Origin of the sequence: Nocardioides sp. GCM10030259 (assembly GCF_042666375.1) — a bacterium.
Taxonomy (GTDB): Bacteria; Actinomycetota; Actinomycetes; order Propionibacteriales; family Nocardioidaceae; genus Nocardioides.
The window spans coordinates 742,640-798,525 of the sequence record NZ_JBHTDF010000025.1; the positions used below are offsets into that span (position 1 = coordinate 742,640).

Sequence of the window (55,886 nt, forward strand, 5' to 3'; positions counted from 1 at the left end):
CACGGCGGCCGGCAACTCCGGCAGGGACCTGATGGTCGCGTCGTTCCAGGGCACGCTCGACGGCGGCTCCGGCAAGGACGTGCTGCGCGGCGAGGTCGACCTCGCCACCAACGCGATCCCGGTCGGCGCCTTCGCGTTCTCCGGCGGCGAGGGCAAGGACCGGATCCGGCTGCCCTTCCCGGACGCTCCGGCCGGTGTGGCCGTCGCCGCCTGCGGCGCGCTGCCGACCTGCACGAGCACTGCCGACGGCGGTCCCGGCACCGACGTCCTCGACCTGCGCGCCGTCCACGGCACGACGAAGGCCAACCTCGCCGGGGCCGGGAAGGTCTCCTACCGGTTCGGCCAGTCGACGGCAGCGGACTTCGAGCGGGTGCAGGGCTCCAAGGGCAAGGACCGCATCCGCGGCAACGCCGCGGCCAACCGGCTCGACGGCAACGGCGGCAAGGACCGGCTGTGGGGCCGCGCCGGCCGTGACGTGCTGATCGGCGGCAAGGACCGCGACCGGCTCGTCGGCGGGCCGGGACGCGACATCACCAACGGTGGGCCCGGCCGCGACGCGTGCCGTGGCGGGTTGCGGCGCGCCTGCTGACGCGGGTCAGCCCCCGGGGAAGATCTGCACGGTGCCGGTCGCGACCAGGGCCAGCAGCACGAGCACCAGGATGCCGAGGACGGCGTAGACCCACTCCTTGCTCTCCCGGGTCTCGTCCGACTCGGGCGCGTCGTACCGGTGGCCGTCCTCGCGGGCGAGGCGCTCCTCGTCTTCGTCGGTCATGCGGGGTCCCCGACAAGTTGTGCGCGGAGCGAGCGCAGCGAGTGGAGCGTGCAACTTGGTGGGGTGCTCATGCCCGGTCCAACGAGGCAGGACCCGGAACGTCCCGTCAGGGTCGCGTCACAGGGACTTGACGGCGCTGAGGAGCTTGCCGAGCGAGTCCTTCGCGTCGCCGAAGAGCAGCGTGGTCTTCGGGTCGAAGAGCAGCTCGTTCTCGATGCCGGCGAAGCCCGGGCGCATCGACCGCTTCATGAAGACGATCTGCTTCGCCTCGTCGGCGTTGAGGATCGGCATGCCGTAGATCGGCGCGCCGGGCGTGGTCTTCGCGGCGGGGTTGACGACGTCGTTGGCGCCGACCACGAGCACGACGTCGGTGTGCTTGAACTCGCCGTTGATGTGGTCCATCTCGATGAGCTGCTCGTAGGGCACCTGCGCCTCGGCCAGCAGCACGTTCATGTGCCCGGGCATCCGGCCCGCGACGGGGTGGATCGCGTAGTCGACGTGGGTGCCGCGCTCGCCGAGCACGTCGACCAGCTCGCGCAGCGTGTGCTGGGCCTGGGCGACGGCGAGGCCGTAGCCGGGGACGATGATCACGCGGTCGGCGTACCCGAGCAGGATCGCGACGTCCTCGGGCCCCGCGGACCTCACCGGCCGGTCGGAGGCCTCGCCGGCGCCGAGCGTCGAGCCGCCCTTGAGCGCGCCGAAGAGGATGTTGGAGACCGAGCGGCCCATCGCGCGCGCCATCAGCAGGGTCAGGTAGGTACCGGAGGCCCCGACCAGGGTGCCGGCGACCAGCAGCACGACGTTCGAGAGCACGTAGCCGCCCGCCGCCACGGTGAGGCCGGTGAACGCGTTGAGCAGCGAGATCACGATCGGTACGTCGGCGCCGCCCACCGGCAGCACCAGCAGCACGCCGACCAGCAGGCCGAGCAGCGCCAGGAGGACGCCGATCGTCACGGCCGGGCCGGTGACGGTGATGACGCCGAGCACGATCGAGGCGATGCCCGCCGCGCCGAAGACGATCGGGAGGCCGGGGAAGACCACCGGTCGCGAGGTCATCAGCTCCTGCAGCTTGGCGAAGGTGATGATCGAGCCGGAGAACGACACGGACCCGACGAGGATCGTGAAGGCCGTCGCGGCGAACGTGAACCACCCGATCGATCCCGGGGAGGCGTCCTCGTGGGGCACCATCTCCTGGAGCTCGAGGAGCGCCACCAACGCGGCGGCGCCGCCGCCGACGCCGTTGAAGAGCGCCACCATCTGCGGCATCTGCGTCATCTGGACCTTGCGGGCCCCGACGACGCCGCCGGCCGTGCCGACCGCGATCGCCGCGATCATCAGCGGCACGTGGTCCATGTCGAGGTAGATGAACGGCACGATCACCGCGACCACGGCGGCGGCCGCACCGATCAGGTTGCCCACCCGCGCGGTCTTCGGACCGGAGAGGCCCTTGAGCGCGAGGATGAAGCAGACCGCACAGGCGAGGTAGACCAGCTGCACCCAGGTCGGCATCAGGCGGCCTCTCCCTTGCTCTCGACCGGGGCGGGCTTCTTCCTGCGCGTGAACATCTGCAGCATCCGGTCGGTCACCACGAACCCGCCGACCATGTTGACCGCCGCGAGCACGATCGCGATCAGCCCGACGACGAGCGCGCCGTTGTTGTCGGTCGTGCCGGTCACCAGCACCGCGCCGAGCAGGATGATGCCGTGGATGGCGTTGGCGCCGGACATCAGCGGGGTGTGCAGCGTCGAGGAGACCTTCGAGATCACCTCGATGCCGACGAACACGCTGAGCACGAAGATCGTCAGCCAGACGACTGCCTCGTCCATGGTCACTCCCCTTCCAGCGCGATGCGCGTCGGCTCATGGCGGATCGCACTGTCGTGCGTGACGCACGACCCCGCGACGATCTCGTCGTCGAAGTCGGGCGCGAACCTGCCGCCCTCGCCCGACTCCCCCGCACCGGAGGCGGTCATCAGCTGCACGATGTTGACGATGTTCTGGGCGTAGAGCTTCGAGGCCGGACCGGGCATCTGCGAGGGCACGTTGCTGCCGCCCCAGACCTGCGCGTTGCCGATGCGCACGACCTCACCCGGCTCCGACCCCTCGACGTTGCCGCCGCTCTCGGCGGCCAGGTCGACCACGACCGAGCCGGGCTTCATCTGCTCGACCATCGCCGCGGTCACCAGCAGCGGCGCCGCGCGCCCGGGCACCGCGGCGGTGGTGATCAGCGCGTCAGCGGCCGCGACGTACGGCGTGAGCCGCTCCATCTGCAGCGCCGCGCGCTCCTCGGTCATCTCGCGGGCGTACCCGCCCGCCCCGTCGAGCGTGTCGAGCTCGAGGTCGATCGCCTGCGCGCCCATCGACCGGATCTCCTCCGCCGCGGCCGCCCGGACGTCGTACGCCCTGACGACCGCGCCGAGCCGCTTGGCCGTCGCGATCGCCTGGAGCCCGGCGACGCCCGCGCCGAGCACCACGACCTCGGCGGGCGGGACGGTGCCGGCGGCCGTCATGTTCAGGGGGAAGAAGCGGCGCAGCATCCCGGCCGCGACGATCGCGCAGCGGTAGCCGGCCACCAGCGCCTGCGACGAGAGCGCGTCCATCGACTGCGCCCGCGAGATGCGCGGCACCAGCTCCAACGCGAACGACGTCACCCCGGCGTCACGCAGCGCCCTCACGACGTCCGGCTCCTGGCCGGTCGGCAGGAACGAGATCGTCGCGGTGCCGCCGTCGAGCCGCCGGACCTGGTCGATGCGCAGCGGCTGCACCGACACGACCACGTCGGCCCGGTCGATGGCGCTGCCCTCGATCGTGGCGCCGGCCTCGACGTACTCGTCGTCGGGGATCAGCGCACGCAGGCCGGCGTCGGGCTCGACGGCGACGTCGTAGCCCAGTCCGGTCAGCTTGCCGACCAGCTCCGGGACCATCGCGACGCGGGTCTCGCCCTCACGGGTCTCTCTCGCCACAGCGATCTTCACGCGTGGCAACCTAGGGCAGATCGGCCACGCCGAACAGGGCCCTGTGAGGCGTCACACCCCGGGCGCGAGGTCGAACTCGCCGATCTCCTCGTAACGCGGACGCCCGCGCGGCCCCTCTCCGAGGTACGACGCGACGAGGGTGATCCGGTCGGCGGTCCAGCGCGGTCCGGCGTACCCGTCGAGCAGCCGCACCCAGTCGCTGACCTCGCTCGGGTGGCCGATCCGGGCGACGGTCAGGTGCGGCCTGAAGCGCTGCCCGTCGACGTCGATCCCGGCCCGGCCGGCGGCCGCCCGGCAGCCGGTGGCGAGCCGGTCGAGCTCGGTGCGGCCGGTGTCGTCGAGGTCGAGGCCGGCCCACAGCACGCGCGCGCGGCCGGCGTTCGGGAAGGCGCCGCCACCGGCGATCGCGGTCTCGAACGACGTACGCCGGGCCGCCGCGCGCGCCAGCCGCTCGGCCAGGTCGTCGAGGCGGCGCTCCTCGACGGCGGCCAGGAAGGCCAGCGTGACGTGGAGCTGCTCGCTGCCGGCCCACCGGAAGGGCGCGGCCGCGCGTCGGGGCTCGAGGAACTCCTCGAGGTCGTCGACCGCCTCGGTGGGCGGCACGAGGGCCGCGAACATCCGCAGCGCGCCGGACGTCATCCGACCTGAGTACCGAGCGCGGACCCGATGCAGTAGGTGACGGTCATCGCGAACAACCCGCCCGCTACGGTGCGGGCCACGGCTCGACTCGGCCGGGCGTAGCCGAGGCGGGCGCTCACCACGCCGGTCAGCGCCAACGCGAGGATCACGGCGACGACCGTCGGCCACAGCCGGACCTCGTCCGACCCCAGGGTCATCGTCAGGAGCGGGAGCAGCGCCCCGATCGTGAAGGCCAGCATCGACGCCCACGCGGCGTGCCACGGGCTCGTGATGTCGTGGGGATCGATCCCGAGCTCGGCCTCGGCGTGCGCGCCGAGCGCGTCCTTCCTCGTCAGCGCCTCGGCGACCTCCCGGGCGAGCTCCTCGTCGAGGCCCTTCTCGACGTAGATCCCGGTGAGCTCCTCGAGCTCCTCCTCGGGCATGTCGCGCAGCTCCTGGCGCTCCTTGGCGAGCAGCGCCAGCTCGGAGTCGCGCTGCGTGCTCACCGAGACGTACTCGCCCGCGCCCATGCTCATCGCGCCCGCGGCCATCCCGGCGACGCCGGCGATCACGACCGCGCTGCGGTCGCTCGTCGCACCGACCGCTCCGATGAGGATGCCGGCCGTCGAGACGATGCCGTCGTTGGCGCCGAGCACGGCGGCGCGCAGCCAGTTGAGGCGGTTGTTGAGGCCGTCCACGCGGTGCGGCTCGTCCGGGTGGGTGCCGGCGGGGAGGTCGCCGTCGCTCAGCGCGGTCATGCCTCGATCCTTCGCCTGTGCGCCGACGCTCGCAAGCAAGGATTGCCTGCGCTCACCGGTCGGCGGCGTCCACCCGGTGCGGCATCAGCGCGCCGACGGCGAGCAGCGCAACGGCGACGACCGCGGACGCGACGAAGACCTGGTGGATCGCCGGGTCGAGGACGTCCGCGGTCAGGCTCGAGACGTCGGGTACGCCGCGGCCCAGCCGGCTCGCGACCTCGTGGTTGACGATCGCGCCGAACACCGCGACACCGAGCGCACTGCCCACCGAGCGCGCGAACATCGTCGAGCCGGTCGCGACGCCGCGGTGCTCCCACGTGACGGAGCTCTGCGCCGCGATGACGGACGGGCTCGCGAACAGCCCGAAGCCGAGCCCCATCACGAAGCACGGCAGCGCGAGCATCACGATCGGGCTGTCCGGGCCGATCAGCAGGAGCAGCGCGGCGCCGACCGCACCGATGGCGCCGCCGATCAGCATCGTCCACCGGAAGCCGACGGTCAGGTAGAGGCGGCCGGAGTTCGACGCCGCGATCGGCCAGCCCAGCGTCATCGCCGCGACGGCGAACCCCGCCGCGACCGCGCCGTACCCCAGCACGCTCTGCGCGTAGAGCGGGATGTACGACGTGAGTCCCATCATCAGCACGCCGACGACCAGCGACGCCGCCATCGCCGCGACCACCACGCGGTGGCGGAAGAGCCAGAGCGGCAGCACCGGCTCGGCGGCCCGGCGCTCGACGAGCACGAACGCGCCGAGCAGCACGGCGGCGCCGGAGAAGAGCGCGATGCTGACCGTCGAGGTCCAGGCCCAGCGCACGCCGCCCTCGAGCAGCGCGAGCAGGAGCAGCACGCCGCCCGCGGTGAGCAGCACGGAGCCGGCGCGGTCGATGCGGTGGGAACGGCGCTCCACCTGCTCGTGGAAGTTGCGCCAGATCATCGCCATGGCCAGCAGCCCGAGCGGGAGGTTGATGAGGAAGATCCACCGCCACGAGGCGTAGTCGGCGAAGACGCCGCCGAGCGTCGGGCCGACGACCGACGACGCGGCCCACACGCTCGCGACGTACCCCTGGACCTTGGCGCGCTCGGCGAGCGTGTAGATGTCCCCGACGATCGTCATGCACATCGGCTGCACGGCCCCGGCGCCCAGGCCCTGGACGGCACGGGCCGCGATCAGCGCGCCCATGCCCCACGCCACGCCGCACAGCAGCGAGCCCAGCAGGAAGAGCCCGATCCCGACGAGCATCACCGGCTTGCGGCCGTACTGGTCCGCGAGCTTCGCGTAGACCGGGACGGTGACCGCCTGCGCCAGCAGGTAGACCGAGAACAGCCACGGGAACTGCGTGAAGCCGCCGAGGTCCTCCACGATCGCGGGCACCGCGGTCGCGAGGATCGTCGAGTCGATCGCCACCAGGCCGATGCTCAGCATCACCGCGAGCAGGACGGGACCACGCTCGCTGCGCAGCCCGACGCTGGCGCGGGAGACCTCGGGCATCGTCACGTAGAGACCCAACCACGTGGCGCCGCCCTTGTTCCCCGGGGTTTCATCGGGTGCGATGAGTGGGTACCTCGGACTCGTTGAGCCGCGGTGGACCAGGGAAGGACACAACGACGTGGAGACCTGGCCCGGGCAGGCGTACCCCTTGGGCGCGACGTTCGACGGGAGCGGCACGAACTTCGCGCTGTTCAGCGAGGTGGCCGAGCGCGTCGAGCTGTGCCTGTTCGACGCCGACGGCACCGAGACCCGTGTCGAGCTGACCGAGGTCGACGCCTTCGTCTGGCACTGCTACCTGCCGACGGTGCAGCCCGGGCAGCGGTACGGCTACCGCGTGCACGGCCCCTGGGACCCCGCCGAGGGCCTGCGCTGCAACCCCCACAAGCTCCTGCTCGACCCCTACGCCAAGGCCACGGCCCGCGAGATCGACTGGGACCAGTCCCTCTTCTCCTACGACTTCGGCGACGCCGAGGACAGCGACGACCGCAACGACGAGGACTCCGCGCCGCACATGACGCACGGCGTGGTCATCAACCCGTTCTTCGACTGGGAGGGCGACCGCCGGCTCGACTACCCGTACAACGAGACCGTCATCTACGAGGCGCACGTCAAGGGGCTGACGCAGCTGCACCCCGACGTACCCGAGGACCTGCGGGGCACGTACGCCGGCGTGGCCCACCCGGCGGTCACCGAGCACCTCACCAAGCTCGGCGTCACCGCGATCGAGCTGATGCCGGTGCACCAGTTCATCCAGGACAGCACGCTGCTCGACCAGGGGCTCCGCAACTACTGGGGCTACAACACCCTCGCCTTCCTCGCCCCCCACGCCGATTACTCCTCGGCGGCGCGCGACGAGCAGGGCCTGGGCCAGCAGGTCCAGGAGTTCAAGTCGATGGTCAAGGAGCTGCACGCCGCCGGCATCGAGGTCATCCTCGACGTGGTCTACAACCACACCGCGGAGGGCAACCACCTCGGCCCCACGCTGAGCTTCCGGGGCATCGACAACGCGGCGTACTACCGGCTGGTCGAGGACGACAAGCGCTACTACATGGACTACACGGGGACCGGCAACACCCTCAACGTCCGGCACCCGCACTCGCTCCAGCTGCTCATGGACTCGCTGCGCTACTGGGTCACCGAGATGCACGTCGACGGCTTCCGCTTCGACCTCGCGTCGGCCCTGGCCCGCGAGTTCTACGACGTCGACCGGCTCTCGACGTTCTTCGAGCTCGTGCAGCAGGACCCGGTCGTCAGCCAGGTCAAGCTGATCGCGGAGCCGTGGGACATCGGGCCTGGTGGCTACCAGGTCGGTGGCTTCCCGCCGCAGTGGACGGAGTGGAACGGCAAGTACCGCGACACCGTCCGCGACTTCTGGCGCGGCGAGCCGTCGCTGGGCGAGTTCGCCTCCCGCCTCGCGGGCTCCTCCGACCTCTACGAGCACTCCGGCCGGCGGCCGGTCGCCTCGATCAACTTCGTCACCGCCCACGACGGCTTCCCGATGCGCGACCTCGTGTCGTACGACGAGAAGCACAACGACGCCAACGGCGAGGACAACAACGACGGCGAGAGCCACAACCGCTCGTGGAACCACGGCGTGGAGGGCCCCACCGACGACCCCGACATCCTGGCCGCGCGGGCGCGCTCGCAGCGCAACTTCCTGGCCACCCTGCTCCTGAGCCAGGGCGTCCCGATGATCCTGCACGGCGACGAGCTCGGCCGCACCCAGCAGGGCAACAACAACACCTACGCCCAGGACAACGAGCTGTCGTGGGTGCACTGGGACGACGCGGACCGTCCCCTCGTCGAGTTCACCGCGGCCGTGGCGCGGCTGCGACGCGACCACCCGACGTTCCGCCGCAAGCGCTTCTTCACGGGTGGCACCGTCCGGGTGCCGGCGGGCGGCGACGGCGACCGGCTCAACGACATCGTCTGGCTGCACCTCGGCGGCCGGCCGATGGAGGACGACGACTGGTCCGACGGGGCGCAGGCGCTGGGCATGTACCTCAACGGCCACGGCATCTCCGGCGTCGACGACCGCGGACAGCAGATCGTCGACGACCACTTCCTGCTCTACTTCAACGCCGACGGCGAGGCGACGGTGACGCTGCCGCCCGACGAGTACGCCGACGCCTGGGACGTCGTGATCGACACCGGCGGGTCGGCCGACGAGGACGGCACGTTCGAGGCGGGTGCCACGTTCACGATCCCGCACCGCAGCATGGTGGTGCTGCGCGAGCACCGCGAGCCGGAGGTCGAGCCCGACCTGTCGGTCGCGGCGTCGGTCGCGCAGGCGCAGAGGGGCTGAGTGCCATGGCGGACCCGGCCTCGACACACCGGTCGCGACCTCGTCCCTCGGTCGCGCGGTTCGCTCGACCACCATCAGCGGGTCCGCTGTCGCGTCCCCGCTCGACGTACCGCCTCCAGATCACTCCCGACTTCGACCTGTTCGAGGCCGCCCGCCGGCTGCCGTACCTGCACGACCTCGGCGCCGACTGGGTCTACCTCTCGCCGATCCTGGCGTCCGAGCCCGGCAGCCAGCACGGGTACGACGTGGTCGCGTTCGACCACGTCGACCCACAGCGCGGCGGCGCCGAGGGCCTCGCGGCGCTATCGACCGAGGCGCGGCGACTGGGCATGGGGGTGCTCGTCGACATCGTGCCCAACCACGTCGGCGTCGCGACGCCGGCCGAGGACCCGTGGTGGTGGGACGTGCTGCGGCTGGGCCGCGGGTCCGACCGCGCGACGGCGTTCGACGTCGACTGGGCGGCGGGGGACGGCAAGATCCTGATCCCGGTCGTCGGCGACGGCGACGAGGCGGCGATCGAGGTGCGGGACGGTCACCTCCGCTACCACGACCACCGGTTCCCCCTCGCGCCCGGCACCACGACGCACGACGAGCAGCACTACCGCCTCGTCAACTGGCACGAGGCCGACGACAACCTCAACTACCGGCGCTTCTTCGCGGTCAACACGCTCGCCGCCGTACGCGTCGAGGATCCGGAGGTCTTCGCCGAGACGCACGTCGAGATCCGGCGGTGGTTCGAGGAGGGGCTCGTCGACGGGCTCCGCGTCGACCACCCCGACGGCCTCCGCGACCCGAGGCGCTACCTCGAGGACCTCGCCGCCCTCACCGGGGACGCCTACGTGCTCGTCGAGAAGATCCTCGAGCCCGGCGAGGCGCTGCCGATCTCCTGGGCCACCTCCGGGACGACGGGGTACGACGCGCTCGGGCTCGTCGACCGCGTCCTCACCGACCCGGCGGGAGAAGCGCCGCTGGACGCGCTGGAGACCCGGCTGCGGGGGGCGCCCGTGGACTGGGAGCGGATGGTCCACGACAACAAGCGCGCCGTCGCCGACGGCATCCTGCACTCCGAGGTCCGGCGCATCGCCCGCGAGGTGCTCTACCTGACCGACGACGCGACCGTGGAGTCCGTCGAGGACGCGATCGCCGAGCTGCTCGCGTGCTTCCCGGTCTACCGCTCCTACCTGCCCGAGGGACGCGAGCACCTCGACGAGGCGTTCACCTGCGCCCGTGCGTGGCGACCCGACCTCGCCACGACGTACGCCGTCCTCGAGCCGCTCCTCTCCGACGAGTGGACCCAACCCGCCCGGCGGTTCCAGCAGACGTCGGGGATGGTCATGGCGAAGGGCGTCGAGGACTGCTCGTTCTACCGCTGGTCGCGGCTCACCTCGCTCAACGAGGTCGGCGGCGACCCGTCGTCGTTCGCGATCGACGTCGAGGACTTCCACCGCGCGATGACGGTCCGGCAGCGGGACTGGCCGCACGCCATGACGACGCTGTCGACCCACGACACCAAGCGCGGCGAGGACGTGCGCTCCCGCATCACGGTGCTCGCCGAGCTGCCCGACGTCTGGTCGGCCGCGCTCGAGGAGCTGCTCCGGCTGGCGCCGGTGCCGGACCCGGGCTTCGGGGCGCTGCTCTGGCAGGCGGTCATCGGCGCGTGGCCGGCCTCCGCCGGCCGCCTGCACGGGTACGCCGAGAAGGCGATGCGCGAGGCCGGCGACCGCACGACCTGGACCGAGCCCGACGAGGCCTACGAGTCGGCCGTGCACGCAGCCGTCGACGCCGTCTTCACCTCGCCGGAGGTCCAGCGGGTGCTGACCGAGCTCTCCACCCACCTCGACGAGCCCGGCCGGTCCAACTCGCTGGCCGCGAAGCTCGTCGCGCTCACCATGCCCGGGGCGCCCGACGTCTACCAGGGCAGCGAGCTGTGGGAGACCTCGCTCGTCGACCCCGACAACCGGCGACCGGTCGACTTCGACCACCGCGCGGCCGTGCTCGCCGGCGCGGCCGACGACGACGCCGTCACCAAGCTGCACGTCACCTGCTCGGCCCTCACCCTGCGCCGCGAGCGGCCCGGGCTGTTCACGTCGTACGCCCCGGTGTCTGCCTCCGGCTCCGCGGCGCGGCACGTGCTCGCCTTCGACCGCGGCGGCGCGGTCACCGTCGCGACCCGGCTGCCGGTCGGCCTCGGCCTGGCCGGTGGCTGGGGAGACACGACGCTCGACCTGCCCGCCGGCCGGTGGCACGACGTGCTGACCGGCGCCGGCACCGACGGTCGCCTGGTCGGGCTGCTCGCCACCCACCCCGTCGCACTCCTCGTCCGGGAGGACTGACATGCCCCGTGGACCCTTCGACGTCTGGGCGCCGCACGCCGAGCGGCTCCGCCTGTCGGTGGGCGATGAGACCGTCGAGATGGTGAAGGGCGCCGGCGACTGGTGGGCGCCGGCCACGCAGACCCCCGACATCCGGGAAGGAGGGGTCGACTACGGATACCTGATCGACGACTCGGACACGCCGCGACCCGACCCGCGCTCGCGGCGTCAGCCGGCGGGCGTCCACCAGCGCTCGCGAACCCACGACCCGCGCGCGTTCGCGTGGACCGACAGCGCGTGGACCGGCCGGCAGCTCGCCGGCTCGGTGGTCTACGAGCTGCACATCGGGACCTTCACCCCCGAGGGCACCTTCGACGCCGCGCTCGGCAGGCTCGACCACCTGCTCGGGATCGGCGTCGACCTGGTCGAGGTGATGCCGGTCAACGCGTTCAACGGCACCCACAACTGGGGGTACGACGGCGTCGGCTGGTTCGCCGTGCACGAGGGGTACGGCGGCCCGGACGGCTACCAGCGGTTCGTCGACGGCTGCCACGGCGCGGGACTCGGCGTGGTCCAGGACGTCGTCCACAACCACCTGGGGCCGTCGGGCAACTACCTGCCGGAGTTCGGGCCGTATCTCAAGGAGGGCACAAACACCTGGGGCGACCTGGTCAACCTCGACGGCGAGGGGTCCGCCGAGGTGCGGCGCTACATCCTCGACAACGTGCGGATGTGGTTCGAGGACTACCACGTCGACGGCCTGCGGCTCGACGCGGTGCACGCGCTCAGCGACTCCTCGGCGGCGCACCTGCTCGAGGAGATGGCGATCGAGGTCGCGGCTCTCTCCGCCCACCAGCGGCGCCCCCTCACGCTGATCGCGGAGTCCGACCTCAACGACCCGCTGCTGATCAGGCCGCGGGAGGCCGGCGGCTACGGCCTGGACGCCCAGTGGAGCGACGACTTCCACCACGCCGTCCACGTCGCGATCACCCGTGAGACGGCCGGCTACTACGCCGACTTCGAGCCGCTGTCGGCGCTGGTGAAGGTCTGCGAGCGCGGGTTCTTCCACGACGGCACGTTCTCGTCGTTCCGCGGCCGCGCCCACGGCCACGCGATCGACACGGCGACGACGCCGACCTGGCGGCTGGTGGTGTGCAGCCAGAACCACGACCAGATCGGCAACCGCGCCCGGGGCGACCGGGTGACCGAGGTGCTCGACGACGACCAGCTGGGCTGCGCGGCGATGCTGACGCTCCTGGGCCCGTTCACGCCGATGCTCTTCATGGGCGAGGAGTGGGCGGCGTCGACGCCGTTCCAGTTCTTCACCTCGCACCCCGAGCCGGAGCTGGGGCGCGCCACGGCGGAGGGCCGGATCGCGGAGTTCGAGCGGATGGGCTGGGACCCCGCGGTGGTCCCGGACCCGCAGGACCCGGCGACGTTCGAGCGGTCGAAGCTGGACTGGGCAGAGCCCGGCCACGGGCGCCACGCCCGCCTGCTCGAGCTCTACCGACGGCTGGGCAGGCTGCGCCGGGAGCTCCCCGACGCCACCGACCCGTCCTTCGGATCGGTGGCGTGCGCCGCCGACGTGGAGCGGCGGCTGTTCACGATGTGGCGCGGGGACCTGCTGGTCGCGCTCAACCTCGGCGACCGTCCGGTCGACCTGGACGCGCACGGCGAGCTGCTCGTCGAGACCGGTGGCGGCGCGGAGCTGGTGGGCGGGAGGCTGCGCCTCCCGCCCCACGTCGGCGCGGTGGTCAGCCCACGGAGTTGAGGTCGATCGACTCGCCCTTGCCGGGCTCCTCGACGGTGACCTCCTCGTCGAACTCGCCGAAGGTCACCGAGCCGGGCTCGTCGCCGTCGGTCTGCTCGACCTTGACGAGGTAGTGCGGGTCGTCGACCAGCACGTAGCCGGTGGACGCGCCGTCCTCGCCCGTGCCCTCGACCGCCAGCACCTCCTGGCCGTCGATCTCCTCGGAGCCGGTGTTCTCGTACTCCGTGTCGTCGTCGTCGTCGATCAGCTCGCCGAGCAGCTCGTCGAGGTCGCACAGCTCGGCGAAGCCGTCCTCGCTGGCCGGCACGACGACCCACTTGTCGCCGACCACGGCCATGACCTGTTCGGCGCTGTCGCCGGCGAAGGACTTCCAGAAGGCCTCGTCGGGCTTCATCCAGACCGACCCGCCGGTCCCGAGCAGCTCGGTGGTGCCCCCACCGAAGCCGATGGTGCCGGTGCAGTCGGCGTCGGTGTTGAGCTGCATGTCGAGCTCGATCTCCTGGCCGTCGGTCGTGACGGACCCGGAGACGCGCACCGCCTTCAGGCCCTCCATGTCCTTCTTGGCCTGCGCGACGATCTCGTCTGCCGACTGCCCCTCGAAGTCCTCGCCACCGCCGCCCCCGTCGTCCCCGCCGCAACCCGTCAGCGCTGCTGCCGTGAGTGCGAGTGCCGCCAGTCCCGTGCCCGCCTTCTTCGTCATGGCGGGCACCCTTCCCCCGCGCTCACCGGTCCACACCCGCGACGGATCACCTCACACCGGCGACCTCGGGCGCAGGCTCCGGCGACGCCGCCGTCTCGCGGTAGCCGTGCCGCTCCCACCAGCGCGCGAGCGGACCCGGTGCGTACCAGTTCCAGCGGCCGAGGAGCTTCATCGTGGCGGGTACCAGGACGGCGCGCACGATGGTCGCGTCGATCAGCAGCGCCACCAGCATGCCGATGCCGAGCATCTTCATGAAGACGATCCCGGACAGGCCGAACGCACCGATCACGACCGCCAGCAGCAGCGCGGCACTGGTGATGATCCGGCCGGTCTTCTGGACGCCGGCGACCACCGCCGCGTCGTTGCGACGGCCCGGATCCGGCTCGGTGAGCCGCGTGGCGTCCCACTGCTCGCGGATGCGCGAGAGCAGGAAGACCTCGTAGTCCATCGACAGGCCGAAGAGGATCGCGAGCATCAGGATCGGCATCGTCGCGTCGAGGTAGCCCGGCGCGACGAAGCCCAGCCGGTCGGCCAGGTGTCCGTCGGAGAAGATCCAGGTGACGACGCCGAAGGAGGCGGTGATCGACACCAGGTTCATCACGACCGCCTTGACCGGCAGCACCACCGACCCGAAGGCCAGGAACAGCAGGGCCAGCATCACGACGACGACGATCAGCCCCATCCAGGGCAGGTGCGAGCCGACCGACGAGATCAGGTCGACGGTGTCGGCGGTGTTGCCGCCCACGAGCACCGTGCCCGACTGCGGCTCGATCTCGCGCAGCGTCTGCACGATGTCCTGCGACCGCTCGGACTGGCCGTTGCTCTCCCACGTCGCCCGCAGCAGCGTGGTGTCACCGGACTCGTCGACCGGCGTGACGTCGACGATGCCGTCGGTCTGCTCGACGTCGTCCACGTACGCCGCGACGTCCCGCTCGGTCGTGCCCTCCAGCAGCAGGTTCGCGGTCGAGGTCTCGGCCCCGAACTCCTCGTTGAGCAGCACCTGCGACTGGTGGGCGGGCGCGTCCTCGGGCAGCACCCGGTGGTCGACGCTGCCCCAGCGGGCGCCGAGGAAGGGCGACGCGATCACCAGCAGCGCGGCCACGGTCACGACGATCACGAGGACCGGACGCCGCATGACAGCGCCGGCCAGCCGGGCCCAGCGGCCGTGCTCGTCGGCACCGGCGACCGCCCGGTGGCGGCGCCAGGGCATCCGGCCGGCGTCGATCCGGCGCCCGAGCAGGCGCAGCGTGGCGGGCAGGATCGTCAGCGCGGCGATCATGGCGACCAGGACGGCCGCGATGCCGCCGTACCCCATGCTCTTCAGGAACGCCTGCGGGAAGATCAGCAGGCTCGCCAGCGCCGCCGCGACGGTCAGGCCGGAGAACATCACGGTGCGACCGGCGGTCGCCATGGTCCGTCGGATCGCGATCGCCGAGGCGTCGGGGTGGTCGGCCGGCAGCAGCGCGAGCTCCTCGCGGAACCGGCTGACGACGAAGAGCGCGTAGTCGATGGCGAGGCCGATGCCGAGCAGCGAGATCACGTTGACCGCGAAGACCGACACCTCGGTGACCGTCGTCAGCAGGCGTACGACGGCGAGGGCGCCGACCATGGCGACCACGCCGACCATCGCGGGCATGGTCGCGGCGACGAGGCTGCCGAAGATCAGCAGCGCCAGCAGGATCACGAGGGGCATCGAGATGAGCTCGGCCCGCTCGAGGTCCTCGGAGGTGATCTCGTTGACGTCGTCGTACACCGCGAACGGGCCGGCGAGGTGGGTGTCCACGCCCTCGGCGTCGAGCGTCGGCTCGACCTCGTCGTAGTTGGTGAGGTAGTCGTCCTGGCTCTCGCCCGCGAGCGAGATCAGCACCTGCGCGGCGTGCCCGTCCTCGGAGACGAGCCCGGCGTCGGGCGCGGACCAGTACGGCACGACCTGGGCCGTGGTCCCGCTCGGCAGGCCGCCGACCACGTCCTCGACCGCCGCGCGGAACTCCGGGTCGTCGGCGGTGAGGTCGTCGCTGGAGTAGATCGCGATGACGTCGACCGATCGGTTGCCGAACGTGTCGCGCTCGGCGTCCAGCTCACGCCAGGACTCCGAGCTCCGATCGTCGAAGCCGCCCTGGCTCAGGGAGTCGAAGACCCCGCTCCCGTACGCCCCGGCGCCCAGCGTGACCAGCACGCCCACGAGCAGGACCAGCACCGCTCGGCGGGCCACGAACCCACCCCATCGATCGATCATCGCCGTCTCCCTCGTCTCCGCCACGGCCCGTTCAGTGAACGCCAATCAGGAAAGTGAACGGTGTAAACCGTAAACGGTGTAAACTGCCGCCGTCAACCGCCCGGTGCGAGGATCTGCGCTTCGGGATCCGGCCGGGCGGGAAGGGAGAAGACATGGGGACGCTGCAGCAGCCGACGCGACGCGAGCGGCAACGCGAGGCGACGTACGACGAGATCGTCCGCGCGTCACGCGCGCTACTCGCCGAGGGCGCCGAGCTCTCGCTGCGGGCGGTCGCGGCGCGGATGGGCGTCACCGCGCCGGCGCTCTACCGCTACGTCTCCAGCTACCAGGAACTCGTCGACCTGGTCGCGTTCGAGGTCGACAAGGCGGCGACCGAGACCTTCCGCGCGGCGGCCGACGAGCTGCCGGAGGACGACTACGCCGGGCGGCTGCTCGCGTCCACGACGAGGTTCCGCCAATGGGCGCTCGCGAGCCCCCGGGAGTTCGGGATCGTGTTCGCCAACCCCGTCGCCGACGCGGCCTGCGTACGCCGCGAGCTGGTGACGCTCTCGTCGTCGGGTCACCTGCTCACCGGCCAGATCCGCGCGCTGTGGGAGCACGTCGGCTTCCCGATCCCGGCCGTCGACGAGCTGCCGCCGGCGGTGCGCGAGAGCGTGCTCGACCCCGTGATCCCGGCCAAGACCGAGGGCCTCGGACCCGAGGACCGCGGCCTGATCTGGGTCTACATGCAGGGCTGGACGCAGCTGTACGGCGTCGTCGCCCTCGAGGTGTTCGGCCACATGGACCCGCGCGTCATCGAGTCCGGCGAGATGTTCATCGACACCCTCCGCCACTTCGCCCCGCGCCTCGGCATCACCGACGACTGGCCCCGGCTCGAGGCGATGGTGCGGGACCGCTTGGGCACTCCCTGACGATCTCGGGGTGTCCGGACGCGTTCGACCCCGAAGACGTCAGGGACTATCCGAGCAGCTCGCCGACCCACTCCGGCACGAGGAGCGACGCCGGACCGTGCCGCGCCTCGTCGAAGAGGTCGGTGCCGGCGCTCGGCTCCAGGTTGAGCTCGAGGGTGCGGGCACCGGCCGCGGCGGCGTACTGCACGAAGCCGGCGGCGGGGTATACGGCGCCGGAGGTGCCGATCGAGACGAAGAGGTCGGCCCCGTCGAGGGCGCCGACGATGCGGTCCATCTCGTAGGGGATCTCGCCGAACCACACGACGTCCGGGCGCAGCGCGGCCGCCCCGCAGCTCGGGCACGGCGGGCCCGGGGCGAGGTCGTCGGACCAGTCGGCGCGGCCGTCGCACGCCAGGCACCATGCGGACCGCAGCCGCCCGTGCATGTGCAGCACCCTCGCCGAGCCGGCCCGCTCGTGGAGGTCGTCGATGTTCTGGGTGACGACGAGCAGGTCGTCGCCGACCTCCTCCTCCAGCCGCGCGAGCGCCCGGTGCGCCGGGTTGGGGTCGACGCCGGCGAGGAAGGCGCGGCGGGCGTCGTAGAAGCGGTGCACGACGTCCGGCTGGAGGTCGAACGCCTCGGGCGTCGCGACCTCCTCGACCCGGTGGCCCTCCCAGAGGCCGTCCGCGTCGCGGAAGGTCGGCACCCCGCTCTCGGCCGAGACCCCGGCGCCGGTGAGCACGACGACGCGCATCAGCGCTGCTCCGCGTAGACGGTGACGGCGTACCCCGCGCCCGGCTCGAACGCGTCCCCGCCCCAGGTGCCGTGGCGCGCCGCGACCTCGAGTCCGTGCGCGGCGAAGGCCGCGTCGACGTCCGCGAGGTCGGTGGGCGGGCAGTCGCCCGGGAGGTGCGCCGCGTCGAGGCCGTGGCCGCAGACGACCACGCCGGCCGGCGCCAGGTGGGCGGCGAGGCGTTCGCACGCGTCGACCAGCGTGCCCGGTTCGAGCAGCGGAATCGTGTTGCCGGCCACCAGGACCAGGTCGAACGTCTCGCCCAGGTCGAACGTCGCGAGGTCGCCCAGCCGCCAGTCCAGCTCCGGAGCCTCGGCCCGCGCGACCTCGATCATCGACTCGTCCACGTCGACACCGACGACGTCGTAGCCCAGCTCCGCGAGGCGTACGGCGACCCGGCCCGTGCCACAGCCAGCGTCGAGCACCCGCGCGGGCGCCGGCACCAGGGCGGCGACGAACGTCGCCTCACCGTGCACGTCCTCCCCGCGCTCGCGCAGGGCGCGGAAGCGCTCGGCGTACTTGGCCGCGTAGTCGTCACCCGCCGTATCCCGGGCGATCCGCTCCCAGCGCGTGGTCACGACGCCTTCCTGCCCCGGGTCGCCAGGGACTTGAACTCGTCCATGAAGACGCGGTGGATCCGGTCGCTGTCGAGCGCGCCGCCGACCGTCCGCAGCTCCCCGCGCGCGAGCCGCTCGCAGACCCGCAGCCAGGCGTGGCCCATGGCGAAGGTGAAGGTGCCGGCGACGCCGGCATTAATCGTGCCCGCGACCGCGGTGCCGGCGCCGGGCACGAACTTGATCAGGTTGCCGACCAGCGAGCGGCCGGCCGTGGTCGCAGCGGCCGTGGCCGCGATCGAGGCGGCGGTGGAGCGCTCGATGGAGATCCCGTAGGTGACGGCGATCGAGGCCATCATCGTCAGCTGGAGGGGGACGAGGATGGCGGCGTCGGAGAAGGGGATCGGGGAGGCCCCGGCGGTGGTCGCCGCCCCGGTCGCCACCTTGATCGCAGCCTCCGCGCGCTCTCGCTTGCGGTCGAAGTCAATGCGCTGAGCCGCCGTGATCGCGTGGGCCACGCCCGAGGGCGCGCCGCGAAAGGTGGCATCGAGGAGCTCCTGCAGGCCGTACGCCGTCTGCCCGGTGAACTCGTCGTCCCGGGCCATCGTGTAGTGGATCAGCCCGTCCTGGATCGGCAGGTCGAGCGCGGCGATGCTGGCCGCCAGCGCCTCGGCGTCGGGGTGCACCCGGGAGCCTCCTCCGGGTCCGACGCTGCGCGGGACCTGGGTGAGCACCAGGATCACCGGCAGCCCGAGCTCGTGCAGCGCCCGGATGAAGTCGCCCTCGGTCGCCTCGAAGCGCCTGTCGCCGGCCCGCACGCAGTACCAGGCGACGTGGACCTGCTCCGCCAGCGGCTTGCGCCGCATGCCGTGCAGGTAGTCCCGCAGCTCATTGATCAGCTGGGCGTTGTCACGGCCGACCTCGACACCGCGGGTGTCGAGCACACCGAGCGTGCCGCTCCGGTGCAGGTAGAGGTGCTCGGCGCGCGTGACCGGCTCACCGATCCCGGTGGCCGCGATCTCCTCGCCGAAGATCGCGTTGACCAGCGTCGACTTCCCGACGCCCGTCTTGCCGAAGATCGCGAGGTTGAAGCGGCCGATCTCCTCGGCCTCGTCCTTCCACGCCTTCCCGAAGGCCTGGCCGAACCACTCGTCAGCGGGCTTCGCCATGGGACAAGCGTCTCAGAGTCGCCAACCCCCGGGCCGTACGACGCTGCCGTCAGACGCGGCCCGTCAGGCCAGGGAGAGGAACAGCTTCTCCATCTTCTTGGTGTCGACGCCGTCGGGACCGCCCTCGGCGAGGCACTGGTGCAGCCCCGTCGCGACCAGCGCGTAGCCGCCCCGGCTGATCGCCTTGCTGACGGCGGCGAGCTGCGTCAGCGCGTCCTCGCACTCCGCCCCCTCCTCGAGCATCCGGATCACCGAGGCGAGGTGTCCGTTGGCTCTCTTGAGGCGCGTGATGATCGCCTTGGTCTCGTCGGGCTCGAGCCGCATCGGAAGTCCTTCCCTTCACCGTCCTGTCGCCGCGATTCTACATCCCCCCTAGGGGTTGTGTTACGGTCGGCGACATATCCCCCCAGGGGGTTGTCGGACACCATCGTCGTCACAGGGAGATTCGATGACCGACCACACGTCGCCGCACGGCAAGGCGGTGCTGCGCGAGCTCGGCCCGCTGCACCGGAACCTCCGGCACGCCATCCCCGAGGTCTACCAGGGCTTCGGCGAGCTCTCGTCCGCCGCGTTCGCCGACGGCGCGCTGGATCGCCGGACCAAGGAGCTCATCGCGTTCGCCATCGGCGTCGTCGAGGGCTGCGACGGGTGCATCGCCTCCCACGGCCAGGCGGCGGCGCGCGCGGGCGCCACCCGGCAGGAGGCGGCCGAGGCCATCGGCGTCACGTTCCTCATGCACGGCGGTCCCGCCACCATCCACGGTGCGCGCGCCTACGAGGCATTCTGCGAGTTCGCCGACTCCCTCGAAGCCGACGACATCCCCGCCTGACCGCTCGTCCCACCGGAAGGACCCGACATGTGTCGCCCCGTTCGCTGCAAGACCTGCAGCAAGACCACCTGGGCCGGCTGCGGCCAGCACGTCGCCGACGTCAAGGCCGCCGTACCCGCTGCCGACTGGTGCCCCGGTCACGCCCCCGCCGAGCGCACCGGAGGCCTCCTCAAGCGACTCCTCGGGCGCTGACCCGCGCGGCCGCGGGCCGTCGACCGTATTGTCAGGGGCGTGACGCTGCACCAGGGCTCGCGAGCGCCCTGGTTCCCGCTGGTCGTCATCGTCCTCGCGCAGCTCCAGATGAACATGAACATCAGCGTGCTGCCCGTGTCTCTCGGCCCGATCTCGGAGGACCTCGACGCCCCGGCGACGGCACCGGCGACGGCCCTGCTGCTCTACTCCCTCTTCGTCGCCGGGTTCGTCATGGTGGGCGCGAAGGTCGGCAAGATCGTCGGCGAGCGGCTGGTGTTCCAGGTGGCCGTCGTCGTGCACGGGGCCTCGATGGCCCTGATGGCGGTCGCCACCGACACGGCCACCATGAACACCGCCCAGGTGATCGCCGGGCTCGCCGCCGCCGCGGGCGTGCCGAGCTTCGTCGTGCTGATCGCGGCGAACTACCCGGGCCGCCAGCAGGCGACGGCGCTCGGCGTGCTGGCAGGCATCCCCGCGGTCGCGAGCGCCGTCACGTTCGTCCTCGCCGGGTTCCTCGCCACGGTCCTGAGCTGGCGCTACTCCTTCGGGCTCCTCGTCGTCGTGTCGGTCGTCGTCCTCGCGCTGAGCTTCCGGCTGAGGCCGATCCCGCGCCAGGCCGGCGTCCGGGTCGACCTGGTCGGCGTGGCCCTCTCGGTGCCCGCGATCGCGCTCATCCTGCTCGGCTTCAACAACCTCCAGACCTGGGGGCCGTTGGTGGCCGAGGACGGCGCGCCGTTCTCAGTGCTGCGCCTGTCACCGGCGCCGTTGCTGATCGTCGCGGGAGTCGTGCTGGGCCAGGGGTTCCTCGTGTGGTCGCACCGCCGCGAGGCGGCGGGCCGGCAGCCGCTGCTGGCGACGGAGGTGCTGGACAGCCGCGAGGAGCGGAGCGCCGTCGTCGCGTTCCTGGTCGCCGGCAGCCTGAGCCTCGCCGTCAGCTTCCTCATCCCGCTCTACATCCAGATCGCCCAGGGCCGCACTCCCCTGGCCTCGGCGGTCGCGATCCTCCCGTACGCCGTCGCCGTGGCGGTCGCCGGCGTGCTGTCGGTGCGCCTCTACGACCGCCTGCCGCCCCGCGCCCTCGGTGTCGGCTCGTTCGTCCTGATCGCCCTCGGCCTGGTCGTGGTCGCGTTCAACGTCGGCCGCGACTGGAGCACCGTCCCCGTCATCGCCGGGCTCCTCCTCGTCGGCGTCGGCGAGGGTACGCTCCTCACGCTGCTGTTCAACGTCCTGGTGTCCGCGTCACCGAAGTCGCTCGCCGGCGACGTCGGCGCCCTGCGCGGCGTGGTCAACAACGTCTCCAACGCCCTGGGCGCGGCGTGCGCCAGCGTGCTGGCCGTCGGCCTGCTGGGCGTGTTCCTCGCCTCGGCGTACGCCGAGTCCGACCTGCCGCCCGAGGTCGAGGCGCGCGCGGTCACCGGCGACTTCGTCACCGACGACCGGGTCCGCGGCATGCTCGACGAGACCTCGGCGACCCCGGACCAGGTGGACGAGGCGGTCGCGATCAACGGGGACGCCGGCGTCCGCGCGCTGAGGTCGGCGTTCCTGGTCGTCGGCGCGGTCGCGCTCCTGGCGATCTTCCCGGCCACGAGGCTGCCGCGCTACGTCCCCGACGAGCTCTCGGCGGAGGACATCCTCAGCGACGGAACGGCTTCAGGATCTCGCGGACCTGGTCCGCCGCCCCCCAGTCGTGGTCGAACTGAGCGATGACCGCCAGGTGCTGGCGGAGCTGGATCAGCGGCATCCGCGAGCGCCAGTCGTCGTCCAGGCCGGTCAGCTCGGCGTACAGGTCGAAGAACCGCTTCGCCTCGGGCGGCGGCGAGGTGCACCACAGGTGGGCGAGGTCGACCTCGGCCCACGTGTAGGAGACCGCCGGGTCGATCAACGCGGGACGGCCGTCGTCGGTGGCGAGAACGTTCTGCACCCACAGGTCGCCGTGGGTCAGGCACGCGGGCCGGGGCGGCAGCAGGTCGGGCATCCGCTCACAGAGGTGCTCCAGCGCGCGCCGGTCCCGCTCGTCCAGGGCGGCCCGGACGCGGCGCTCCGGCACCCACCGCAGCAGGCGGCGCCGGGCGAAGAACTCGTGGCCGTCGGCCGTCCACGTGTTGTCCTGCCGGCGGCCGCCGAGCCAGTTGTCGCGGTGCCAGCCGAACCGGTCGTGGACGGTCGTGGTGTGCAGGCGCGCGAGCGCGTGGGCGAGCCGTTCCCAGAAGGCTTCGCCGGCCGGCCGTGGCGCGAGGACGGACAGGGCCAGCACGTCCCGCGTCACCAGCACGACGTCGGGCGTCACCATCCGACCGCGCTCGCGGAGGACCTCGAGTCCCTCCGCCTCCGCCGCGAACAGGTCGTCCGCCGGCACGTCGGCGAAGGACTTCACGAAGACCGTGGTCCCGTCCCCGCGCGTGGCGAGCCCGGCGAGCGCCGCCATCCCGCCCTCGACCGCCTCGACCGTGGTGACGTCACGCAGTCCCGCGGCGTGCAGGCGGTCACGCAGCAGGGTGGTGGCGGGCACTCAGAAGTACCAGGGGAACGGCGACCAGTCCGGCTCGCGCTTCTCGAGGAACTGGTCGCGACCCTCCTGCGCCTCGTCGGTCATGTACGCGAGGCGGGTGGTCTCGCCGGCGAACAGCTGCTGGCCGACCAGGCCGTCGTCGATGAGGTTGAAGGAGTACTTCAGCATCCGCTGCGCCGTCGGCGACTTGCCGTTGACGAGCCGGCCCCACTCCAGGGCGACCTTCTCGAGCTCGGCGTGCGGGACGGCGCGGTTGACGGTGCCCATGCGGACGCCGTCCTCGGCGGAGTACTCCTGGCCGAGGAAGAAGATCTCGCGGGCGTACTTCTGGCCGACCTGGCGGGCGAGGTACGCCGAGCCGAAGCCGCCGTCGAAGGAGCCGACGTCGGCGTCGGTCTGCTTGAACCGCGCCTCCTCGAGGCTCGCGAGCGTCAGGTCGCAGACCACGTGCAGGCTGTGGCCGCCGCCGGCGGTCCAGCCCGGTACGACGCAGAGCACGACCTTCGGCATGAAGCGGATCAGCCGCTGCACCTCGAGGATGTGCAGCCGCGCCAGCTTCGCCTTGTCGACGCTGTCGGAGGTCTCGCCCTCGGCGTACTGGTAGCCCGCGCGGCCACGGATGCGCTGGTCGCCGCCGGTGCAGAACGCCCACTTGCCGTGCTTCGCGCTCGGGCCGTTGCCGGTGAGGATCACGCAGCCGACGTCGCTCGTCGTACGCGCGTGCTCGAGCACCCGGAGCAGCTCGTCGACCGTGTGCGGCCGGAACGCGTTCAGCACGTCGGGGCGGTCGAACGCGACCCGCACGGTGCCGTGTGCCTTCGCCCGGTGGTAGGTCAGGTCGGTCAGGTCCTCGAAGCCGGGCACGACGTCCCAGTCGTCGGCGTCGAAGATCTCCGACACACCCTCGATTGCGCTCATGGGACGAGAGGCTATCGCCGGGGAATGCGGGCGCTGCCCGTGGGCATTGGGCAGGTATGGCACTGGAAGGCGAGTACGAGCCCAGCCCCGCGAAGTGGGTCCGCGACCAGGTGGAGAAGTTCGAGGCCACCAACGGCCAGGAGGCCAACATCCTGAGGGGCAAGCCGGAGTGGCCGATCGTGGTGATCACCTCGAAGGGCGCGAAGTCCGGCAAGCTCCGCAAGAACCCCGTGATGCGTGTCGAGCGGGACGGCGTCTACGCCGCGGTCGCCTCGAAGGGCGGCGCTCCGGAGCACCCGACCTGGTACCACAACTTCCTCTCCCACCCCGAGGTCGAGCTCCAGGACAAGGGCGAGAAGCACGTCTACCGCGTCCGCGTCGCCGAGGGCTCCGAGCGGGCCGAGTGGTGGGAGCGCGCGGTCGCGCAGTACGCGCCGTACGCCGAGTACCAGGAGAAGACCGACCGCGAGATCCCGGTCTTCCTGCTCGAACGGGCCTGAAAGCCAGCACAATGCGCCTGTGACCACCGACACAGGCCCCTCTGGGCCAGCGCTGCGCAGATCCGCGCTGGCCGAGCCGCTCCAGAGCCCGCCCGCGCGGTGGGTGGCGTTCCTGACGCTGGCGAGCATCGGGTTGTGGGCCGGCTTCTTCGGCCCGATCCAGGTGCTGCTCGCGCAGCAGGCCGAGGCCATCGACGAGGAGAGCAAGAAGCAGATCCTCTCGATCGTGCTCGGGCTGGGCGCGGCGACGTCGGTGGTCTGCAACCCGGTCTTCGGCGCGTTCTCGGACCGGACCCGGTTGCGGATGGGCCGGCGGCTGCCGTGGGTGATCGGCGGCGCGGCCGGTGGCGCGCTGTCGCTGCTGGTGCTGAGCGTCGCCGACAGCGTCGTGGTGATGGCGCTCGGCTGGTGCGGCGTGCAGGCCACCCTCAACGCGATGCTCGCGGCCGTCACCGCCACCGTGCCCGACCAGGTCCCGGTCGACCGGCGCGGCACGATCGGCGGCATCCTCGCGATCGCCCAGACCGTCGGCGTCATCGGCGGCACCGGCATCGCGGCGGTGACCGGCAGCATCGCGGCGGGCTACACCGCGACCGCCGTCGTACTCGTCGTGCTCACGATCCCGTGGTGTCTCGACTCCCGTGACATCCCGCTCGCGCCCGACGAGCACCCGCCGCCCTTCCGGTGGGGCGTGTTCCTTCGCGGTTTCTGGGTGTCACCGCGTGCCTACCCGGACTTCGCGTGGGCGTGGATCACGCGCTTCCTGGTCAACCTCTGCAACGCGCTCGGGCTGCTCTACCTCCTCTACTACATGCAGGACGTGCTCGGCTTCGCCAAGGAGGACGCCGACGACCGCGTCTTCCTGCTGACCGCGATCTACGGCGTGATCGTGATGGCCACGGCGGTCGGCTTCGGCATGTGGAGCGATCGCAGCGGCAAGCGGAAGGTCTTCGTGATCTGGTCGGGCGTCGTCGCGGGCAGCGCGACGCTGATGCTCGCGGTCGTCCAGTCGTGGCCGGCCGCCGTCGTCGCGGCCGTGCTGATGGGCGTCGGCTACGGCATCTACGTCTCGGTCGACTTCGCGCTGATCACCCAGGTGCTGCCGGGCGCCGAGGACCGCGCCAAGGACCTGGGCGTCATCAACATCGCCAACGCGCTGCCCCAGGTCTTCGCCCCCGGCATCGCCGCGCTGATCCTCATCCTCGTCGAGTCGCTCGGCGGCGTCACCGAGACCAACGGCGACGGCTTCTCGGTGGGCTACTGCGTGCTCTACCTGAGCGCCTTCGCGGCGGCCGTGCTCGGCTCGGTGTTCGTCACGCGGATCCGGTCGGTGCCCTGACGGTCGGGTAGTCCCTGACGGGTCAGTGGGCGTGGGCCTTCGCGGCGGCGCGGGCGATCGACATCGCGAGGCCGACGAGGTGGCCGAGGCGGGCGATCTCGGAGTCGAGGAAGGCGGGGCCGCCGCGGCGGCCGATCACCACGATCTCGGTCTTGTTCAGGCGGGCCGCGCAGGCGATGGCGTTGTCGTCGCCCGTCTCGATCGGCGCCGCCCGGTCGATGGGCACCCAGCCGAGGTCGCTGGGAGCGGCCTCGGTCGTGTAGACGATCCCGTCGACCTTGCTCACCCGGAGCGCCCAGTCCACGCGGAACGTCACCGGCAGCAGGTCGATCAGCCGGTCGAGCGCGACCTCGGGATCGGCGGTGAGCTCCTCGACGGCCTCGAGGTCGAGGAACAGGTTGCCGCCGGCGCCGTACCGGCTGATCCAGACGACGCGTACGCCGTCGAGGGCGTTGCACGCCGACACGATCGAGTCGGGCATCCCGCCCGGCGCGGTCTCGAGCAGCACGTCGTCGACGGCCACGCCGTCGTGGCGCTTCTCCACGATCTCGATCGCCTCGATGTCACCGCCGGCCTCACCGATGGCCGCCGCGAGTCGCCCGAGCGAACCCGGCACGTCGGGCAGCTCCACACGCAGCAGGAAGGGCATCGCACACTCCAATCTGCCCCTGACCATAGACCCGATCGATTGCGCAGGTGTTTCGCCCTGATCAGTCCGCGGAAGCCGCCAGGCGGAGCCGCAGGCCCGTGGCACGCTGTGCGCGCGTGGCGACGGCCGCGCGTACGGCGGCCTCGGAGCCGACCACGCGCACGTGCTGCCGAGCGCGGGTGACCGCCGTGTAGAACAGCTCGAGGGTGAGCAGGCGGGAGCCCTCCTCCGGCAGCAGCACCGTCACCCGGTCGGCCTGGCTGCCCTGGCTCTTGTGGATGGTCATCGCGTGCATGGTCTCGACCGCGTCGAGGCGGCCGGGCGCGAACTCCTTGAGCCGCTCCGACCCGGCCACGAACGCGCGCCGTCGCGCTCCCTGCCGCACCACCACGCCGGTCTCGCCGTTGTAGACGTCGAGCGCGTAGTCGTTGCTGGTCACCAGCAGGGGGCGGCCGACGTACCACTCGCCGTAGACGTCCACGTCGGGGTCCTCGCCGAGCCAGCGCTCGACGCGCTGGTTCCACCGGCGTACGCCGTAGGGCCCCTCGCGGTGGGCGCAGAGCAGCCGGTAGCGGTCGAGCTCCTCGATGGCCCGCTCCGGGGCCTCGGCGGTCGCCGCCTCCCACACCGCCCGCGCCGCGGCCAGCGACTCGGGCCGCAGCGCCGCCTCGACCTCGGCCTCGTCGGAGGTGTCCACCCACGAGACCTGCTCCGAGGGCCGGCGGAGCACGTCGAGCGCGAGGTCGGCGTCGCCGGCGCGCAGCGCCTCGGCGAGCGACTTGATGTCCTCCTCGGAGCGGAAGTTGGTGCTCAGCGCCGAGACCGGCGAGTCCGCGCGATCCTCGAAGCCGGCGACCAGGTCGCTGAGCACCGCGCCGGCGCCGACCGAGGTGAGCTGGCGCGGGTCGCCGACCAGCACCAGCCGGCAGTCGGGCCGCAGGGCCTCGAGCAGCCGGCCCATCATCGTCAGCTCGACCATCGAGGACTCGTCGACGACGACCACGTCGTACTTGAGCCGGTTGCCGCGGTCGTGGCGGAAGCGGGTCGCGTTGTCGGGCCGCCAGCCGAGCAGCCGGTGCAGCGTCAGCCCGTCGAGGCGGCCGACGAGCCCGGGCGCCTCGGGCCACGACTTGGCCACGACCGCGAGCTCGGAGGCGACGGCCTCCTGGAGTCGGGTCGCCGCCTTGCCGGTGGGTGCGGCCAGCGCGATCGCGAGGCCGCCGTCCGCCTGGTCGGCGAGCAGCGCGAGCAGCCGCGCGACCGTGGTCGTCTTGCCGGTGCCGGGGCCTCCGGTGAGGATCGCCGTACGACGGCGCACAGCCGCCACGACGGCGTCCCGCTGCTCGTCGCTGAAGTGCTCGCCGCGCACCTTCGTGAGCGCGGCCTCGAGCCGCGCCTCGTCGACCGCGGGTGCGGCGAGCGCGAGGCGCGCCTCGAGGTCGTCGCAGACCTGCGTCTCGAGCCGGTGGTATCGGTCGAGGTAGAGCAGGCCGAGCTCCCAGTGGAGCGCGCCCGCGGCGACCAGCGCCGACGCCTCGATGGCACGCGCCCACTCGTCGCGGTCAGGCCAGGCGAGCTCGGGCGCCGTGTCGGCGACCGTGGCGAGGTCGAGGCAGACCGAGCCGCGGCGCACCGCCCGCACCGCGAGCGCCGCCGCCAGCAGCACGCGCTCGTCGTCCTCGCCCCCGAGCACCCCGAGCCGGGTCGCGACGTGGACGTCGGAGGCGGTGAGCACCCCGGCCGCGTTGTACGTCGCGAGCAGCCCGCCGGCCCCGGTCGCGATCCGCCAGTCGTGCTCGACCGGCTCGAACAGCTCCGTCATCGTGCCCCGCCGTCCAGGAGGTCGGACAGTTCCTCGACCAGCGCGACGGGGGGACGCCACGCGAACACCCCGCAGGGCGCCCCGTCGACGAGCGGCGTCTCGGGTCCGCACATGCCGCGCAGGTAGAGGTAGAGCACGCCGCCGAGGTGCTGCTCCGGGTCGTAGCCGGGCTGCCGCCAGCGCAGGAAGCGGTGCAGCACCGCGGCGTAGAGCAGCGCCTGGAGCGGGTAGTCGGAGTGGCCCATCGCCTCGTCGAGCGCCTCGGGCCGATAGCTGTGGGCGGTCAACGGCTCGTCGACCGGGCCGAGCCAGTTGGTCTTGTAGTCGACGACCAGGTACGTCGGGCCGGGGAGTCGCAGCACGACGTCGACCGACCCGGTGAGGTAGCCGCGCAGGGTCTGCTCCCCGAGCGGACCGGCGAGCTGCTCGGCGTACGCCCGCACCGGGTCGCCCGCGGGCAGGTGCCGCTCCAGCACCGGCGCGAGGTCGCCGAGGAGGCCGTCGCCCAGCGGGAGCTCGAACTCCATCTCGCGCAGCCGGTCGGCCAGCGGGACCTGCCGCAACGTCGTGCCTGCCAGCGGACCGAGCGGGGAGTCGCAGACGGCGACCAGCGCGTCCGCCAGCTCCTCGCGGTCGAGCTCCACGGGCCACCAGCCGAGCTGCTCGTCGATGTGGCCGAGCAGCTCCGCGCGCAGGTCGGCCGCGTCGGGGTCCGTGTGCTCGAGCACCGCGTGGACCAGCGACCCGAACGTCGCGCCCACCGGCAGCCCAGCCATCGGCGACGGCACGTCACCGACGACCGGCGTCGGCGCGACGACGAGCGCGGGTGGTTCCTGAGGAGGTCGTTCTGCGACCGTCTCGAAGGGCTCGAGCGCTTCGTCGTCCTTGCCGGTCACCTCGGGCTCGCTGACGACCGCGCCGGCCGGGCCGGTGGCGACCTCGAGCCTGCTCAGCGAGGAGTACGACGCGCGCCGCCACTCGGTGTCGACCTCACGAGTGAACGACCGCGCCACGAGCGGCGGCGGCTCATCGGCGGGCGGGTCATCTCCCGGGTCCTGGTGCACGGCCGGCTCGGGGGACGGACCGCCCCGGTCGCGCCACTCGGCGAACAGCGGGACCACCGCGTCGTCGTCGGGCACCGGCGGGGCGTCGGGCACCTCCGCGGCGTCGGCGGCGCGCATCAACATCCGGTGGAGCGGGGACGCGACCGCGTTCTTGGTCGGCGCCCACCACGCGACGACCTGCGACTTGGCGCGGGTGATCGCGACATACAGGAGCCGCAGCCACTCCCCGGCCTCCTCGTCGGCCCACCGTCGGCAGTGGTCGCCCCAGTCGGCGCCGGCCCCGCCGACGTCGAGGCAGCGGTGGCCGTCGTCGTCGTGGAAGAGCGGCCGGGTCGGCTTGGGGACGAACCGGTCGGCGAGGGCGGGGAGGTAGACGACGGGGTACTCGAGGCCTTTGCTGGCGTGGATGGTCACGAGCTGCACGGCGGCGGCGTCGGAGTCCAGGCGCCGGGTGCGCTCGATGCCGCGGCCGGCGCGGCCCTCGGTGACCTGCTCGCGCAGCCAGGTGAGCAGGGAGACCAGCCCGTGGCGCTCGGTGAGCGTGACCTCGTGGAGCGCCTCGCCGATGTGGCGCAGGTCGGTCAGGCGACGGTCGCCGCCGACCTCGGCGAGCACGCGCGCCGGCAGGCCCGCGACGTTGGCCGCCTCGAGCACCGCCGCGAGGCCGCGGGTCGTGAAGAGCTCGACCCAGGCCCGCAGGGTGTCGGCCACCTCGTCGGTGAGGTCGTCGCCGCGGCGGTCGAGGTCGGCGGCGGTGTGGCCGAAGAAGCAGGTGAGCGCTGCCGACCGCACGCGGGTGCTGCGGTGCGGCTGCTCCAGCGCCTCCAGCAGCGTCAGCCACTCGACGGCGGCGGGCGTCGCGAAGACACTGCCACCACCGGCGATCACCGCCGGCACCCCGACGGCGAGCAGCGCCTCGCGCACGGCCGCGAGGTCGGCGTGGCGGTAGCTGATGACCGCGATGTCGCGCGGCCGGATCGGCCGGTCGCACCACGTCGCACTCGACGCGAGCAGGCGGCGTACGTCGAGGGCGAGGTCGCGCGCGACGTGGGGCCGCACCTGGCCGACCGTGAGCATCGTGCCGCCGCGGCGGTTGAAGGTCTCGCGACGCACGACCCGCACCCGGAAGGGATCGGGCACCGGCGCCCCCGCCAGGCGGCTCTCGCCGTGGTGGGCGGTCACGTCGCGCACCACGATCCGCTCGTCGCCGAGCGCGGCGCCGGCGAGCAGCCGCTGGAACGAGTCGAGCAGCGGCTTGTCGCTGCGCCAGTTGACCGCGAGCGTCTGCCGGGTCCGCGCGGTCTCGGCCGCCTGGAGGTACGTCGTGACGTCACCGCCGCGGAAGGCGTAGATCGCCTGCTTGGGGTCGCCGATCAGCACCATCGTGGCGTGGCCGGTGAACGCCCGGTCGAGCACCTGCCACTGCACCGGGTCGGTGTCCTGGAACTCGTCGACCAGCACGATCTGCCAGCGTTGCCGCATCCGCTGCGCCGCCGCGCCGTCCTCGTCCTCGAGCGCGTCGGCGAGCTGGGACAGCAGGTCGTCGTAGGACAGGATGCCGAGCCGGCGCTTGCGCCGGTCGAGCTCGACGCGGACTGCGTTGGCGAAGCTGACCTTGCGGCCGGCGACCGTGCTGCGGTCCTCGCCGGTCGGCTCGAGGCGGGCCTGCGGGTCGCCGACCGCGGCGCGCGCGATCGCCATCGCCTCGGCGTGGGTGAAGACCGGCCCGCCCTCGTCGAAGGCGAACGCCCGCAGGAAGAGGTCGTCGACGGTCTCCTTCACGAGGTCGTCGAGGTCCTCGACCAGCCGGGCGCGGGAGTCGGTGTCGCCCGCCGTACCGAGCGAGTCGAGCACCATCGAGCAGAACTGGTGGGTGGTCGCGATCGTCGCCGCGTCGAAGCCGGCCAAGGCCTCGGTGACCCGCCGGTGGCCGAGCCGGCGTCGCTCGGGGTCCCACCCGCGCAGCAGGGTCGTCAGGTCCGAGTCGGTGACGACCCCGATCGCCGGGTCGTCGCTGAGGACGCGCTCGGCCTCGACGAGCTGGGCGCGCACCCGCTCCCGCAGCTCCTGGCTCGCGGCGCGGCCGAACGTCACCACGAGCATCTGCTCGAGCCGGGCGACCCCCTCGGCGACGTACCTCGTCACGAGGGCCCCGATCGTCCAGGTCTTGCCGGTGCCGGCGCTGGCCTCGAGGAGCACGGTGCCGGTGGGCAGCGGGCCGCAGATGTCGAAGGGGCTCACAACGGCCCCACCTTCTCGGCGCCGGTGAGCAGCGGCTCCCAGATCCGCCAGGCGTAGTCACCCAGGCCGTCGTCGAGCAGCACCCGCAGCGGCGCGCGGGGGCCCCACACGCGCTGGTGGTAGGCGTCGTCGTCCTCGCCGGTGATCCCGAACTGGTTGTGGGGGTCGGTCTCCCACTCGCGCCGCGCGGCCTCGGCGGGCGAGAAGTCCTGTCCCATCTGCTCGCGCAGGTGGGCCTCTGCCCACGCCGCACCGGTCGCGACCGGCACCGGCAGCGGCTCACGGAGCCCACGCTCGCGCAGGTCGACGAGGTCGCGCAGCCAGGCGACGGCGCGGTGGTCGAGCGGCCCGGACAGCGCACGCTTCGGGCCGGCGCGCTCGCGGCCGACGGCGTGGGCGGTCCAGTGCTCGTCGGGGTACGACGAGCTCAGCGCCAGCAGGTCGACCCAGGTCTGGAGCCGCTGGCGGGCCTTGAGCCGTGAGTAGCCGAGCGAGACGACCCGGCTGCCGTAGACGCCCGGCACGGTGCCGGTGACCCGGCGCCCGTCGCCGAGGTCGACATCGACGTCCACCGAACGGCGCTCGCCCTGGCGCAGGTCGACGGTGCGCGTCCAGAGCCGTTCGCACTCCTCGGTGACCTCGGTGAGCGCGGCCCGGCCGAGACCGCCCGGCGGGAGCGTGCCGGCGAGCTGCTCGGCGGTCATCACCGCGACCGGGTCGTGCCCGGCGAGCAGCTCGCGGAGCAGCCGGTCGCCGACCTGCCACTTCTCCAGGTTGTCCAGCGTCACCGGGATCGCGTCGGCGAGGTCGTCGGGCTCGAACGGCGTCGCCACGTCGAGCCGCTCCCGCAGGAACGCCCGCACCGGGTGGACGAGGAACGCCTTGAGGTCCTGCAGCGAGACGTCCTCGTGGGTGCGTTCGGGCAGCGGGCCGTGGAGCAGCGGCGGCGGCTCGTGGCGGACGCTCCAGGCCGAGCGCGCCCCGGCGTACGCCGCCGTGTCGAAGCTGAACGGCCGCTCGGGGGCGAAGTTGCGCGCGTCGTACGGCTGGAGGGGGTGCCGGGTCTCGATGCGGTCGCGGACGGGCTCGGCGGTGGTGCGGTCGGCGGCGTCGAGGATCTCGCCGAGAGGTACGGCGGGCGGGCGGGACGCGCCGGACTGCTCGTCGGCGCCCGTGTAGGTGATGACGAGGCGCTCGGTCGCGGCGAGCACGGCGTCGAGGAGGAGCTGCCGGTCCTCGCTGCGGGCGTCGCGCTCGCCGGTGAGCGGCCGGCGGCCGAGGACGTCGTCGCCGTCGCGCGCGCCCGCGCGCGGGAAGACGCCGTCGTCGAGGCCGACCAGGCAGACCACGCGGTGGGGCACCGAGCGCATCGGGACCATCGTGCAGACGGTGAGCGTGCCGGTGCGGAAGTTGGCACGGGTGGGGCGACCGGCCAGTCGGGACTGCAGCATCGCCCGCACGTCGGAGAGCCGCAGCTCGATCTCGCCCTCGCGTGACGACGCGGCGGCCCGGGAGAGCTCGCGCTCGAACTGCGGCAGCTGCCACGCGTCGTCGGCCGCGACGTCGGTGAGAGCGCGGACGCCGTCGCGCAGCCGCGCGGTCCACTCGGCCACGGTCCGCGCGTCAGCCAGTCCGTTCAGCGTGGTGGCGAGCCGCTCGACGAGCTCGGCCAGCCGGCCCGCGAGGTCGATCTCGTTGCTGCCGACGTCGTCGAGCGGCAGGCCGCGGCCGAGGTGACGGTGGTCGTCGCCGCTCATCACGACGCCGAGCAGGATGCGGTCGAGACCGGCTCGCCAGGTGTTGTGCTCGAACCGCTCCATCCCGAAGGTCCGGCGCGTGTCGCCGTCGATGCCCCAGCGCACTCCGGCACGCGACACCCAGCGGTTGACCCGGTCGAGCTCGTCGTCCGTGAACCCGAACCGCCGCCGGACCGGCTCCCGGCCCGCCAGGTCGAGCACGTCGGCTGCGGTGACCCGACCGCCGGACAGCTCCAGCACCTGGCCGGCGACGGCGAGCAGCGGGTTGGTGCTGGTGAGCGCGCGGTCGGCGAGCTTGACGCGGAGCAGGTGGGCCGGGTGCCCGTCGGTCGTCGCGAGCCCGAAGCCGGCCGAGATCAGCGGGGCGTAGGTCTCGATGTCGGGACACATCACGAGGATGTCGCGCGGCTCGAGCGTCGGGTCGTCCTCGAGCAGCCCGACCAGCACCTCGCGCAGCACGTCGACCTGACGGGCCGACCCGTGACAGGCGTGCACCTGCAGCGTGGTGTCGGCGTCGTCGAGCTGACGGTCGGCGCGCTCGGCGTACGTCGGGGCGTGGTTGGCGCGCAGGTCGTGCTGGAGCCAGCCCAGCAGCGTGCCGGCGTCGCCGCCCGGGGTCGGCACGAGCTCCGCGTCGATGCCGTCGAGCGTGCGCCGCAGCTCGCGGGCGTCGCGGCCGAGCGAGGCGAGCAGCGGATGACCGACCCGCTCGGCCGAGGTGTCCTCGTCGCGCGGCACGACCCCGCCGAGCCCGGCCAGGTCGTCCCAGAGGGTCGGCGAGGGCTGGGGCAGGAAGAGGTGGACGTCGCGGTTCTCGCCCAGCGCCCGCAGCAGCTCGACCTCGGTGCCGGGGATGCGGGTGTGGCCGAAGAGGCTCAGCCGTCCGGGCAGCGGGAGGTCCGTGCCGCCCGCCTTGAGCGCGGCGCAGGTCTCGGTGTGCCGGACGTCGGGCGGCGGGGCGTCGACCTTCCCCAGGAGCCGCCGCCACAGCTCCGCCTGCCAGCGCAGGTCGTCGGCGAGGTCGCCGTCGTCGCCGTCGCGCCAGCCGGTGACGAGCGACGGTCGCTGCACGGCGTACGACGCGAACAGGCTGGCCAGCCGGATCGCGACCGAGTAGCGGCGACTGCGGCGCAGCTCGCCGTCGGGCCCGTCGAGGCCGTGGCCGAGGTGCCGGGCGAGCGTGGCGAACCCGGGGTCGTCGAGGCTCTCGTCGATCGTCGCGAGCAGCGGCCAGACCAGCCGCTCGGGGTCCCACGGGTCGTCGCGCTCGCGGCCGAGCAGCAGGCTGACGAGGCTGCGCGGGTTGAGGAACCGGACCCCGGCGCACACGCCGTCGCCGCCCCGGGGGCCGGTGCCGAGCCGGTGGCTCAGGCGCTGGGTGAGCCAGCGCTCCACTCCCTTGGCGGGGACGACCACGACCTCCTCCGCGAACGGGTCGTCGAGGGGTGTCGCGAGCAGGTCACCGAGGCGGTCGGCGAGGACGTCGGTCCGCGCGGCTCGGTGGATCTGCAGGCTCACGCGCCGACCCTATGGGGTGCCGGGGACAAGGCCGGTGGGCCGCCGGGAGTTTCGTCGACCCCGACGGACCCGGCTGCGACGATCCCGGGCTGACGCCAGACTGGCCCCATGACCGCGCCCGAGCCGCAGCCCGTGACGACTCCCCTCACCCGTGCGGCGGTCTTCGTCGTGCTCACCCTGGAGCCCGGCGGAGAGGAGACGGTCCGCGAGGTGCTGGCCGACGCGCCCGGGATGTCGCGGGCGATCGGGTTCCGCAACGTCGAGGCCGCCCTCTCGTGCGTGGTCGGTGTCGGCAGCGCGGCGTACGACCGGGTCTTCGGTGGCACCCGGCCAGTGGGACTCCACCCGTTCGAGGAGATCCACGGGCCGCGGCACCACGCGCCGGCGACGCCCGGCGACCTGTTCTTCCACATCAAGGCCGAGCAGCAGGACCTCTGCTTCGAGCTCGCCTCCCGACTCACCCAGCGGCTGCGCGGGGCGGCGACCGTCGTCGACGAGGTGCACGGCTTCCGCTACTTCGACCGGCGTGACCTGCTCGGCTTCGTCGACGGCACCGAGAACCCCGTCGGCGTCTCCGTGGACCGGGCGCTGCTGGTCGGCGACGAGGACCCGGGGTTCGCGGGCGGGAGCTACGTGATCATCCAGAAGTACCTGCACGATCTCGACGCGTGGAACGCGATGACCGTCGAGCAGCAGGAGGCCGCGGTCGGCCGCGAGAAGCTCTCCGACATCGAGCTCCCCGACGACCAGAAGGCCGCCGGCGCCCACACCGCGCTCACCAGCATCGAGGACGACGACGGCACCGAGCTCCAGATCCTGCGCGACAACATGCCCTTCGGCAGCCTCGCCGGAGCTGCGGACGGCGGCAGCGAGTACGGCACCTACTTCATCGGCTACACCCGCGACCCCGGGGTGATCGAGCGGATGCTGCGCAACATGTTCCTCGGCGACCCGCCCGGCACCACCGACCGTCTGCTGGAGGTCTCCACCGCCACAACCGGCGCGCTCTTCTACGTGCCGACGGTCGACCAGCTCGAGGGCTGACCGCTACAACCCCCGTCGCACGGGTACCTCTCGCTCATGACGGAGCAGACGCCCGAGCCCGAGGTCACCGAGCCGACCCCTCGCCCGAAGGACCCGCTGCGCCGGTCGCGCACCAGCGGCGCCTGGACGGCGGTGATCATCGCAGCGGTACTGCTGGTGCTGCTGGTCACGTTCATCGCCCAGAACACCGACGACGTGCACATCTCCTTCCTCGGCTGGGACGGCACCGTTCCGCTGGCCGTGGCGCTGCTCATCGCCAGCGCGGCGGGCGTCGTGATCACCGCCGTGGTGGGCACGCTGCGCATCTGGCAGCTGCGCCGCCGGGTACGCCGCGACCGGACCTGAGGCCTGACTACAGTGGGACGTCCGCCTATCTCGGGGGACGTCATGTTGGTGCACCGCCGCCTGTCCGCTCTCTGCGCGGCCGCCATGGCCGCAGTGGCCGCATTGGCCGCAGTGGCCGCACCCGGTCCAGCCCGTGCAGACGATCCCGAGTGGGGCCCACTGCAGGAGGCGGGCGGCAGCACCCTCGCGGTCGCCCTGGCCGACGGGACCACCGCCCTGATCAGCGTCGGCGGTCCGGACGACGCGACCATCTACGACCAGCGCCGGACGGCAGCGGGCACCCTGGGCCCCGGCACCGAGGTCACCACCGTCGGCGACGCCGAGTCCTGCCGACCCGTCGAGGCCGTCACCGCACTGGCGAACGTCGCCGTCGCCGTGGAGTGCCAGGCCACGACCGGGCTCGAGGACCCTCCGACCAGGCTCGTCGAGCTGGTGTGGACCGGTGACGACGGCTGGGTCTCGCACGTGCAGCCCGAGGGCGAGCTGGGGTCGCTGGACTACTCGCCGCGCGGCCAGTACGTCGTCTTCACCAGCAACAGCCGGTACGGGCGTCCGCACCGCGTGACCAGCTACCACGCCGACCTCGGCTGGCGCGACCTCGAACGCCGCGAGCTCGGGTCGTCGGGAGGCGACCTCGTCGCCGCGATCAACGACGGAGGGAACCTGGTGGCCCTGCGCGGTGCCGGGTTCGAGGACGAGCCCGGCTACTGGTTCGGCGGCCGGCTCCGCATCGAGACCTACGACGACACGACAGGGCGGTGGACGCACCGGTTCACCCGCGCCTACCGCGACGGCGGCATCGACCCGTACGGCATCGACCTGGCCGCCGGGCGCATCCTGGCCACCGTGGTCCAGTCGCGCTCGACCGGCGAGGTCAACGGCCGGGCGGACCGGGTCGTCCTCCTGTCCGGCAGGCCCGGCTCCCCACGGTTCTGGTCGTCGCCCCGATGGAGCCGCCAGGTCCTGACCGCGTCCGCCGCGACCACTCGCTCGGGGCTCGGCGTCGCCGCCTGGCAGGCGGTCGGCGACCGGCGCACCGCCCGGCCGTGGTTCGCGACGTGGGCGCCGCACCGCGCGCGGCCCTCCGTGCACGACCTGAAGTGGCGCACCGATCTCACCGACGCCGCCGTCTTCGGGCGTGCGATGGACTTGTCGGTCAGCGCCAACGGGCACGGCGCCATCGCCTACGTTCGGCACCGACCCGGTGTCGACCACTCGACGGTCGCTGCCACGTCCTTCCGGCTGGGCCCCCACGGGGGACTGCGCCGCCAGATCGACGCGACCTGGCAGCAGCCGGTCACCACGACCCTCGACGTGACCGCGAGCACCACCTCGACCAGCGTCACGCTCGGCCGCATGGCGGGCCCGTTCTACCCGTCGCCGCTGACCCGGTACAGCCTCGGTCCGTGATCGGGTCAGCCGGTGTGGTGCACCTCCTGGAGGCCGTAGACGGGCGTGTCGATGCCCTCGAGCCGGGCCTTGAGCTGGAGCGCGAGGTAGAGCGAGTAGTGCCGTGACTGGTGCAGGTTGCCGCCGTGCATCCAGAGGTTCGGGACCTGGGTCGGCTTCCACATGTTCCGCTGCTCCCCCTCCCACGGACCGGGGTCCTTGGTGGTGTCGGAGCCGAGACCCCAGCACTTGCCGAGCCGGTCGGCGGTCTCCTGGTCGACGAGGTCGGCGACCCAGCCGTTCATCGAGTTGTAGCCCGTTGCGAACACCACCACGTCGGCCGGCAGCTCCGTGCCGTCCGCGAGGACGACGGCATCCTCGGTGAGCCGCTCGACCTGGCCGTGGGCCAGCTTGACGTCGCCGTTCGCGACGAGGTCGGCGGAGCCGACGTCGATGTAGTAGCCCGAGCCGCGCCGCAGGTACTTCATGAACAGCCCGGAGCCGTCGTCGCCCCAGTCGTGCCAGAAGCCGGCCTTCTCCAGCCGGTCGTAGAAGTCCTTGTCCCGCTCGGCCATCGCCTCGTACGCCGGGATCTGGAAGGTGTGCAGGATCCGGTAGGGCAGCGACGCGAAGATCATGTCCGCCTTCTCGGTGGTGACCCCCGCGGCCACCGCGCGCTCGGAGTACAGGTCACCGAGCCCGATGTCCATCAGCGAGTCGCTCCGCACGATGTGGGTCGAGGACCGCTGCACCATGGTGACGTCCGCGTCGTGCTCCCACAGCGCCCCGCAGATGTCGAAGCTCGAGTTGTTGCTGCCGATCACGACCGCCCGCTTCCCGGCGTACGCGTCGGGGCCCGGGTGCGCCGACGAGTGGTGCACGTCGCCGCAGAACACGTCGGCGCCGGGTACGTCGGGGATCCGCGGCTTGCCGGACATGCCGGTGGCGAAGACGAGCTGTTTGGGGCGCAGCGTCAGCGGCCTGCCCTCCCGCTCGACCTCGACCGTCCACTCCTGGGTCTCGTCGGACCAGGTCGCCGACTTCGCCTCGGTGGAGGACCAGTACGGCACCTCCATCACCTTGACGTAGCTCTCGAGCCAGTCGCCGATCTTGTCCTTGGGCGAGAACACCGGCCAGTTGTCGGGGAACTTGAGGTACGGGAGGTGGTCGTACCAGACCGGGTCGTGCAGGCAGAGCGACTTGTACCGACCGCGCCACTGGTCGCCGGGGTTCGGGTGCTTGTCGATCACCAGGCTGGGGACGCCGAGCTGGCGCAGCCGCGAGCCGAGCGCGATGCCGCCCTGCCCGCCGCCGACGACCAGCACGTAGGGCTGGACGGTGGAGCCGAGGCTCTCGGCCTCGGCCTGGCGCTTCTCCTTCCACGTCGTCCGCTGCTTGTCGGCACCGTGCTCGGCGCCCATCGGGCGGTGGGTGCCGCGCGGCTCCTCGTGGCCCTTGAGCTCGTAGAGCGCGGTGAGCAGCGTCCAGGCGCGGTCCTCGCCGTCCTCGGTCTGCAGGCGCAGCAGGCCGTTGCCGCGGCCGACGGCAGTCTCGAACGCGATCCACGCGGTGACGACCCCGTCGGTGTCGACCGGGGTCTCGGTCGTGGTGAAGGCGTACGGCGTGGCACTGTGCGCCGTCTGCGACACCAGGTCGGCCACCTGCTCGCGACCCTCGACGGTCTTGATGTTCCAGGTGAAGGCGATCAGGTCGCGCCAGTAGCACTCCTTCGTGAAGAGGTCCGCCACGGCGCGACCGTCCTCGGCCTGCAGCGCGAGCTCGAACCTCCCCAGCCACGCATCCACGCGGCCCTGCGGGCTGCTCGCGTCCTGGGCGGCGTCACGGTCGAGGGTCTGGGTCATGTCCGACCTCCTGGCGTCTCGGGATCCTGCGGCCGCGTGGCCGCGATCTCATGGAACGCCCGCCGGAGGAGCCGCGACAGCGTTGCAGCGTGTTGCAACGGGCGCCCGAGGGCCGCCGGACGGTCCGTGGCGCCTGTCACATCCCGCGCCTATCCTCGGGACGGAAGGAGTGCGCGGATGACGACCATGCGTCTGGCCCACGGCGCCGTGACTCCCGGCACCGACCTGTCGGTCCACGCCAGGGAGCTGCGCCGGGTGCACGACGCCGTGCTGTCGGGCGCCCGCCCCGCAAGCCCTCCCCGCGACCTCGTGCTCCGCTCCTGGCAGCGCGTCCTCGCCGTCGGCCTCGACGCCGCCGGTCGCAACCTGCGCGACCCGCTGCCGGTCGACGAGGTCGAGCGCCGCCGCCGCGAGTCGCCGATCTCGCTGGTCATCGACGAGCTGCGGCACGTGCTGACGTCGGTCGCCGACGCCTCGCTCTTCCTCATGGTCGTGACCGACGCCGAGGGCGTGGTGCTGTGGCGGGAGGGCTCGGCACGAGTACGCCGTACCGCCGACACGCTCGGCTTCGCGGAGGGTGCGGTCTGGACCGAGGCGAACGTCGGCACCAACGCCATCGGGACGGCGCTGGCGGAGCGCGCGCCGGTCGAGCTCTTCTCCGCGGAGCACTTCGAGCAGGCCCAGCACCCGTGGTACTGCAGCGCCTGGCCGATGCACGACCCGCGCACCGGCGAGCTGCTCGGCGTGGTCGACCTGAGCGGGCCGGCCCTCACCCTGCACCCGGCGATCCTGGTGCTGGTCGAGAGCGCCGTGCGGCTGGCCGAGGGCCGCCTGTCGGCGCTGCACGCCGACCACCTGGAGCGGATCCGGCGGTCCGCGGAGCCCGTGCTCGCCGGCATGAACGGCCCGCTGCTGGTCGTCGACGACCTCGGCTGGGTCGCCCACTCCCACGGCATCGCGCGCCGCGACCGCATCCAGGCGCCCCGGGCCGGCCACCCGGTCGCCGTACCCGGCCTGGGGCTGTGCCTGCCGGAGCGGCTCGGCGACGGCTGGCTCGTGTGGCCGGCGGCCACCGCGACCCCGGTGACAGCGACCCTCGACGTGGCCGCCGGGCTGCTCGAGGTCGACTCCGGCGACGACTCCTGGCGGGCGCCCCTGACCCGGCGCCACGCCGACCTGCTGCGGCTGGTGGCCGAGGCCGGCCCCGCGGGGACGACCGCGGCTGAGCTGAGCCACGCGATCTTCGGCGACGCCGAGCACCTGGTGACGGTGCGGGCGGAGATGTCCCGGCTGCGCAAGGCCGTGGGGGCCCTGGTGGACACCCAGCCCTACCGGGTGGCGGCCGGCGTCCGGCTCACCGTGCTCGGGTAGCGCCCGGCCACTGACGCATCCGGGCCATGGACGCGTCCGGCCCGGCGTGCTTCCCTGCCAAGGTGACGCAGCACCTCGACGTGGACTACCTCGTGGTCGGTGCCGGCGCGACGGGGATGGCCTTCACCGACGCGCTGATCGACCACGCCGACGTGCGCGTTGCCCTCGTCGACCGGCGGCACGCCGCCGGCGGGCACTGGCTCGAGGCCTACCCGTTCGTGCGGCTGCACCAGTCCTCGACGTTCTACGGCGTCGCGTCGACCCTGCTCGGCGGCGGACGCGTGCAGGCCCGGGGACCCGAGGCCGGGCTGCACGAGCGCGCCGACAAGGCCGCGATCTGCTCCTACTACTCCGAACTCGTCGACGACCGGATGGTCGCGTCGGAGCGCGTGCAGACCTTGTGGGGATGCGAGTACGTCGGGGACCGGACCGTCGTCTCCCGCATCTCGGGGCGGCGGTACGTCGTACCCGACCACTGCCGGATCGTCGACGCCCACTACCTCTCCCCGGACATCCCCGCCGAGTCGGGGCCGCGCTTCGCGGTCGGTGACGGGGCCAGGGTGGTGCCGGTCAACTTCCTGCCGCGCGTCGATTACGCCCCGGGCCGGTACGTCGTCGTCGGGTCGGGCAAGACCGCCACCGACGCCTGCATCTGGCTGCTCGCACAGGGGGTGGACCCCGACGCGATCACGTGGATCCGCCCGCGCGACCCGTGGATGCTGAACCGGGCGAAGATCCAGCCAGACCCCGAGGTGTTCTTCGGCATGGTGGCCGACCTGCTCGAGGCGTCGGCCGCATCCGCCTCGCTCGACGACCTCTTCCTCCGGCTCGAGGACGCCGACATCATGCTGCGGGTAGACCGGAGGGCGACACCGACGATGGCCAAGGCGCCCACCCTCGCCACGTGGGAGCTCGAGCAGCTGCGGAGCATCGAGCACGTCGTGCGCCTGGGGCACATCACCACGGTCGGCCGTGGCCGCCTCGACCTCGAGCGGGGCTCGGTCTCGATCCCCGGCGACGCCCTGGTCGTCGACTGCGCCGCCGACGGCCTCAAGCGCCCGCCGCGCATCCCGATCTGGCAGCCCGAGGTGATCACGGTGCAGCCGATCCGGGCCGGGTTCCCGTGCTTCGGCGCCGCGCTGGCCGGGTACGTCGAGGCGACCCGCTCCGACGACACCGAGAAGAACCGGCTGTGCCCGCCCTCGGCGTACGGCAACAGCCTCGGCGAGTGGGCGCTCATGAACGTGCTCGGGTTCCGCAACGGGGCGATGTTCGGCGCCGAGCCCGACATCAAGAAGTGGGCCGACGACGTCGCGCTCAACCCGGCCCGCGTCCCGCCCGGCCACGGTGGCTCGCGCGCGATCGACGAGGCGACCGGGCGGATCAACGACCTCGTCGGGCCCGGGGTCGCCCGGCTGGCCGAGCTCGCCGCGCTGGCCGGGGCCGACTGACGCCGCATTTCTTGGGTGTCCCGAGCAACAATGGACGCATGGTCGGTTTCCTCGTTGCGGGCTTGATCATCGGAGCACTGGCCCGGCTCTTCAAACCCGGCAAGCAGAACCTGGGCATCCTCGCGACCCTCGGGCTCGGCCTCGTCGGATCGCTCATCGGCGGCACCATCGCGTGGCTGATCGGCACCGGCAGCATCTGGGAGCTGAACATCCTGGGCTTCGTGCTCTCGGTGGTCGCGGCCGTGCTGCTGGTCGGCAGCGCCGAGGCGGTCACGGGCAAGAGCCGCACGAGCATCCGCTAAAACTCTTGCGGCCGCCGGGACATCGGCGGATCGTGGAGGGATGAAGACGCACGGGATCCCGGACGGCCTGCCGGTCCTCTCCCGGGGCAAGCACCGCACCCCACGCAAGGGCGCCTGCTTCATGGAGATGGCGTCGGTGCTCGCGAACGAGCCGTGGAGCGACCGCCCGCAGTGCACCCATCCGCTGCTCGCCCAGCTCGCCCGCCTCGTCAACGACCACACGAGTGACGCCCGACGGGGCGAGCTCATCGTGTTGATCCCCGACGTCGTCGGCGTCCGCGGCCACGGGCTCGACTGGGAGGCCGCCGTCACGGCGGCCGTGGCCTGCCGGGCGCTGCCCGACATCGCCGAGGAGTCCCAGCGCGCACTGGCCGCCGGGCTGATCCGCTGCGACGAGGTCGCGGCGGCACACGGCGAGCGGACGGTCGTCGACCGGGCCGCGATCCGCGAGGCCCTCGACCAGGTGCCGCTCGCCGCGAAGTGGGCGCGCACCTTCATCGACGGCACCGCGCCGATCAAGGCGAAGGGCTTCCAGAAGCACTCCGCGCCGGCCGTGATGCTCTGCGCCGTCCGGGGTACGGCGAAGGCCGCGGTCAGCGACCCGGACGCGCGGCTGCGCGACCTGCTGGTGACGGGCATCGAGGCCGCCCGGCGTCAGCCCGTCGTCATCGCCGCCCGCCCCCAGACCCAGTCCCAGCCCGACCCGGTCCGTCCCGAGCCTGCCCAGGGCCAGCGCTAGGCGCTCTCCTCCTCGAAGAACCCCTCGCGCACCGCCCGCACGAAGGTCGGCGCGAACTCGGCGCCGAGGTCGGTGAGGACGATCCGGTCACCCTCGACGCGCCACAGGTTGGCGTCGTGGAGGTGCGCCATCACGACGTCCAGCCGTCGCTGCCACTGCCGCTCCGGCCGCTCGCTCCACGACTCGGGCCGCTGCAGCATCCACCAGCTCCGGACCGCGGCCATGGAGACGGGGGCGTCGGGCGTGCCCGTCGGGATCAGGAGCAGCCCGGACAGCGGCTCGATCACCTCGCGACCGAGCCGGCGGCACAGCGCCAGGAGCAGTGCGTTCGCGAGCCCGACCCACTCCTCGTCGAGCCTCGGCGTGGCCGGGCTGCGCCGCGCGACCTTCGGGTCGACGTCGACCAGACCGGTGGAGACGCAGGCCGACCACAGCCGGTCCAGCGGCAGGCAGTCGCGGGCGCTGCGCCAGGAGTGCAGGGCGGCCTCGGCGCGGGCGGCGTCGTGCGCGGGCGGCGCGGCGAGCCCGGAGATGAGCGCCTCGAGCTCGCGCTCCCACGACCACAGGTTTAGGTCGCGGTAGGCCTCGCGCGCGACGGCCGGCCGCAGGTGTCCGCGCGCCGTCACCTCGCGGCCCTCGCCCACCCAGTCGGCGAGGGTGAGGCACGCGCTCACGAAGCCCGGTTCGCGCGCGACGTGGGCCGCATCCGCACGATCGGCGGGCGGGGCGGCCTCAGCAGGGGCCGGTGGGGCCGGCGCCGCGGGCGGGGCACTGCGTCCGACGTCGTTGTAGTCGCCGCTCTCGGCGAGCTCGATCAGGCCCGTCAGGTCGACCGGGCCGGCGGGCTCGGGTGGCGCCGGCGCCACGGGTTCCGCCACCACGGGGGCCGGCGCGGCGGGGACGCGGGCGGCCAGGGCGCACGCCTCCGCGAGGCGGGGCAGCAGCCGTCGCGCCTCCTTGCGCAGCCGCGACCGCCTCGCCGACCCGCGGCTCGTCTGCCGGGTGGCCCGCAGGAAGCTCCAGTACGTGTCCAAGGTGTCGCCGAGGTGTCCGGGGTCCGGCGGAGGCGGCCCGTGCCGCGGCCACGTCACCAGCACCAGCTGCTCGACGCTGTCGGCTGGCCACTCGTCGGGGCCCAGGCCGTCGTGCTCCGACCGCAGGTACAGGACCGTCGCGAGGAGCGCCGGGTCGAGGGGTCGAGACTTCTGCACGGCCCAGTCGTACGCCTGGCTGGTGAGCCGGTCGGCCTCGTTCACGCCCCGCAGGCTATCGGCCGCGCCGGAGCGGGACCTCCAGCCGGTCGGCGAGCTCGTCGTACGTCGTGCCGAACGTCTCGACCACGACCACCTCGTCACCGCCGACGTCGAAGACCGCGAGGTCGGTGTAGACGCGGGAGACGCAGCCGACGCCGGTCAGCGGGTAGGTGCACTCGGGCACCAGCTTGGCCGCGCCGTCCTTGGCGAAGAGCGTCATCATCACGAAGACCTGCTTGGCCCCGATCGCGAGGTCCATCGCCCCGCCGACGGCCGGGATCGCGTCCGGGGCGCCCGTGTGCCAGTTGGCGATGTCGCCCCCGGCGCTGACCTGGAACGCGCCGAGCACGCACACATCGAGGTGGCTGCCGCGCATCATGGCGAACGAGTCGGCGGAGTCGAAGTACGCCGCCCCCGGCGGCTCGATCACCGGGATCTTGCCGGCGTTGACGAGGTCCGGGTCGATCTCCTCGCCGACCGCGGCGCGGCCCATGTTGAGCATGCCGTTCTCGGTGTGCAGCACGACCCCGGAGCCGGCGTCGAGGTGGTCGGCGACCAGCGTCGGCTGGCCGATGCCGAGGTTGACGTAGGCGCCGTGCGGGATGTCCCGGGCGACACGGGCGGCCATCTCTCCCTTGGTGAGAATCACACCGCCACCACCCTGTCGACGTAGATCCCCGGCGTCGCCACGGTCTCGGGGTCGAGCTCGCCGATCTCGACGACCTCGCGGACCTGCACGATCGTCGTCGTCGCGGCGGTCGCCATCACGGGTCCGAAGTTGCGGGCGGTCTTGCGGTAGACGACGTTGCCCATCCGGTCGGCGCGGTGCGCGCCGACGAGGGCGACGTCGCCGCGGATGGGGTACTCCAGCACGTACGTCCGTCCGTCGATCTCCCGGGTCTCCTTGCCCTCGGCGAGCGGCGTGCCGACGCCCGTGGGGCAGTAGAACGCCCCGATTCCGGCGCCGGCGGCGCGCATCCGCTCGGCGAGGTTGCCCTGCGGCACCAGCTCCAGCTCGATCCGGCCCTCGCGGTAGAGCCCGTCGAACACGTAGGAGTCCGACTGCCGCGGGAACGAGCAGATGATCTTGCGCACCCGGCCCTCCGCCAGCAGGGCGGCCAGCCCGGTGTCGCCGTTGCCGGCGTTGTTGGAGACCACGGTGAGGTCGGTCGCGCCCTGCTCGATGAGCGCGTCCATGAGCTCGACGGGCATGCCGGCCAGCCCGAAGCCGCCGACCAGGACCGTCGACCCGTCCTCGATGCCCGCGACCGCCTCGGCGGCGGTCGCGCAGATGACCGGCCTCATGAGGAGACGTTCTCGAGCACGACGGCGAGCGCCTGCCCGACGCCGATGCAGATCGCGGCCACGCCGTACCGGTCCCCGGACTCCTGGAGCCGCGCGGCGAGGGTGCCGAGGATGCGTCCGCCGGACGCACCGAGCGGGTGGCCGATCGCGATGGCGCCGCCCTTGCCGTTCACGATCTCGGGGTCGATCTTCCAGGCGTCCACGCAGGCCAGGGACTGGACGGCGAACGCCTCGTTCAGCTCGACCGCACTCACGTCGTTCCACGTGATGCCGGCCCGGGCGAGCGCGCGGTCCGCGGCCTCGACGGGTGCGTAGCCGAACATCGGGGGCTCGACGGCGCTCACCCCGCGCCCGGCGATCCGGGCGAGCGGGTCGACGCCGATCGCGGCGTTCTCGGAGCCGAGCAGGACCGCGGAAGCCCCGTCGTTGAGCGGGGATGCGTTCCCGGCGGTGATGGTGCCATCGGGGCGGAACGACGGCTTCAGCACCGCGAGCTTCTCCGCGGACGAACCCGGCCGGATGCCCTCGTCGCGCGCGAGGTCGACGCCTTCCACGGGGACGACGAGGCCGTCGTAGAAGCCTGCCTCCCAGGCGGCGTGCGCGAGGTTGTGGGAGCGGGTGGCGAACTCGTCCTGCCGCTCGCGGGAGATCGAGAACCTCTCGCCGAGCACCTCGTTGGCCTCGCCGAGCGAGACCGTCCACTTCTCCGGCATGTTCGCGTTGACCAGGCGCCAGCCGAGCGTCGTCGAGACCGCGGTGACGTTGCCGGCGGGAAACGCCCGCGACGGCTTCGGCAGCACCCACGGCGCCCGGGTCATCGACTCGACGCCGCCGGTGAGCACGACGTCGGCGTCGCCGGACTCGATCGTGCGCGACCCGATGATCGCCGCGTCGAGCGACGAGCCGCACAGCCGGTTCACGGTCGTCGCGGGCACGCCGACCGGCAGCCCCGCCAGCAGCACGGCCATCCGGCCGACGTTGCGGTTGTCCTCGCCGGCCTGGTTGGCGCAGCCCCAGACGACGTCACCGATGCGCTCGTGGTCGAGGTCCGGCGTCTTCGCGAGCACCCCGCCGACCGCCGTCGCGGCCAGGTCGTCGGGCCGCACCTCGGCCAGGGCGCCGCCGAAGCGACCGAACGGCGTACGCGCGGCGGCGTACAGGAAGGCTCCGGTCATGCTCCCACCGTAGGCCGTGGCCCTTCATCGCCTCCAATACTGAATTCCGCTCGATTGATAAGTTGACGGCATGGAGCTGCGCCACCTGCGATCGTTCGAGGTGCTCGCCGAGGAGCGCCACTTCGGCCGGGCCGCCGGGCGCCTGCACATCGCGCAGCCGGCGCTCTCCCAGCAGGTCAAGCAGCTCGAGCGCGAGCTCGGCGTCGCGCTGTTCACGCGCACCACGCGCCGGGTCGAGCTCACCGAGGCCGGCCACCGGTTCGCGACCCACGCCCGGACGGTGCTGGCGGACGTCGACCGCGCGTCGTCCGACATGGCCCTGCTCGCGTCGGGCGCGGCCGGCCGGGTCTCGATCGGCTTCATCGGCACCGCGACGTACGACGTGCTGCCGCGGGTCGCCCGCGAGGTCCGCGCGTCCCTGCCCGACCTCGACCTCGAGCTGCGCGGGGAGCTGCTGTCGCCCGACCTGCTCACCGGCCTCCGGGACCGTACCTTCGACATCGCGCTGCTGCGGCCAGACCCGCTCAACCACGGGGATCTCGCCATCCGCTCGCTGCGCTCGGAGCGGCTCGTCGCCGTGCTGCCGACGGGCCACCCGCTCGCGCGCCGGCGCCGGATCTCGCTGTCGGCGCTGGCCGGCGAGACGTTCGTGATGCACCCCTCCGGACACCGCTCCTCGATGCACGACCGCGTGCGCGCCGCCTGCGAGGCCGCCGGCTTCTCCCCGGACCCGGTCATCGAGGTCGGCGAGACGGCGACCCTGGTCGTGTTCGTCGCGGCGGGGCTCGGCGTCGCGCTGGTGCCCGAGCCGGTGCGCTCGCTCGGCCTCGACGGCGTCTCCTACGTCGCGCTCACCGACGCGCCCACGATCGACCTCGCCCTCGCCACCCGGACCGACGACGACTCGCCCGCGGTCCGCCGGGTCGCGGAGGTCGTGGCCGGGCTGACGTCTCGCATGTAACGGGGTGTTGTGGCATCTGCTGCCCCGTCATACCGGGCCGGTAGATGCCACAACACCCCGTTACAGCTGATGATGGCGCTAGAGCAGGCCCTCCTCCCGCAGCACCTCCGACGCGACCCGGAAGGCGGTGTTGGCGTCGGGGACGCCGCAGTAGATCGCGGACTGGAGGATGACCTCCTTGATCTCGTCGACCGTGAGCCCGTTGCGCAGCGCGGCGCGCACGTGCATGGCGAGCTCCTCGTGGTGGCCGCGCGCGATGAGGGCGGTGAGCGTGATCATCGAGCGGGAGCGGCGGTCGAGACCGGGACGGGTCCAGATCTCGCCCCAGGCGTACGCCGTGATCAGCTCCTGGAAGTCGCGGGTGAAGTCGGTGGTGCCGGCGACGGCGCGGTCGACGTGTGCGTCGCCGAGCACCTCGCGCCGCACCCGCATCCCGTCGGGGACCGCGGGGTCGACCGCGGGTTCGACCGGGCTCCGCTCCCCCAGGAAGTGCGTCCTCAGCAGCCGCGCCACCTCCGCCGGCTGCTCGGCCGGGGCCAGGTGGGCGACGTCGGGCAGCTCGACGTACGTCCCGTCGCCGACGCCCACGGCGATCTCGCGCAGCTTGTCGGGCGGGGTCGCGACGTCCTCGGAGCCGGCCACCGCGAGCACCGGCGAGGTGATCCGGCCCAGCTGGTCACGGACGTCGAAGTCCGCGAGCGCACCGCACACCTGGACGTAGCCCTCGTCGACGGCGTCGGAGAGCGCGCGCAGGAGTGCGCCGCCCCGCTCGGGCTCGCGGTCGAGGAAGCCGGGGCCGAACCAGCGCTCGGCCGACGGGGTCACCATGACCGGCGTCCCCGACGCCCGGACGCTGGCGATCCGCTCGGTCCACATCTCCCGGGTGCCGATCTGCGCGCCGGTGCACAGCAGCGCGGCGGCGACGATCCGGTCGGGCGCGTCGAGCATCAGCTGCAGGCCGACCGCGCCGCCCACCGAGTCGCCGGCGTAGAAGAACGGGCCGCGCGGCTGGCCACGCTGGGTGAGCACCTCGTCGACCACGGCGAGCACGCCGGCGGCGAGCTCGGCGATCGTGAACGGCTCCTCGGGGACCGACCGGTTGTGGCCGTGCCCCGGCAGGTCCCAGGCGACGACGTCGAACTCGTCGGTCAGCTCACCTGCGCACGCCGACCACAGCGTGGTCGCCGACGTGCCGAGCGACGGGCCGAGCACCAGCAGGGGCAGGGCAGCGCGGTCACGCGCCCCGGTCAGCCGGACGACGGTGATGCCTGGGGTCACGAGCGCTCCTTCGCGCGGGCGACGACCTCGTCGACGTACGCCGTCGCGTCGCCGAGGTACGTCGCCGCCGGGTGGTCGGTCATGCTGCGCTGCTCGGCGAGCACGGCGTCGCCCGCCTCGGCCAGCGTCGCAGCCATCCGGTCGGCGTGCACCTGCAGGCCGTCGAGCAGGTCCGCGGTCTGCGAGGCCGCGACCAGCGTGCGGCGCACCAGGTCGCGCAGCGTCGCCCACTCGGCGTGCCAGCCGCCGTCGGCGCGGTCGTCGACCTGCTGGGCGGCGGCGAGGTGCAGCGTCGCCGCGAGCTGCGGCGTCGTCAGCGCGGCCCGCCGCACCAGCACCGACAGCGTCGGGTTGGCCTTGTTCGGCATGGTCGAGGAACCGCCAGCGGCGCCCTCCGACAGCTCGCCGATCTCCGGGCGCGACATCGTGACGACGTCGTTCGCGATCCGGGCGCAGGCGTCGGTGCACCCGGCGAGCGCGTCGCCGATGCGGGTGACCGGGGCGCGGGTGGTGTGCCAGCGCGCCACCGCATCGGGCAGCGGCCGGCCGAGCTCGACCATCGCCGCGCGGGTGCCGGCGGCGCCGCCGAGCTGCTCGGGGAAGGTGAGCCGGTCGAGGTCGTCGCACGCGTCGAGCACCGCCGTCAGCCAGGCCGCGACCCGGAAGCCGAACGTGGTCGGCACGGCGTGCTGGGTCAGCGTCCGGGCCACCATCGGCGTCTCGCGGTGCTCCACGGCGAGGGCGGCGAGGCGGCGTACGACCGAGCGCAGGTCGCGCCGCAGCGTCTCGACCGCCGACGCCGCCATCCGCATCAGGGCGGAGTCGACGACGTCCTGGCTGGTGAGACCCCGGTGCACGTCGGGGGCGTGCTCCCGGAGCAGCGCGACCAACGGGATGACCGGGTTGCCGCCCCGGCCCGCCGCGTCCGCGAGGTCTTCCGCGTCGACGAGCACCCCCAGGTCCCTGCCGAGCCAGGCCTCCTCGACGGCGAGCATCGCGCCGACGAAGTCCTCCGCGGTGAAGTGGGACCCGGCGCGCTCGTCGCCGGGCCAGAACAGGTCCGCCATGGGGTCAGTCTTGCGCGTACGACAGGAAGACCGTCTCGTTCTCGCCCTGGAGCCGGATGTCGAAGACGAAGCCGCGGTCGTCGGGCTCGGCGATCAGCGTCTGGCGCCGCTCCGCCGGCACGCCCCTGAGCAGGTCGTCGCCGGCGCCGGGCAGGTAGGCGCGGGTGAACAGCCGGTGCAGCAGCCCCCGCGCGAACACCGTGAGCAGGAAGTGCGGCGCGGCGCCGCTTGGACGCAGCGTCGAGAATCGGTAGCGACCGGTGCGGTCGGTCGGCGTGCGACCGAAGCCCGTGAACGTGAAGCCGTCGCGGTGCAGCGAGCCCGGCACCTGCGGCACGGCCCCGTCGGGTCCGGTCTGCCAGAGCTCGATCAGCGCGTCGGGCACCGGCTCGCCGGCGCCGTCGAGCACCCGGCCGTGCAGCCGGATCGCGTCCGGGCGCGTGGGCGGCACCAGCTCCGCACCGCCGGCGTACGGCAGGGCGTAGTGGAAGAACGGGCCGACGGTCTGGCCGGGCGTGGGCACGAGGCTCGTCACTGGTCCTCCTCGAACGCGGTGCGGCGGCTGCCGGTCAGGACGATGTCCCAGCGGTAGCCGAGGCTCCACTCGTGCTGGGTGAGGTCGTGGTCGTACGTCGCGACGAGCCGGTCGCGCGCCGCCGGGTCGACGATCGCCTGGTAGATCGGGTCGAGCGCGAAGAGCGGGTCGCCCGGGAAGTACATCTGGGTGACCAGCCGCTGTGTGAACTCCGTGCCGAACAGCGAGAAGTGGATGTGCGCCGGCCGCCAGGCGTTGTGGTGGTTGCGCCACGGGTAGGGCCCCGGCTTGATCGTCGTGAACCGGTAGCAGCCGTCCGCGTCGGTGAGGCAACGACCCATGCCGGTGAAGTTCGGGTCGAGCGCGGCCGGGTGCTGGTCGCGCTGGTGGATGTAGCGACCCCCGGCGTTCGCCTGCCAGATCTCGACGAGCTGGTGCCGCACCGGGCGCCCGTCGCCATCGGTGACCCGGCCGGCGACCGTCATCCGCTCACCGATCGGCTCGCCGCGGTGCTGGATGGTGAGGTCGGCCTCGAACGGATCGATGTCCTGCTGCCCGAAGACCGGTGCCCAGAGCTCGATGCCCTCGGGGTCCGCCTGGTGCGGCGCCTTGGTCGGGTGGCGCAGCAGGCTCGAGCGGTACGGCGGGTAGACGAGCCGCACCTCGGTCTCGACTCGACCCGAGGACTCGTACTGCTTCGCGATCGCCCCGATCTCGCCGGTGATGTCGGCCTGGCTGGTCTCGGTCACGCCGCGACCGTAGGTGCCGTCCCACCCGCTGGCGACACCCGGATTCCGTTGAGTGGAAGACTGCCGCCATGGCCGGCAACTCCTCAGCACCCGGCGCCACCGTCACCTCCCGGGCGCTGGCCCTGCTCGGCGCGTTCGACGACCGGCACCGCCGGCTCACGCTGACCCAGCTCGCGGAGCGCGCCGGCCTGCCCGCCCCCACCGCGCACCGATTGGTCGGCGAGCTGGTCGCCTGGGGAGCGCTCGCCCGCGTCGACGGCTGCTACGTCGTCGGCCGGCGGATCTGGGACCTCGGCTTGCTCGCCCCGGTGCAGTCCGACCTGCGCGCGCTGGCCTCGCCGTACCTCCACGACCTCTACGGCGCCACCCTCGCGACCGTGCACCTCGCGGTGCGCGACGGCACCGAGGTGCTCTACCTCGACCGGCTCGCCGGCCACGCCTCGGTGCCGGTGGTGAGCAGCGTCGGGTCGCGGCTCCCGCTGCACGCGACCGGGGTCGGCAAGGTGCTGCTCGCGCACGCGCCGCCCGAGGTCCAGCGCGCCGTGCTCGCCGACCTGCCGCGGCTCACGGCGTACACGATCACCCAGCCGGGCCTGCTGGGCCGCCAGCTCGCGCGCATCCTGCGCGAGGACCACGCGACGACCTCGGAGGAGATGAGCCTCGGCGCCTGCTCGATCGCGGTCCCGATCCGGCGCGGCCCCGACGTCGTCGCCGCCCTCGGCATCGTCGTGCCGTCGCTCAAGGACCGGGCCCGGCTCGCCGGCGCGCTGCAGGTGGCGGCCCGCGGCATCGGGCGCTCCCTCGCCTGACGCCTTCCGGCCAGCGGAAGGCGACGCGGCCCCCCCGCCGCGGACCGGCAAGACTGCGACTCATGCGCACCCAGGTCGCCATCATCGGCGCCGGCCCCTCCGGGCTGCTCCTCTCCCACCTGCTCGCCGCCGACGGCGTCGAGTCCGTGGTGCTGGAGACCCGGTCGGAGGAGTACGTCGCGAGCCGGATCCGCGCGGGCATCCTCGAGCAGTCCACCGTCGACCTGCTGCGCTCGGCCGGGCTCGGCGACCGGCTCGACCGGGAGGCCGACCCGCACCGCGGCATCCACCTGCAGTGGCCCGGTGAGCGCCACCACCTCGACTTCGTCGACCTGACCGGCCGCCAGGTCTACGTCTACGGCCAGACCGAGGTGCAGAAGGACCTCGTGGCGGCCGCCCACGCCCGCGGGCAGCACGTCGCCTACGAGATCGACGACACCGCGCTGCACGATCTCGAGACGACCCGGCCGTCGGTCACCTTCACCGACCGGGACGGCACCCACCAGCGGCTCGCGGCCGACGTGGTCGTGGGCTGCGACGGGTCGTTCGGGCCGTCTCGGGCGGCCGTGCCCGACGACGTACGACGGACGTGGGATCGGACGTACGACTACTCGTGGCTCGGCATCCTCGCGGACGTCGCGCCCTCGACCGACGAGCTCATCTACGCGTGGCACCCGGACGGGTTCGCGCTGCACTCGATGCGGTCTGCGACCGTCTCGCGGTTCTACCTCCAGGTGCCCAACGACACCCCGGTGGAGGAGTGGTCGGACGACCGGATCTGGGACGGCCTCGCGGCGCGGCTCGGGCACGGCCAGGACGGATGGGAGCTGGCGACCGGACCGATCACCGACAAGAGCGTGCTCCCGATGCGGTCGCACGTCACGCAGCCCCTGCGCCACGGCCGTCTCTTCCTCGCCGGCGACGCCGCCCACATCGTGCCGCCGACCGGAGCGAAGGGGCTCAACCTCGCGGTCGCCGACGTCGCGCTCCTCGCCCCGGCGCTGGGTGCACTGCTCCGCGGCGAGCCCGGTCTCGCGGACGCCTACTCCGACACCGCGCTGCGCCGGGTCTGGCGCTGCACCCACTTCTCGTGGTGGATGACGACGATGCTGCACACGACCGGCGACCCGTTCGACCGGCAGCTCCAGCTCTCGCAGCTCCGCTGGGTGACGTCGAGCGAAGCCGCTGCCACCGGGCTGGCCGAGAACTACGCGGGCCTGCCGATCGGGCTCTGATCACAGGATTTCCACAGCCGAACCACGGGGAAACCCGCAGGTTCGCCCGGTCGACTGGGACCATGACCTCTTCCGACTCGGGCGCCTCGACCCCGCCGCCGCCGTACAACCCCTACTTCACGACCCCCACGACGCCGCCGCCGTCCGGGCCCCCGACCGAGTCGCTCCCGAGCATGGAGCCCGAGCCGCCGACCCGGAGCCGGTGGACGTGGCGGTCGACGCTCGCCGGCGCGGTCGCCGGCGGCGTGGTCGCCGCGTCCGTCGCCGTCCCGGTGACCTGGGCGTTCGCCGACCGCGAGTCCACGCCGGCCGCCGCGGACACCCCGTCGATCACCGTCCCGCAGCGCCCGGACGTCGAAGGCGGTACCGCGCCCGACGTTCCCGACGAGCTTCCTGACGACCTGCCCGGCGGCATGCCCGACGAGTGGCCCGGCAGCACCAGCGACCAGTCCGGCAACTGGTCCGACGCCACGGCCGACCAGTCGGAGGGGGTCGTGCTCATCGACACCACGACGACCTCCGGCGAGGCCGCCGGCACCGGCCTGGTGCTCGACTCCTCCGGCCTGGTGCTCACCAACTACCACGTCGTCGAGGGCTCGACCGAGGTCACGGTCACGATCGCCTCCACCGGCGACACCTACGAGGCGACGGTCCTCGGCCACGACCAGGAGGCCGACATCGCGCTGCTCCAGCTCGACGACGCGTCCGGCCTCGCGACGGTGTCGGTCGACGACGACGACCCGGCGGTCTCCGACGACGTCACCGCGGTCGGCAACGCCCAGGGCCAGGGCTTCCTCTCCGCCTCGCCCGGCAGCGTCGTCGCGCTCGACCAGTCCATCGACACCCAGGACCAGGGCATGGTCGAGGGCGAGCACCTCACCGGCCTCATCCAGACCGACGCGTACGTCGTGGGCGGCTTCTCCGGCGGCGCCCTCCTCGACGACGAGGGCGAGGTCGTCGGCGTGACGACGGCCGCGTCGAACGGTGCGGCCGAGAGCTACGCCGTCCCGATCGACGACGCCCTCGAGGTCGCGGAGCAGATCGAGGACGGGAACGAGTCCGACGAGGTCCAGGTCGGGCCGTCGGCCTACCTCGGCATCACGATCACCGACTCCTCCGCCGGCGTGCAGGTCGGGCAGGTCGAGGCCGGGGGCGCCGCAGCCGACGCCGGCATCGAGGCAGGCGCGCTCATCACCGGCATCGGCGACACCGCGATCACGTCGTACGACGTGCTGCGGACCGCGCTCGCGGCGTACGAGCCCGGCGACGAGATCACGCTGCGCTGGACCGACACGGCCGGCGCCAGCCACGAGGCGACGGCAGAGCTGGGCTCCTCTCCGGTCAACTGAATGTGATCTAGACCACATGAGCCTGATCACAACCTTCTGGCTCCGGCGTCGTTGCTGGGGGTACGAGTCGCGGGCCCAGAGTCCGCGGCCTGCAGCCCTAGGGAGAGTCCATGATCAAGCACGTGTGGAAGGCGCTGCTGGCGCTGACGGTCGTCTGTGCGCTGTCACTTGTTGGCACCACGGCCGCCACGGCGAGCACCGGTGGGAGCGAGCGCGCGGCCGCGGCGGCGCAGGGGCCGTGCGCGGCCGAGAAGGCGAAGGTCGCCAAGACCAAGCAGAAGGCCGCCAAGACCGCGAAGAACGTGAAGAAGGCCAAGAAGGCGGCCAAGCGCGCCGACGGTCGCGCCCAGAAGCAGATGGCGAACAAGAAGCTCAAGAAGGCGAAGAAGGCGAACGCCAAGTCCCACAAGAAGCTGAAGAAGGCCAAGAAGGCCTACAAGCGGTGCCGCGCGATCAACGGCGGCTCGGGCGGCACGACCGGTGGCGGTGGCAGCACGGCGACCAGCCCGCTGCAGCCGCTCTGCGACGCGGACCCGACCGGCTCGCTCCAGCCGCTCTGCGACGCGACGGCCACGCCGTCCGGCACCTCGCCGCTCCAGCCGCTGTGCGACCAGGACCCGACCGGCCAGCTCCAGGCGCTGTGCGACGCCACCGCCGGGGGCACCCTGCCGGCGCCGACCGACCCGACGGGCCTCCTCGGCCAGGTCTGCACCCTGGCGCCGATCCCGGGCCTGTGCCCGGTCTCGTCGTCGCCGCTCCCGATCCCGTAGGTCCACGAGCCGAGCTCCGGACGGGGCGTGCTGTCATCGCGACGGCGCGCCCCGTCCGGCATTTCGGCCTCGGTCAGTCCGACGCGTCGGCGTGCCGGGACTCCGGCGGCGTGACGCCCTGGACCCGGTACTTCCAGTAGCTGTAGGCCAGCAGCCCGAGCGCGATGAAGCCGGAGAGCACGAGGCTGATGCCGGCGGCCGGGGCGCCCGGCAGCCAC

The 55,886-nt window shown here is 72.8% G+C and carries 51 protein-coding genes and 1 pseudogene (2 of these 52 running past the window's edge); 22 read left to right on the top strand and 30 right to left on the bottom strand.

All coding sequences use genetic code 11. From position 1 onward, the window contains the following. Window positions 1–589, top strand: partial view of a calcium-binding protein gene (locus ACFQQI_RS23005; protein WP_378568933.1) — the final stretch only. It extends 911 nt beyond the left edge of the window; 589 of the gene's 1,500 nt are visible here — the last part of the coding sequence; the start codon falls outside the window, past its left edge; its stop codon occupies window positions 587–589. A gap of 6 nt (window positions 590–595) precedes the next feature. Here ACFQQI_RS23005 and ACFQQI_RS23010 read toward each other — a convergent pair whose 3' ends face one another. From ACFQQI_RS23010 to ACFQQI_RS23040, 7 genes are all read right to left on the bottom strand, one after another. Beyond that, entirely contained in the window at window positions 596–772 is a 177-nt protein-coding gene (locus ACFQQI_RS23010) for a hypothetical protein (protein WP_378568934.1), read from the bottom strand. Between the two features lie 117 nt (window positions 773–889). Beyond that, window positions 890–2,281, bottom strand: a complete 1,392-nt coding sequence (locus ACFQQI_RS23015; RefSeq protein WP_378568935.1) for an NAD(P)(+) transhydrogenase (Re/Si-specific) subunit beta — start codon at window positions 2,279–2,281, stop codon at window positions 890–892. Beyond that, window positions 2,281–2,598, bottom strand: a complete 318-nt coding sequence (locus ACFQQI_RS23020) for an NAD(P) transhydrogenase subunit alpha (RefSeq protein WP_378568936.1) — start codon at window positions 2,596–2,598, stop codon at window positions 2,281–2,283. Before ACFQQI_RS23020 ends, ACFQQI_RS23015 begins: the two co-directional genes overlap by 1 nt. Before the next feature lie 2 nt (window positions 2,599–2,600). Continuing rightward, window positions 2,601–3,746, bottom strand: coding sequence for an NAD(P) transhydrogenase subunit alpha (locus ACFQQI_RS23025; RefSeq protein ID WP_378568937.1), 1,146 nt, complete (start codon window positions 3,744–3,746; stop codon window positions 2,601–2,603). 51 nt (window positions 3,747–3,797) lie between these two features. Beyond that, window positions 3,798–4,385 carry an RNA 2',3'-cyclic phosphodiesterase gene (gene thpR / locus ACFQQI_RS23030; protein WP_378568938.1) on the bottom strand — a complete coding sequence of 196 codons (588 nt, stop codon included), beginning with the start codon at window positions 4,383–4,385 and terminating at the stop codon, window positions 3,798–3,800. Then, window positions 4,382–5,122 (bottom strand): VIT family protein, encoded by a 741-nt coding sequence (locus ACFQQI_RS23035; protein WP_378568939.1) that lies wholly within the window; start codon window positions 5,120–5,122, stop codon window positions 4,382–4,384. The genes thpR and ACFQQI_RS23035 overlap by 4 nt, the downstream gene beginning before the upstream one ends. A 52-nt stretch (window positions 5,123–5,174) precedes the next feature. Next, on the bottom strand, window positions 5,175–6,611 hold the full coding sequence (locus ACFQQI_RS23040) for an MDR family MFS transporter (protein WP_378569057.1): 1,437 nt from the start codon (window positions 6,609–6,611) through the stop codon (window positions 5,175–5,177). 118 nt (window positions 6,612–6,729) lie between these two features. On the opposite strand from ACFQQI_RS23040, the gene glgX reads away from it, so the two are divergent. The 3 genes from glgX to treZ are packed head-to-tail and all read left to right on the top strand — an operon-like array spanning window position 6,730 to window position 12,999. Then, window positions 6,730–8,916 carry a glycogen debranching protein GlgX gene (glgX, locus tag ACFQQI_RS23045; protein ID WP_378568940.1) on the top strand — a complete coding sequence of 729 codons (2,187 nt, stop codon included), beginning with the start codon at window positions 6,730–6,732 and terminating at the stop codon, window positions 8,914–8,916. Window positions 8,917–8,921: 5 nt separating this feature from the next. Then, the gene (gene treY / locus ACFQQI_RS23050) at window positions 8,922–11,249 is read left to right on the top strand and encodes a malto-oligosyltrehalose synthase (protein WP_378568941.1); all 2,328 of its coding nucleotides are present in this window, start codon (window positions 8,922–8,924) and stop codon (window positions 11,247–11,249) included. 1 nt (window position 11,250) lies between these two features. Beyond that, complete coding sequence (gene treZ, locus ACFQQI_RS23055; protein ID WP_378568942.1) at window positions 11,251–12,999, top strand: malto-oligosyltrehalose trehalohydrolase; 1,749 nt, start codon at window positions 11,251–11,253, stop codon at window positions 12,997–12,999. Here the strand turns inward: treZ and ACFQQI_RS23060 are convergent. Together ACFQQI_RS23060 and ACFQQI_RS23065 are read right to left on the bottom strand one after the other, a co-directional pair. Then, window positions 12,983–13,699 carry a hypothetical protein gene (locus tag ACFQQI_RS23060; protein ID WP_378568943.1) on the bottom strand — a complete coding sequence of 239 codons (717 nt, stop codon included), beginning with the start codon at window positions 13,697–13,699 and terminating at the stop codon, window positions 12,983–12,985. The genes treZ and ACFQQI_RS23060 overlap by 17 nt on opposite strands. 46 nt (window positions 13,700–13,745) lie before the next feature. Beyond that, window positions 13,746–15,935 (bottom strand): MMPL family transporter, encoded by a 2,190-nt coding sequence (locus ACFQQI_RS23065; protein ID WP_378568944.1) that lies wholly within the window; start codon window positions 15,933–15,935, stop codon window positions 13,746–13,748. Between the two features lie 152 nt (window positions 15,936–16,087). Between ACFQQI_RS23065 and ACFQQI_RS23070 the strand changes: the two genes are divergently transcribed. Then, window positions 16,088–16,846: a TetR/AcrR family transcriptional regulator gene (locus ACFQQI_RS23070; RefSeq protein ID WP_378568945.1), complete on the top strand. Its 759-nt coding sequence runs from the start codon at window positions 16,088–16,090 to the stop codon at window positions 16,844–16,846. Between the two features lie 46 nt (window positions 16,847–16,892). Here ACFQQI_RS23070 and ACFQQI_RS23075 read toward each other — a convergent pair whose 3' ends face one another. From ACFQQI_RS23075 to ACFQQI_RS23090, 4 genes are all read right to left on the bottom strand, one after another. Further along, window positions 16,893–17,579 (bottom strand): NAD-dependent deacylase, encoded by a 687-nt coding sequence (locus ACFQQI_RS23075; RefSeq protein WP_378568946.1) that lies wholly within the window; start codon window positions 17,577–17,579, stop codon window positions 16,893–16,895. Next, a complete protein-coding gene (locus ACFQQI_RS23080) occupies window positions 17,579–18,196 on the bottom strand; it encodes a class I SAM-dependent methyltransferase (protein ID WP_378568947.1) in 618 nt (205 codons plus the stop codon). Before ACFQQI_RS23080 ends, ACFQQI_RS23075 begins: the two co-directional genes overlap by 1 nt. Beyond that, complete coding sequence (locus ACFQQI_RS23085; RefSeq protein ID WP_378568948.1) at window positions 18,193–19,341, bottom strand: GTPase family protein; 1,149 nt, start codon at window positions 19,339–19,341, stop codon at window positions 18,193–18,195. Before ACFQQI_RS23085 ends, ACFQQI_RS23080 begins: the two co-directional genes overlap by 4 nt. 63 nt (window positions 19,342–19,404) lie before the next feature. Continuing rightward, the gene (locus tag ACFQQI_RS23090; RefSeq protein WP_378568949.1) at window positions 19,405–19,665 is read right to left on the bottom strand and encodes a metal-sensitive transcriptional regulator; all 261 of its coding nucleotides are present in this window, start codon (window positions 19,663–19,665) and stop codon (window positions 19,405–19,407) included. A 124-nt stretch (window positions 19,666–19,789) separates the two neighbouring features. Here ACFQQI_RS23090 and ACFQQI_RS23095 point away from each other — a divergent pair, with 124 nt between their 5' ends. Genes ACFQQI_RS23095 through ACFQQI_RS23105 form a run of 3 tightly spaced genes read left to right on the top strand, consistent with a single transcriptional unit; the run spans window position 19,790 to window position 22,069 of the window. Beyond that, complete coding sequence (locus tag ACFQQI_RS23095; RefSeq protein ID WP_378568950.1) at window positions 19,790–20,170, top strand: carboxymuconolactone decarboxylase family protein; 381 nt, start codon at window positions 19,790–19,792, stop codon at window positions 20,168–20,170. 27 nt (window positions 20,171–20,197) lie between these two features. Next, window positions 20,198–20,362 (top strand): hypothetical protein, encoded by a 165-nt coding sequence (locus tag ACFQQI_RS23100; protein WP_378568951.1) that lies wholly within the window; start codon window positions 20,198–20,200, stop codon window positions 20,360–20,362. 39 nt (window positions 20,363–20,401) lie between these two features. After that, complete coding sequence (locus tag ACFQQI_RS23105) at window positions 20,402–22,069, top strand: MFS transporter (RefSeq protein WP_378568952.1); 1,668 nt, start codon at window positions 20,402–20,404, stop codon at window positions 22,067–22,069. Here ACFQQI_RS23105 and ACFQQI_RS23110 read toward each other — a convergent pair. Both ACFQQI_RS23110 and ACFQQI_RS23115 read right to left on the bottom strand, forming a co-directional pair. Then, window positions 21,996–22,871, bottom strand: a complete 876-nt coding sequence (locus tag ACFQQI_RS23110) for a fructosamine kinase family protein (RefSeq protein ID WP_378568953.1) — start codon at window positions 22,869–22,871, stop codon at window positions 21,996–21,998. The genes ACFQQI_RS23105 and ACFQQI_RS23110 overlap by 74 nt on opposite strands. Continuing rightward, complete coding sequence (locus ACFQQI_RS23115) at window positions 22,872–23,789, bottom strand: 1,4-dihydroxy-2-naphthoyl-CoA synthase (RefSeq protein WP_378568954.1); 918 nt, start codon at window positions 23,787–23,789, stop codon at window positions 22,872–22,874. It abuts the gene before it with no gap. A gap of 56 nt (window positions 23,790–23,845) precedes the next feature. Here ACFQQI_RS23115 and ACFQQI_RS23120 point away from each other — a divergent pair, with 56 nt between their 5' ends. Continuing rightward, window positions 23,846–24,289 (top strand): nitroreductase family deazaflavin-dependent oxidoreductase, encoded by a 444-nt coding sequence (locus tag ACFQQI_RS23120; RefSeq protein ID WP_378568955.1) that lies wholly within the window; start codon window positions 23,846–23,848, stop codon window positions 24,287–24,289. Between the two features lie 19 nt (window positions 24,290–24,308). Beyond that, window positions 24,309–25,628: an MFS transporter gene (locus ACFQQI_RS23125; RefSeq protein ID WP_378568956.1), complete on the top strand. Its 1,320-nt coding sequence runs from the start codon at window positions 24,309–24,311 to the stop codon at window positions 25,626–25,628. Window positions 25,629–25,650: 22 nt separating this feature from the next. Here the strand turns inward: ACFQQI_RS23125 and ACFQQI_RS23130 are convergent, their stop codons facing one another. From ACFQQI_RS23130 to recC, 4 genes are all read right to left on the bottom strand, one after another. Beyond that, window positions 25,651–26,277, bottom strand: a complete 627-nt coding sequence (locus tag ACFQQI_RS23130; protein WP_378568957.1) for an ACT domain-containing protein — start codon at window positions 26,275–26,277, stop codon at window positions 25,651–25,653. Between the two features lie 61 nt (window positions 26,278–26,338). Beyond that, a complete protein-coding gene (gene recD, locus ACFQQI_RS23135; protein ID WP_378568958.1) occupies window positions 26,339–28,099 on the bottom strand; it encodes an exodeoxyribonuclease V subunit alpha in 1,761 nt (586 codons plus the stop codon). Beyond that, window positions 28,096–31,404: a UvrD-helicase domain-containing protein gene (locus tag ACFQQI_RS23140; protein WP_378568959.1), complete on the bottom strand. Its 3,309-nt coding sequence runs from the start codon at window positions 31,402–31,404 to the stop codon at window positions 28,096–28,098. Before ACFQQI_RS23140 ends, recD begins: the two co-directional genes overlap by 4 nt. Further along, window positions 31,401–34,679, bottom strand: coding sequence for an exodeoxyribonuclease V subunit gamma (gene recC, locus ACFQQI_RS23145; RefSeq protein ID WP_378568960.1), 3,279 nt, complete (start codon window positions 34,677–34,679; stop codon window positions 31,401–31,403). Before recC ends, ACFQQI_RS23140 begins: the two co-directional genes overlap by 4 nt. Window positions 34,680–34,787: 108 nt before the next feature. Here recC and ACFQQI_RS23150 point away from each other — a divergent pair, with 108 nt between their 5' ends. The 3 genes from ACFQQI_RS23150 to ACFQQI_RS23160 are packed head-to-tail and all read left to right on the top strand — an operon-like array spanning window position 34,788 to window position 37,478. Continuing rightward, window positions 34,788–35,723: a Dyp-type peroxidase gene (locus ACFQQI_RS23150; RefSeq protein WP_378568961.1), complete on the top strand. Its 936-nt coding sequence runs from the start codon at window positions 34,788–34,790 to the stop codon at window positions 35,721–35,723. 36 nt (window positions 35,724–35,759) lie between these two features. Continuing rightward, window positions 35,760–36,068: a lipopolysaccharide assembly protein LapA domain-containing protein gene (locus tag ACFQQI_RS23155; RefSeq protein WP_378568962.1), complete on the top strand. Its 309-nt coding sequence runs from the start codon at window positions 35,760–35,762 to the stop codon at window positions 36,066–36,068. 42 nt (window positions 36,069–36,110) lie between these two features. Further along, window positions 36,111–37,478 carry a hypothetical protein gene (locus ACFQQI_RS23160; protein WP_378568963.1) on the top strand — a complete coding sequence of 456 codons (1,368 nt, stop codon included), beginning with the start codon at window positions 36,111–36,113 and terminating at the stop codon, window positions 37,476–37,478. A gap of 5 nt (window positions 37,479–37,483) precedes the next feature. Here ACFQQI_RS23160 and ACFQQI_RS23165 read toward each other — a convergent pair whose 3' ends face one another. Next, complete coding sequence (locus tag ACFQQI_RS23165) at window positions 37,484–39,319, bottom strand: NAD(P)-binding domain-containing protein (protein WP_378568964.1); 1,836 nt, start codon at window positions 39,317–39,319, stop codon at window positions 37,484–37,486. Window positions 39,320–39,496: 177 nt separating this feature from the next. Here ACFQQI_RS23165 and ACFQQI_RS23170 point away from each other — a divergent pair, with 177 nt between their 5' ends. The 4 genes from ACFQQI_RS23170 (at window position 39,497) to ACFQQI_RS23185 (ending at window position 43,182) form a co-directional block, all read left to right on the top strand. Further along, entirely contained in the window at window positions 39,497–40,690 is a 1,194-nt protein-coding gene (locus ACFQQI_RS23170) for a GAF domain-containing protein (protein ID WP_378568965.1), read from the top strand. A 62-nt stretch (window positions 40,691–40,752) separates the two neighbouring features. Then, window positions 40,753–42,141: an NAD(P)-binding protein gene (locus tag ACFQQI_RS23175; protein WP_378568966.1), complete on the top strand. Its 1,389-nt coding sequence runs from the start codon at window positions 40,753–40,755 to the stop codon at window positions 42,139–42,141. A gap of 38 nt (window positions 42,142–42,179) precedes the next feature. Further along, a complete protein-coding gene (locus tag ACFQQI_RS23180) occupies window positions 42,180–42,443 on the top strand; it encodes a GlsB/YeaQ/YmgE family stress response membrane protein (RefSeq protein ID WP_378568967.1) in 264 nt (87 codons plus the stop codon). A 40-nt stretch (window positions 42,444–42,483) separates the two neighbouring features. Beyond that, window positions 42,484–43,182, top strand: coding sequence for a hypothetical protein (locus ACFQQI_RS23185; protein WP_378568968.1), 699 nt, complete (start codon window positions 42,484–42,486; stop codon window positions 43,180–43,182). On the opposite strand, the gene ACFQQI_RS23190 is transcribed toward ACFQQI_RS23185, so the two are convergent. The 4 genes from ACFQQI_RS23190 to ACFQQI_RS23205 are packed head-to-tail and all read right to left on the bottom strand — an operon-like array spanning window position 43,179 to window position 46,915. Continuing rightward, complete coding sequence (locus ACFQQI_RS23190; protein WP_378568969.1) at window positions 43,179–44,438, bottom strand: hypothetical protein; 1,260 nt, start codon at window positions 44,436–44,438, stop codon at window positions 43,179–43,181. The genes ACFQQI_RS23185 and ACFQQI_RS23190 overlap by 4 nt on opposite strands. 10 nt (window positions 44,439–44,448) lie before the next feature. Next, the gene (locus ACFQQI_RS23195) at window positions 44,449–45,063 is read right to left on the bottom strand and encodes a 3-oxoacid CoA-transferase subunit B (RefSeq protein WP_378568970.1); all 615 of its coding nucleotides are present in this window, start codon (window positions 45,061–45,063) and stop codon (window positions 44,449–44,451) included. Between the two features lie 17 nt (window positions 45,064–45,080). Next, entirely contained in the window at window positions 45,081–45,740 is a 660-nt protein-coding gene (locus tag ACFQQI_RS23200; RefSeq protein ID WP_378568971.1) for a 3-oxoacid CoA-transferase subunit A, read from the bottom strand. After that, window positions 45,737–46,915 carry a thiolase family protein gene (locus tag ACFQQI_RS23205; protein ID WP_378568972.1) on the bottom strand — a complete coding sequence of 393 codons (1,179 nt, stop codon included), beginning with the start codon at window positions 46,913–46,915 and terminating at the stop codon, window positions 45,737–45,739. The genes ACFQQI_RS23200 and ACFQQI_RS23205 overlap by 4 nt, the downstream gene beginning before the upstream one ends. A 70-nt stretch (window positions 46,916–46,985) precedes the next feature. On the opposite strand from ACFQQI_RS23205, the gene ACFQQI_RS23210 reads away from it, so the two are divergent. After that, the gene (locus ACFQQI_RS23210) at window positions 46,986–47,876 is read left to right on the top strand and encodes a LysR family transcriptional regulator (RefSeq protein WP_378568973.1); all 891 of its coding nucleotides are present in this window, start codon (window positions 46,986–46,988) and stop codon (window positions 47,874–47,876) included. A gap of 78 nt (window positions 47,877–47,954) precedes the next feature. On the opposite strand, the gene pcaC is transcribed toward ACFQQI_RS23210, so the two are convergent. The 5 genes and pseudogenes from pcaC to pcaH form a co-directional block, all read right to left on the bottom strand. Further along, a complete protein-coding gene (pcaC, locus tag ACFQQI_RS23215; protein WP_378569058.1) occupies window positions 47,955–48,308 on the bottom strand; it encodes a 4-carboxymuconolactone decarboxylase in 354 nt (117 codons plus the stop codon). Window positions 48,309–48,767: 459 nt separating this feature from the next. Then, window positions 48,768–49,154: pseudogene (locus ACFQQI_RS23220) on the bottom strand (alpha/beta fold hydrolase); the annotation flags it as partial. After that, a complete protein-coding gene (locus ACFQQI_RS23225) occupies window positions 49,151–50,221 on the bottom strand; it encodes a lyase family protein (RefSeq protein ID WP_378568974.1) in 1,071 nt (356 codons plus the stop codon). The gene ACFQQI_RS23225 and the pseudogene ACFQQI_RS23220, both read right to left, overlap by 4 nt. Window positions 50,222–50,225: 4 nt before the next feature. Next, window positions 50,226–50,756: a protocatechuate 3,4-dioxygenase subunit alpha gene (gene pcaG, locus ACFQQI_RS23230; RefSeq protein ID WP_378568975.1), complete on the bottom strand. Its 531-nt coding sequence runs from the start codon at window positions 50,754–50,756 to the stop codon at window positions 50,226–50,228. Next, window positions 50,753–51,505, bottom strand: a complete 753-nt coding sequence (pcaH, locus tag ACFQQI_RS23235) for a protocatechuate 3,4-dioxygenase subunit beta (protein ID WP_378568976.1) — start codon at window positions 51,503–51,505, stop codon at window positions 50,753–50,755. Before pcaH ends, pcaG begins: the two co-directional genes overlap by 4 nt. 68 nt (window positions 51,506–51,573) lie before the next feature. Between pcaH and ACFQQI_RS23240 the strand changes: the two genes are divergently transcribed. The 4 genes from ACFQQI_RS23240 to ACFQQI_RS23255 all read left to right on the top strand — a co-directional run bounded on the left by ACFQQI_RS23240 (window position 51,574) and on the right by ACFQQI_RS23255 (window position 55,668). Further along, window positions 51,574–52,314 carry an IclR family transcriptional regulator gene (locus ACFQQI_RS23240; protein ID WP_378568977.1) on the top strand — a complete coding sequence of 247 codons (741 nt, stop codon included), beginning with the start codon at window positions 51,574–51,576 and terminating at the stop codon, window positions 52,312–52,314. 62 nt (window positions 52,315–52,376) lie between these two features. Further along, complete coding sequence (locus tag ACFQQI_RS23245) at window positions 52,377–53,549, top strand: 4-hydroxybenzoate 3-monooxygenase (protein WP_378568978.1); 1,173 nt, start codon at window positions 52,377–52,379, stop codon at window positions 53,547–53,549. 62 nt (window positions 53,550–53,611) lie between these two features. Beyond that, complete coding sequence (locus tag ACFQQI_RS23250; protein WP_378568979.1) at window positions 53,612–54,898, top strand: S1C family serine protease; 1,287 nt, start codon at window positions 53,612–53,614, stop codon at window positions 54,896–54,898. Window positions 54,899–55,008: 110 nt separating this feature from the next. Then, window positions 55,009–55,668, top strand: a complete 660-nt coding sequence (locus tag ACFQQI_RS23255; protein ID WP_378568980.1) for a hypothetical protein — start codon at window positions 55,009–55,011, stop codon at window positions 55,666–55,668. A gap of 73 nt (window positions 55,669–55,741) precedes the next feature. On the opposite strand, the gene ACFQQI_RS23260 is transcribed toward ACFQQI_RS23255, so the two are convergent. After that, on the bottom strand, window positions 55,742–55,886 hold the final stretch of the coding sequence (locus ACFQQI_RS23260; protein WP_378568981.1) for a PGPGW domain-containing protein. Its footprint extends 332 nt past the window's final position; the window shows 145 of its 477 coding nt (coding positions 333–477); the start codon falls outside the window, past its right edge; it ends in the stop codon at window positions 55,742–55,744.

Coding starts and splice junctions, on each gene's coding strand:
- ACFQQI_RS23010 (WP_378568934.1), bottom strand. CDS start 772: ATGACCGACGAAGACGAGGAGCGCCTCGCCCGCGAGGACGGCCACCGG.
- ACFQQI_RS23015 (WP_378568935.1), bottom strand. CDS start 2,281: ATGCCGACCTGGGTGCAGCTGGTCTACCTCGCCTGTGCGGTCTGCTTC.
- ACFQQI_RS23020 (WP_378568936.1), bottom strand. CDS start 2,598: ATGGACGAGGCAGTCGTCTGGCTGACGATCTTCGTGCTCAGCGTGTTC.
- thpR (WP_378568938.1), bottom strand. CDS start 4,385: ATGACGTCCGGCGCGCTGCGGATGTTCGCGGCCCTCGTGCCGCCCACC.
- ACFQQI_RS23035 (WP_378568939.1), bottom strand. CDS start 5,122: ATGACCGCGCTGAGCGACGGCGACCTCCCCGCCGGCACCCACCCGGAC.
- ACFQQI_RS23040 (WP_378569057.1), bottom strand. CDS start 6,611: ATGCCCGAGGTCTCCCGCGCCAGCGTCGGGCTGCGCAGCGAGCGTGGT.
- treY (WP_378568941.1), top strand. CDS start 8,922: ATGGCGGACCCGGCCTCGACACACCGGTCGCGACCTCGTCCCTCGGTC.
- treZ (WP_378568942.1), top strand. CDS start 11,251: ATGCCCCGTGGACCCTTCGACGTCTGGGCGCCGCACGCCGAGCGGCTC.
- ACFQQI_RS23060 (WP_378568943.1), bottom strand. CDS start 13,699: ATGACGAAGAAGGCGGGCACGGGACTGGCGGCACTCGCACTCACGGCA.
- ACFQQI_RS23065 (WP_378568944.1), bottom strand. CDS start 15,935: ATGATCGATCGATGGGGTGGGTTCGTGGCCCGCCGAGCGGTGCTGGTC.
- ACFQQI_RS23070 (WP_378568945.1), top strand. CDS start 16,088: ATGGGGACGCTGCAGCAGCCGACGCGACGCGAGCGGCAACGCGAGGCG.
- ACFQQI_RS23075 (WP_378568946.1), bottom strand. CDS start 17,579: ATGCGCGTCGTCGTGCTCACCGGCGCCGGGGTCTCGGCCGAGAGCGGG.
- ACFQQI_RS23085 (WP_378568948.1), bottom strand. CDS start 19,341: ATGGCGAAGCCCGCTGACGAGTGGTTCGGCCAGGCCTTCGGGAAGGCG.
- ACFQQI_RS23090 (WP_378568949.1), bottom strand. CDS start 19,665: ATGCGGCTCGAGCCCGACGAGACCAAGGCGATCATCACGCGCCTCAAG.
- ACFQQI_RS23095 (WP_378568950.1), top strand. CDS start 19,790: ATGACCGACCACACGTCGCCGCACGGCAAGGCGGTGCTGCGCGAGCTC.
- ACFQQI_RS23100 (WP_378568951.1), top strand. CDS start 20,198: ATGTGTCGCCCCGTTCGCTGCAAGACCTGCAGCAAGACCACCTGGGCC.
- ACFQQI_RS23115 (WP_378568954.1), bottom strand. CDS start 23,789: ATGAGCGCAATCGAGGGTGTGTCGGAGATCTTCGACGCCGACGACTGG.
- ACFQQI_RS23120 (WP_378568955.1), top strand. CDS start 23,846: ATGGCACTGGAAGGCGAGTACGAGCCCAGCCCCGCGAAGTGGGTCCGC.
- ACFQQI_RS23130 (WP_378568957.1), bottom strand. CDS start 26,277: ATGCCCTTCCTGCTGCGTGTGGAGCTGCCCGACGTGCCGGGTTCGCTC.
- recD (WP_378568958.1), bottom strand. CDS start 28,099: ATGACGGAGCTGTTCGAGCCGGTCGAGCACGACTGGCGGATCGCGACC.
- ACFQQI_RS23150 (WP_378568961.1), top strand. CDS start 34,788: ATGACCGCGCCCGAGCCGCAGCCCGTGACGACTCCCCTCACCCGTGCG.
- ACFQQI_RS23155 (WP_378568962.1), top strand. CDS start 35,760: ATGACGGAGCAGACGCCCGAGCCCGAGGTCACCGAGCCGACCCCTCGC.
- ACFQQI_RS23160 (WP_378568963.1), top strand. CDS start 36,111: ATGTTGGTGCACCGCCGCCTGTCCGCTCTCTGCGCGGCCGCCATGGCC.
- ACFQQI_RS23165 (WP_378568964.1), bottom strand. CDS start 39,319: ATGACCCAGACCCTCGACCGTGACGCCGCCCAGGACGCGAGCAGCCCG.
- ACFQQI_RS23170 (WP_378568965.1), top strand. CDS start 39,497: ATGACGACCATGCGTCTGGCCCACGGCGCCGTGACTCCCGGCACCGAC.
- ACFQQI_RS23180 (WP_378568967.1), top strand. CDS start 42,180: ATGGTCGGTTTCCTCGTTGCGGGCTTGATCATCGGAGCACTGGCCCGG.
- ACFQQI_RS23185 (WP_378568968.1), top strand. CDS start 42,484: ATGAAGACGCACGGGATCCCGGACGGCCTGCCGGTCCTCTCCCGGGGC.
- ACFQQI_RS23195 (WP_378568970.1), bottom strand. CDS start 45,063: ATGGCCGCCCGTGTCGCCCGGGACATCCCGCACGGCGCCTACGTCAAC.
- ACFQQI_RS23200 (WP_378568971.1), bottom strand. CDS start 45,740: ATGAGGCCGGTCATCTGCGCGACCGCCGCCGAGGCGGTCGCGGGCATC.
- ACFQQI_RS23205 (WP_378568972.1), bottom strand. CDS start 46,915: ATGACCGGAGCCTTCCTGTACGCCGCCGCGCGTACGCCGTTCGGTCGC.
- ACFQQI_RS23210 (WP_378568973.1), top strand. CDS start 46,986: ATGGAGCTGCGCCACCTGCGATCGTTCGAGGTGCTCGCCGAGGAGCGC.
- pcaC (WP_378569058.1), bottom strand. CDS start 48,308: ATGCGGGTGCGGCGCGAGGTGCTCGGCGACGCACACGTCGACCGCGCC.
- ACFQQI_RS23225 (WP_378568974.1), bottom strand. CDS start 50,221: ATGGCGGACCTGTTCTGGCCCGGCGACGAGCGCGCCGGGTCCCACTTC.
- ACFQQI_RS23240 (WP_378568977.1), top strand. CDS start 51,574: ATGGCCGGCAACTCCTCAGCACCCGGCGCCACCGTCACCTCCCGGGCG.
- ACFQQI_RS23245 (WP_378568978.1), top strand. CDS start 52,377: ATGCGCACCCAGGTCGCCATCATCGGCGCCGGCCCCTCCGGGCTGCTC.
- ACFQQI_RS23250 (WP_378568979.1), top strand. CDS start 53,612: ATGACCTCTTCCGACTCGGGCGCCTCGACCCCGCCGCCGCCGTACAAC.
- ACFQQI_RS23255 (WP_378568980.1), top strand. CDS start 55,009: ATGATCAAGCACGTGTGGAAGGCGCTGCTGGCGCTGACGGTCGTCTGT.